Raw genomic sequence first — 57,671 nt, forward strand, 5'->3', positions numbered from 1 at the left:
GCTATCTACACAGGCGAGTTCAGCAAAGACCGTCAAGACAGTGACTTCTTACATTGGGGAGAAGGCATCGTTTCTGTGTCTGAAAGTGCGATCGCTTTTGAAGGTGAACTGGCACCGGGGCCGGATTATAAGGTTTACCTTTCTCCTAAGTTTATTGAAACCGAGCAAGCCTTTAATGAAAGTAAAAGCGAGTTACTGAGAGTGGGAGATGTGAAAACATTCGACCGATTTATGGTTAACCTTCCGGAAAGCACTGATCTTAATCGATTTAATACGGTTGTGATTTGGTGTGAAACTTTTGGCCAATTTATTACTTCTGCCAAGATAAAATGATAGCCTTACCTAAGCTAATTTAGGCACGAAAAAGCGCTCCATTTCTGAGCGATTTTTTATAATGTGTTGTATCGACCTAAATATGGTTGAGTTAGTCGCTGTAAAGCTCATTGTTATAGAGCTCAATGTTTTAATGCTAAAGGAATAAGTAATGGAAAAGATGTGGCAAGTAATAGATTTCCTACTCGCTCATAAATTTATTTTTAGTGCACTGATCATTTGCATTATTTTAATCATCCGTCGAATCACCTTGTCTCGAATTCGCGGTGATGTCGCTTTCCTTAGTGAAGACCAGCGTAATTGGATGTCACGAACAAAGAACGGCACTTTTGCTGTGATTGTGTTCACTATGTTTGTTTTGTGGAAACCTGAAATAAGCGAGTTTGCACTGTCTGTAACTGCCATTGCCGTTGCGATAGTCGTGGCTTCGAAAGAGATCATTTTGTGTTTCACTGGCTCTATTCAGCGAGCGAGTTCACGTTCGTTCCGAATTGGTGATTGGATTGAGGTAGGTAAAATCAGTGGTGAGGTGATTGAGCACAATTTGATGGCGACTGTGATTCAAGAAATCGATTTGTATCACGGGCAATACCACTTCACTGGCAAGACAGCCACGCTACCTAATAGCATGTTCTTCACTTATCCGGTAAAGAACCTCAACTTCATGAAGCGCTATGTCTATCACAACTTTTTTGTGACGGTAAAAGACTTTGTAAATCTATACCCAATGGTGCCGGATCTTATCGTGAAAATTGAAGAGCATTGTGAAGAGTTTATCGATGTTGCCCGTCGTTATAATGGTGTGATCGAGAAGCACGCTGGCGTTGACCTTCCAGGCTCTGAACCTCATATTCATATCACAAGCAACTCAACGGGCGAGCAAGAAGTGCATTTTATGATTTTCTGCCCAACGGAAAAAGCCGTTCACTTAGAGCAAGATATTCGCAAAGATTTTATGGAAGCGTACGCGTTGGAATTTCCAGCTAGCGCTTAATCTAGTTTTCCTGTTTGAACTAGGTTGCGCGTATAAGCATGTCCTAGTTAGGTTAGTTTTACTGAAATAAATAAAAAGCCGAGAGCGATCATATCGACTCTCGGCTTTTTTGTACTTGGAATCTAGCTCTACGCTAGCGGCAACGTACTTATCAGGGCAGTTTGCTTGTAGAGATCGCGACTTCAGATCACCTACTGAAGTTAGTCTAAATCAGCGAGTGGTAACCAATCGACGGTTACACCAGCTTGCTCAAACATATCTTGGCTTACTTTGATCTTGTCTCCCCAACGAGAAAGGAAGTCCTCACTTTGTTCTGGGCAATGAACGGCAGAGATACCCGTTTGGATGATCTTTGCAGCACAGTTAGGACAAGGGAAGTGAGTCACCCAAATTTCGCAGCTATCTAAATCACGCTTGGCGAATAGAATTGCGTTCTCTTCGGCATGCAGAGTTTTGAGGTACTTCATTTCACGATCATCAGTATCAGCACTGTCAGATACGCCATGAGGATAGCCATTAAAGCCCACCGAGACAATGCGGTTATGTTTAGTAATTACCGCACCAACTTGTGTTGATGGGTCCTTACTCCAAGAACCAACCAACTCGGCCATTTGATAGAAACGTTTAGCCCATTTTGAAATCATGTGAATTACCTTAAGTAATTAAATATGAATGCTTATGTACGAAGATACATGATGTTAGTCAATATACCTAGTTGATAAAAGTGGGAAGGGTGATTTGGGGTAAAATTGTTACTTGTTTGTAAGTGTTTTATAAGCATCAGGTTTCGTGTTACACGTTGAAACACATTTCAAGTAATAATTGATATTCCTCGGACATTTTAGGCATTTGTGTTACGTAACTTTTATGCTGTTCAATTTCTCATAAGTGACGGTATAACCATGCGTAAAAAGTTAATCCTTACGGCTCTTGCAAGCTCTCTTTTTCTTGCTGGGTGCGGGCAAGACGCCCAAAATACCAACCAGGCGCCTTTACCTCTCGTAGCTGTACAGGATGTTAGTGTTATTTCTCACCAGCAAAGTAAGTCGTATATCGGTCGTATTGAAGCCGTTGAAGACACGGCGATCACAGCGCAGGTTTCTGGTTATTTACAAAGCCGTCATTTCAAAGAAGGCCAAATGGTCGAAAAAGGTCAATTGCTTTACTCAATCGAACCTTCTTCATTTGAAGCTGAAGTAGCAAGTGCAAAAGCGTCTGTTGCTCAAGCGAATGCCAACCTTAAAAAAGCCGAGCTTGATTTCAACCGAGGTAAAAACCTACTTCCGAAAGGCAGTATTTCTCAATCTGAATTTGATGCATTGACCGCTTCTTTATTAGGTTCTCAAGCGCAACTTGAAGCGAGCCACGCTCAGTTAAATGCAGCTAACGTTCAGCTTTCGCATACCAAAATCGTTGCGCCTTTTTCTGGAAGAATCAGTGACACTAAAGTGAGTAAAGGTGATCTGGTTTCACCGTCTTCGGGTGCACTGACTACCTTGGTTAGTTTAGACCCAATCCATGCTTCATTTAGTATTAGTGAACGTGAGCGTATTGAGCTAGGCATGGATCGTATTGAAGGTGATGGCAGCAGCGACTCTGCGCGTGTTGAAGTTGAGATTGTGTTGGAAAGTGGTGAAGTATTTGAACACCTAGGCCAGCTCGACTTCTTAGGTAACCGAATTAACCTGAATACCGGTACGATCGCAATGCGTGCCATTGCTGATAACCCAGCACAACAATTGCTTCCAGGACAGCACGTTCGTGTTGATCTTCGTGATAAACAATCTATTGATGTTGTGACTATTCCTCGTCGTGCGGTTCAAACCGACTTAGAAGGTGACTTTGTAATGGTGTTGGTCGAAGGCGAAGCAACCCCTGTGGCTGAGCGTAGAAATATCGAAATGGGTCGACAGGTTGAAGGTGGTGTAATCGTTCACTCTGGACTAGAGAAAGGCGACGCGGTCATCACTCAGGGCTTGCAGCGTGTGCGTAATGGTATGTCTGTTCGCATCCAGCCTTCTGCTGCTGAACAAGCCGAGTAAGGGGCGTAGTTATGTTAAGTCGTTTCTTTATTCAAAGGCCTAAGTTTGCCCTTGTAATATCCATTATATTGACGCTGGCAGGTGCGATTTCTCTCGCTATCTTGCCTGTGGCTGAATATCCAAAAATTAGCCCACCTTCTGTTAGCGTGTCAGCATACTACACAGGTGCAAGTGCTGAAGTTGTAGAACAGGCTATAGCCGACCCCATAGAAACGTCGGTTAACGGCGTAGAAGATATGATCTATATGTCTTCTAAAAGTGCTAATGATGGTTCGTACAACCTTAACGTGACCTTTGACGTGGGTACTGATGCCGATATGGCTCAGGTCAACGTTCAGAACCGAGTTGCCCAAATCGAATCGAAACTTCCCCAAGAAGTAAGAATGGTGGGTGTAACAGTTAAGAAACGTTCACCTGACTTGTTGATGGTATTGAACTTCTACTCGCCAAACGGTGAGTACGACGATCAGTTCCTAATTAACTACGTAAACTTAAACATTAAAGACCAATTAGCTCGTGTGTCGGGAATTAGTGAAGTGAACGTGTTGGGGGGTGGTGAATATTCGATGCGTGTTTGGTTAGACCCTGAGAAAATGGCTAACCTAAATTTAACTACATCAGATGTTTATGGCGCGTTGGCTGAACAGAACGTTCAAGTGGCTGCTGGACGAATTGGTGCTGCACCTTACAGTAACCCCCAGGAAGTTCAGTTCAACTTGGTAACAAAAGGCCGATTAGAAACGGCTGATGAATTTGAAAACGTTGTTCTACGAGCAAATCAAGATGGTTCAAGTATTTACCTAAAAGATGTTGCACGTGTTGAACTGGGTAAAAAGTTCTACGACGGCAACGGTAAATACCGAGGTCAAGATGCTTCAATCGTAACGCTTTCTCTACAATCTGATGCAAATGCGTTGGAAAGTGGTAAGGCGGTAATGGCAATGCTGGACAATTTAAGCAAAAACTTCCCTGAAGGCGTTGCTTATGAAGCGAGTTATGACACCACGGTCTTCGTTGCTGAATCGATCAAAGGGGTAGTTAAGACGCTAATCGAAGCTATTTTGTTGGTAATCGCGGTGACTTACCTATTCTTAGGTAGTGCCCGTGCGACGTTGATTCCAGTGGTTGCGATTCCGGTATCTCTGATTGGTACTTTTGCGATCATGCAGATGACAGGCTTTACTATCAACACCGTGACGTTGTTTGGTTTGATCTTGGCGATCGGTATCGTAGTAGATGATGCGATCTTGGTTATCGAGAACGTTGATACTACCATGGCCAAAGATCCGACGATCTCCCCACGTAAAGCCACACTGATTGCGATGAAGGAAGTAACCGGTCCTATCGTAACTTCAACCTTGGTTCTGTTAGCTGTTTTCATACCTGTAGCTATGCTGCCAGGTATCACTGGTATCATGTACCGTCAATTCGCTCTGACTATCTGTATTGCGGTTGTTATCTCTTCTATTAACGCACTAACGCTTTCTCCTGCACTGTGTTCGCTGGTCCTTAAGCAGGGGGGTGGTAACACGGCACGTTGGTACCAAGCGTTTAACCGTGGTTTAGAAAATGTGACTAACAAATATGGTCAAATCGCTGGCTTCCTTGTGAAAAAGGGTGTTCTGCTATTTACCTTCTTTGTTGTTGCATTGGCTGCCGTTACTTACTTTGCGAAGACGACGTCTACAGCGTTCGTACCTCAAGAAGATAAAGGTATTTTGCTAGTTAACGTACAACTACCGGATGCGGCATCGTTATCTCGTACTGAAGACGTGACAGAGCAATTACTCGAGATGGTAGAGCAAGAGCCGGGTGTTGATGGTGTGACTCTGGTTAATGGTTACGCGTTCATGACGGGTGCTTCAGCGTCAAATGGTGCGTCGTTATTTATCAAGCTTCACGATTGGGATATGCGCAACGCATTAGAGGGTGAACACTCAGCTTCTGCTATTTCTCGTCGTATTAATGGCCGAGCAGCAACTGAATTACCTCAAGCGATTGTTTTTGCTATGGGGCCTCCTGCGGTACCTGGCATGGGTGCAGCATCTGGTTTTGAGTTTGTTCTTGAAGATACACTAGGTCGAAGCCGCACTGATTTGGCAATGGTAATGAATGACGTGATTGCTGAGGCCACGAAACAGCCTGAGATTTCACACACATTCAGTACATTCCGTGCCAACGTGCCTCACTACTATGTTGATATTGACCGTGAGAAAGCACAGCAGTTGGGTATTCCGTTGTCGGAAATCTTCCAAACGCTACAAGGTAACCTTGGTTCTCTTTACGTGAATGATTTCACTATGTTTGGTAAGAATTTCCGTGTAACCATGCAAGCTGACAGCGAACACCGTAGCAGTATGGATGACCTGCAACGTTTCCATGTACGCTCGTCTAACGGTGAAATGATTCCGCTAAGCACTTTGGTGACCTACGATCAGATCTTCGAACCTGATGTAGCATGGCGTTACAACATGTACCGCAGTGCGGTGATTCAAGGGCAACCTGCACCGGGCTATTCAAGTGGTGATGCGATTGCAGCAATGGAGCGTGTGGCCGCTGATGTCTTACCTCAGGGTTATCAGTACGAATGGACCGGTATGGCTTACCAAGAAGTACTGGCAGGCAACCAAGCTATTTTTGCATTTGCGCTGGCACTGATCTTCATCTACCTGTTTATGGTGGCTCAGTACGAGAGTTGGACAATACCTATTGCGATTATCTTAGTGGTCCCTGTCGCAACCTTAGGTTCCTTTTTAGCGCTGAATTTAACCGGTACACCACTGAACCTTTATGCACAAATTGGTTTGGTACTCTTGATAGCCTTGGCCGCGAAGAACGCGATCTTGATTGTGGAGTTCGCGAAAGTTGAACGTGAAGAGAAAGATGCATCAATCGAAGATGCGGCTGTTAAGGGCGGTACATTGCGTTTCCGCGCTGTGAACATGACCTCTTGGTCATTTATCCTTGGCATATTCCCACTCATCTTCGCTGCGGGCGCAGGTCATGTAAGTCAGAACTCTCTGGGTATTTCATTGATTGGTGGTCTGTTATGTGTGCTACTCGCCGGTACGTTCCTAATCCCTGGCTTCTATGCATTCGTGCAACGTAAGCGTGAAAAGGCACACGGTGGTAATACTAAGTTAGTGCCATTGGATGATGAGTAAGGAATTTGACTACTTGTGAGTTAATCGTTGGATATTAACTCCTTGTAAGCTCATTTCTACAAAAGGCTTAGTGTTGCGCTAAGCCTTTTTTATTCCACATGTGAATAAAAACGCTATTTATATAATCAAATGTTTACTATGTGATAGAGCTAATGCTCTAATTTGGGTTTTGTAATAAAATGATGTTTTATTATTAAGTTTCTGTTTATTAAGGAAATATCAAGGTTCAGCTAACGGGTGTATGCTCGAAAACATTTGCACAATAGTGTGAAGTGTTTCAAAATTACGAAGTTATATTGAAATTTTCTGTGCATTGAGGTTCTTATGAAAGTCATTGATTTATTTAAACACCGAGGCGATAGCATGTCTTCGCAACACTCAGAGTTTATGCAATGGATGTCTCCAGCTCTTAGAGATTACTGGGGCGACTTTCTAAACCGTACGCAAAACAGCCATTTTTTCGCGTGGGTTCGTGATCACCACAAACCAGCGGTAAACGAAGATGCACCAGAGATGCCAATTGAGCAGTCAATCGTGCTAAAGCCCGAAGCACAACTTGTGTTTGATGAGCTTAAACAGCAGATTGGTGAAGTGATTCATACTGGTGACTGGATCAATGTTAGTCAAGACCGTATTAATCAATTCGGCCTTGTTACTGAAGATATGCAATGGATCCATACTGAACCTTCTAAGGCTGAAACAGACTCTCCGTTCAAAACAACCATCGCACATGGTTTTTTAACGTTATCGCTGCTTCCTCGATTGACAGACAGTGTTGACCCGGACAAATCTCAATTCCCAACAGCGAAGATGGTTGTAAACATTGGTCTTAACCAAGTACGTTTTCCATACCCTGTAAAGTCAGGTAGTAATGTTCGCGCTAAAAGTACGCTAACGAAAGTGACGCCAATTAAGAAAGGCTTAGAGATTGAACGCGAAATTCGTGTAGAAATCGAAGGTGTTCGTCGCCCTGGTGCTGTGATTGTTTCGGTAATCCAACTGCACTTTTAGTACTTTGTTGTAAGTGGTATAACTCTTAAATAAAGATTATAGATTCAAAAAAGAGAGAGCTTAGTGCTCTCTCTTTTTGTTTATACGATATCTCGCATTTACTCTATCTAAGAGTCGTTACTTAATACGTGTATAACCGTACTCTTCGATAAGATCTTGCCCTTGTTTTGACTTCACGAATTTAATGAAATCTTTACTCTCGTCAGAAACAGAGTCTGATTTGTGTAGTAATAAGAATGGGCGAGCCAATTCATAGCTGTGGTTAGCAATGTTCTTTGAGGTTGGCTCAACGCCTTCAAAGGTGATCGCTTTGATCGAACGATCGATAGAACCAACAGAGATAAAACCAATAGCATGTGGGTTATGGTTAACAATCGTTTTTACCATGCTATTACTGTTTACAACCAAGTTATTTGGATTGATATCAGACACTAGACGGTCGTTAATGATTTGAGTTAAACCAAGCAAGCTTTCGAAGCTATAACGAGATCCGGAAGATGCTTCACGAGTTACAACCGCGATAGGTTGATCTGCACCGCCGACTTCTTTCCAGTTCGTTATTTTGCCTTTGTAGATATCAAACAATTGCTCACGGGTAACGTTATTTACAGCATTTGAACGATTGGTTACAACCGCTAGACCGTCAAAGGCGATTGGGAACACCTTCAATTTTTCGTTCTGCTCACGGTTGGTTAAGTAGCGTGAGCTCATACCGATCTCAGATACACCTTTATTCACCATCGTAATCCCGGCTGTAGAGCCAATACCCTGAACTGCAATATAGTTGTCAGGGTGAGTCTTGTTGTACTCCTCTGCTAATACATCCATAACTCGCGCTACAGAAGTGGAGCCCGAAATATTGGTTTCTTGTGCAAAAGCAGCATGAGAAGACAGGGCTAAGGATAAAAGAGAGGCTAGCGCGACTCGTAACATAAACAACTCCTAGTTAATAACATTTGTCGCATATCATAGGTTGGTTATATGACACTTTTGTGAAATTCTATTCGTGTGCGGCATGACGGCTAGGCGGGCTTATAAGAGCGAGCTTGGCTTAAGATAGCCTTGTGTAAATAAGTTGTCGTTGTCGCTAACCGTTTGATGGGTTCATAGGAGGTAGCTTTGTTTATGAGAGCAAGACGGGTATTTTGTTTGAGCTTATTCGCTAAAATGTTTGTTGAGTTCTAAGCTAAGTAAATGAACTCGCTACTTAGGGGGCTCTAGGAAGTCGCAAGGGGTGTTATGTCCGTCATTCATATAGAACTGAATCGTCTTTTAATTGGGGCTGAAAGGCTCTGTACTTCTCGCAATCGCAGTTTACCTGTGGAGCTAGGCAAATCCCTCTATGAAGCATGTGAGGGCGGTGTGCTGTTTTCTCAGGCGCATTATTTGCTTGACTCTTCCCACAGTGATTATACAAACGACATTGCCTGTGTGACTTTTGATGAATCGTTATCATGCTGGTTGGTCACGGTGCCGCTTGAGGATGATTCGGAAAGTGACTCTGTAAATTGGAGGCCTTATCCTTACCTCGCGAAATCAAAGGATCTTGATGCTATTCTGGCTGAAATAGAAAAAGATCCTAAATCGTACTTTTGGTCCTAACTATCTGCTTATATGCTCGCTAATGGCGCACTAACGACTTGATACCAAAAGCTGAACTCTTCCTCATACTCCCAATAATGATGTTATTCAACCTTCTAAACTTGCGGCTTCATGTTTTGCATCTGTGCTTGTGTAATCAATGAACGGAAGTCTTTTGGAGTCTTGCCATGATAGGTTTTAAAAGCGGTACTGAAGTGTGCCGCGCTTTTAAATCCAGATTCGTAAGCGATTTGAGTAATCGATTTGTTCGATGTTCTGAGCTGAGTAGCAGCATGGGCAATGCGCTTTATTTTCAAGAGATTTGAAAAGGAAAGGTCTTCGGCCGATAAACGGCGTTTAAGTGTGGCTGGTGACATCCCCATATAACTGGCTAGAGTATCGAGAGAGATATTATTTTCTATGTTCTGTTCAATGTAATGGATGACCTTTTGTGTCACGGTCAAGCTAGAAGCACGAGCGATAATCATGAGTAAAGCCGGGTATTGCTCTACCATCAGCGACAATAGGCTTAAACCTAATTGGGTGAGAGCATAGTCGTTTTGAGTTGGTGCATTAGCAAGGGAAAGGATGAGTTCTTTTAAGTGACATATATCCGTGTCAGTTTTGTTGAACTTAATGTATTTATCTGGGATCCGGGTGGATTCTAAATCACTAAACTGATTAATGAACTTCTGAAAAATAGTTAAATCAAAATCTAAACAAGTCGCACTGAATTCACCATTTTCAGTATTTATATTGACGTCTTTAATCTGTCCTGAATTGTAAAGAGTGAAATCGCCTGCTTGCAACGAAGCCTCGTTGCCATTAGGCAGCGTAAAAGAGATGCTGCCTTTGGATACGATGAAGATACCGTTTTTAGAGGCAGGGTAACGTTCACGTTTCCTGGGAATAAAGTTTCTGAATTGAGTAACTGTAATCGATGACATAGTACGCTTCTTTGACGTTGTAAACGAGTTGCTTATTGGTTTTAGTATTGTTTAAGCATGAGATATTTACAAAAAAGGCGCTATTTATTAGCGCCTTTAGAAGTGAACCTTTGAAGCTTTTTACCTTGAAAGACTAAACTTGCAAGCCTAACCTTTAAAGCTCTTAAGCTTCGGTTTCATTTGTCGTTTCAGGCTCGCTAGGCAAGTCCGCAAAAACTTGAGTAGGCTTTGCTACTAAGTTACGGTTTTCCTGATTAACTTCTGAGAGAACTACTTCTAAAACGTCTCCCAGTTTGTATACCATTTCTTTATCGATAGATACAGTACCCAAATCACTGTTGCACTCGATTCTCTCTTTATTATCAATAATGAGAGAGCCAGGGATAAACGCGGCAGCACCATTCTCAAGTAGGCGAACACGCATGCCAGCACGGTTAATATCGAAGATCTCAGCTTGGAAGCGAGTTTCGTTTGCCGGAGCGTTTGCTAGAGTGCGAGCATACAACCAATCGCCCACATTACGTTCAGCCATACCGTGGTGACGACGGTGCAGAGCAAGTTCATCACCAATCGTTTCATCTGGCGTTTGAATTGGCGCTTTACCTAGGATGTGTGCTTTAAGCATGCGGTGGTTAATCATGTCACCGTATTTACGAATTGGAGAAGTCCAAGTTGCGTAAATGTCTAAACCCATAGCGTAGTGTGGCGCAGGTTCATTGCTGATCTCGCTGTACGCTTGGAATTTACGAATACGGTTGTCGTAGTAGCTGTTGTCTAAAGAACCTAACCAACGACGCAAAGTTGCGAAGCCTTCTAGAGAAACGATCTGCTCTTCTGTAAATGGTGTTTCGGCTTCTGGATTAACCAGTTCTAGAACATCTGCTAATTTCTCTGCTTTAAATCCAGAGTGACAGTTAAACACACCTTGGTTAAAGCTTTCTTTTAGTACTCGGCCTGCACAGATGTTCGCGCTGATCATTGATTCTTCAACTAACTTGTTTGCACTGCGACGCATGTCTGCGTGAATAGCGACAACATCGTTATCTTCGCTAAGCTCAAAGCGGTAGTCAGGGCGGTCTGGGAACACAACAGCGTTTGTAGAGCGCCATGCTGAACGTGCTTGTGCAAATTGGTGAAGGTCAGAAACAATCACAGCGATCTCTTCTGATGGCTGCCATTTCTCTGATGTGCCTGTTTCTAGCCAGTCAGATACGTGATCGTAAGCAAGACGCGCGTGAGATTTGATGTTCGCAGCGAAGAAGTTAATGTCATCACCGATAACACCGTCTTTAGACACTGTTACTGTGCAGCAAAGTGCAGGGCGAACTTCGTTCTCTATTAGCGAACATAAGTTGTCAGCCAAGTCACGAGGCAACATTGGGATGTTACGACCTGGTAGGTAAATCGTGAAGCCACGTTCACGAGCGACTTTATCCATAGAATCATCTGGAGAGATGTAAGCCGTTGGATCAGCAATCGCGATAGTCAGTTCAAAATCACCGTTCTCTTTCTTCTTGGCGTAAAGGGCATCGTCCATATCTTTCGTGCTTTCACCATCAATGGTCACAAAAGGTACGTGCGTCATGTCTACGCGTTCAAGATCTGCGTCATCGTTGATTTGCCAGTTGTCGATGCCTTCAGGTTCGCTGTTTGGTAGGTCGTTTTGTGCCAACGTTACCCACCAAGGCGCGATTTTGTCATCGGCATCGGTGATTTTCTCTGAGATCTGAGCTAAGAAACCGTTATCACCTTTTAATGGGTGTTGAACGATGTGAGCGACAACCCAGTCGCCTTCTTTTAGCGTTTCAGGGTTTAAGCCTTTCTTAGCTTTTGCTTTTAGTTGCAGCTTTTTCAGTTGCGGGTGATCAGGAACAACGTTCAATCGACCTTTGAAAAGCTTCACTCGTGCGATGAAGCGAGTAAGACCTTGTTCAACCAATTCCTCTGGTTCGGCTACTTCGCGTTCTTTCTCTGTACGAATGATTGCAATGACTTTGTCGCCGTGTACACATTTTTTCATATATGGAGGCGGAATGAAGAAGCTTGTTTTGCTATCGACTTCGAGAAAACCAAACCCTTTTTCAGTGGCTTTGATCGTACCTTCCTTTTTAGGGAGGGTTTCTTGGATTTGCTGTTTTAGCTGAGCGAGTAGAGGATTATCTTGAAACATCTTACTTTTATCTAACGAGGGCAATTGAGCACACTATAATCATTGCGAGAGCTGATTACTACTTAAAGCCGAAGTGGACTGAAATTAATTGCCCACTTATTTAACTCTATCAATTCGACGTAGCAGAAACTCGATGACGAGATATTCATCAAGTTTTGACGATATGATAACCAGTATTGATATAAAACCGAAAAATATGTGATGTATTTCAATTTTTTCTGGCTTTTTTTATGCATTTAGGGAATAATCCGCCTCCCTTAGACGTCCCTAATGGCTTGAAGTGTTTTATTACTGCTTCGTAACTCTGAATGGAATCAGTATCTGATTGGATCAGTATTGGAATTGATAGAGCTCCCGGGACCTTTTGTTTACTTATATATAGTGGGATCCCAATGTCCGAATCTGTAATTCAATTTAATGAATTAGCCCTAAACGATAACATTCTTTCAGCTCTTGATAGCATGGGTTTCGTTTCTCCAACTCCAATCCAAGCAGCAGCTATTCCTCTTCTTCTTGAAGGCCGTGACGCACTAGGTAAAGCACAGACTGGTACTGGTAAAACAGCAGCATTCTCTCTGCCTTTGCTTAACAAAATCAACCTGAACCAACACAAACCACAAGCAATCATCATGGCTCCTACACGTGAGCTAGCGATTCAAGTTGCTGCAGAAATCAAAAACTTAGGTCGTGACATCAACGGTCTTAAAGTTCTTGAAATCTATGGCGGTGCTTCAATTGTTGACCAAATGCGTGCTCTAAGCCGCGGTGCTCACATTGTTGTTGGTACTCCAGGTCGTGTTAAAGATTTACTAACTCGTGACCGTCTACACCTAGATGAAGCGCACACATTTGTTCTTGATGAAGCAGATGAAATGCTAAAAATGGGTTTTGTAGATGACGTTACTTGGATTCTTGAGCAAGCTCCAGAAACTGCACAACGTGTACTTTTCTCTGCAACTATGCCTCCAATGGTTAAGACTATTGTTGACCGTTACCTACGTAACCCTGCACGAGTTGACGTTGCTGGTACTAACCACACAGTTGACAAAGTAGCGCAGAATTTCTGGGTTGTTAAAGGCGTAGAAAAAGACGAAGCAATGTCTCGTCTTCTAGAAACTGAAGAAACTGACGCGTCAATCGTATTCGTACGTACTCGTCAAGACACTGAGCGTCTAGCTGATTGGCTATCTGCACGTGGCTTCAAGGCTGCTGCACTGCACGGTGATATTCCTCAGTCTTTACGTGAGCGCACTGTTGATCACATCAAACAAGGTGTTATCGATATCCTAGTTGCAACTGACGTTGTAGCTCGTGGTCTTGATGTTCCACGCATCACTCACGTATTTAACTACGACATCCCATTCGATGTTGAATCTTACATTCACCGTATTGGTCGTACAGGCCGTGCTGGACGTAAAGGTAAAGCGATCCTACTAGTTCGCACAAACCAAATCCGTATGCTTCGCACTATCGAGCGCGTGACTAAGTCATCTATGGAAGAAATCCAACTTCCTCTACGTGACCAAGTTGCTGCTGCACGTGTTGCTAAGCTTGGCACTGAACTTGAAACAGAGAAAGAAAGCAAAGCACTAGAAAACTTTGCAGGTCTTATCTCTACTCTTCAAGAATCTCTAGAAGTTGATGCTGCTACTCTAGCTGCAATGCTTCTTAAACGTCAGCAAGGTAAGAGCCCACTATTCTACGTTGGCGAAGACCCAATGATTGCTGCTATTGAGCGTGATAAGAATCGTCGTAAAGAGCGTCGTGAAGATCGTGATAACGGCCGTGACGGTGGTGGTCGCAACTTCAATACGCAAGATTGGGATACTTACCAATTACAAGTTGGCCGTGAGCAAGGTGTTCAGGTTAAAGACATTGTTGGCGCACTAGCAAACGAACTTGGCCTAACTAAAGGTTCTATCGGTGCTATCAAGCTTGACCAAGGTTCTACTTACGTTCAACTGCCAAAAGCAATGAACTCTGAAACTGCTGGTAAGCTAAGCAAACTTCGTATTCGCCAAAAAGAAGCTGGCGCTGTAGTTGTTGATTTCAATGACTTCCGTGAGCCTCGTCGTGGCGGCGGTGGTCGTGATGGCAACCGTGGCGGTCGTGATGGCGGTCGTGGCGGTCGTGATGGCGGCGGCTACCGTGGTAATCGTGAAGGCGGTAATCGCGAAGGTGGTAACCGTGAAGGTGGCAATGGCGGTCGTGGTGGTTACCGTGGCAACCGTGACGGTGCACGTGATGGTAACTCTGCTGGTGGTCGTGATGGCGAACGTCGCTTTGACCGTAACCGTGGTGGCGATCACCGTGGTAACTTCCGTGGCGAACGTGGTCATGGTAACGCTAATGGCGGCAACCGTGGTCGTCGTCCAGAGCGCAGCGAAGGTTAATCAACCTGTAGCGTAGACTTTAAGCATAAATGCTTTAGTCCAAACACTGAATTTAAAAGCCGAGCGTAATGCTCGGCTTTTTTGTGCGTGCTCGTTCGTTATAGCGGGTGCACCTTGTACTCAAATGGGGTATGTGAATGAGATGGTTAGCTATGACGGCGGTTGGTTTAGCAACAAAAGCAGTTAACTCAGCTTGTAGCGCATTAACCTAGCTGTATTGCGTTCTAAGCCTACACTTAAATATCGTGCTACAAGGTGGTGGGTACAATGAGTAGAAGCTATCTAACCACAGCCTAGAGCGTTATGCGTACGGTTGAGTTCGTAGTCATTGAAGAAAAGCATCTGATTGTGTCGTTCATTGTTCACTATCTTAATTTTGTGTTTTTGAAGTAAGCACTGATAAAGGGAATAAATAGTAGGCAACCCTCAGCAAGTAAGGATCGGGTAAAGTGACGTGTTCCACCAATTTATTCCATGATTATTGAGTTTCGTTCGAGTTACTCAAATTCACTGAATTAGGCTAAAAATAATTTTCGCACTCGTTTGCTTCAGTTTTTTATGAACTTTTTATTCAACTATTTTTTAATTTCGATCTCGAAATAAATAGATTGATGACGAAGATCAACTTAATTGTGTTCATTTAGTGATTTTTTCAAAACAAAAGTTGAAAGATTCAAAAATTATTGAATAATGGGCTTAACTAAAATTGAAGTTAACACTTCATCCAATTCGTACTGAAACAGGATCCATATCCAATGTCTAATTCGTTTGTTCTGGTTATTAACTCGGGTAGTTCATCCCTTAAATTTGCTGTAATCAATTCTGTTTCTGGTGAAGCAGTATTAAGTGGCCTAGGGGAGTGTTTTGGTCTTGAAGATGCTCGTATGGGCTGGAAATATCAAGGCGAGAAAACTGAAATTGCCATTCAAGGTGAAGATAACCACCACAAAATTGCCATTGGCAAATTGGTTGGCCTGATGGAAGCTCTGGGCTTCACACAAGATATCGTTGCTATTGGTCATCGTATCGTACACGGTGGCGAGAAGTTCACACAGACTGTTCGTATTACTGAAGAAGTGACGAACGAAATTGAAAGCCTATCAGATCTAGCTCCACTTCATAACCCAGCAGGTGCTATCGGTATCCGCGCTGCGATTGAAGCTTTCCCTTCTTTACCTCAGTTTGCTGTTTTTGATACTGCGTTCCACCAAACGATGCCACAACGTGCATTCACGGGTGCAATTGCAAAAGAACTATACACAGACTTCGGTGTGCGTCGTTACGGCTTCCACGGTACTAGCCACTACTTCGTTAGTCGCGAAGCTGCTAAAATGCTGAACAAGCCGGTTGAAGAATCTAGCTTTATCTCTGTGCACCTAGGCAACGGCGCTTCTGTATGTGCTATCAAAGATGGCAACAGTGTTGATACTTCAATGGGCTTCACACCGCTTTCTGGCCTGATGATGGGTACACGTTGTGGTGATTTAGACCCAGGCATTATCGAGTACCTACTTAAGAAGGGTTGGTCACAAGAGCAAGTGTTTAACTCTCTAAACAAGGAGTCTGGCTTCCTGGGTGTGTCTGGTCTTACGAGCGATGCTCGTGGCATTTTAGAAGCAATGGAAGAGGGCCATGAAGGCGCTAAACTTGCTTTTGAGGTGTTTACTTACCGCGTAGCGAAATACGTTGCTTCTTACCTTGCAACGCTAGACTCTCTAGACGGCATCATCTTCACTGGCGGTATCGGTGAGAACTCTCTACCAATTCGTCGTGAGATCCTAAGCAACCTTAAGATCCTTGGTTTTGTTGAAGATGTTGCTGGCAATGAAGCAGCTCGCTTTGGCGCTGAAGGTATCATTGCTAAGTCAGAAATGCTTGGTGCAGTAGCAATGGTTATTCCAACCAACGAAGAATTCGTTATTGCTCAACAATCGGTAGAACTTCTGTAATCTAGCCATTGCTTAAGCAAGAACATGAACAATTCAAAAGCGAGCCCAGGTGGCTCGCTTTTTTGTGTCAATTATAGTCAGATGAAAGCTACTTAACTTCGCATCTCAGTAGCACTTCATTATCAAGAACACATTCGTCGACCAGATTAAGCTTGCCGATCTGCGCTTGTAACGGTTCCATCACTAAAGCTCGTGATGAACCCAAAATTACCTTCACGAATCAGTCTCTGGTTGCTGATTGAGATAGTATTTTGCTACAAAACGCGCATAATCTTGCTATACAACACTTAACGAAGAAATTACCTATGACTACCTTTCAATACTACTTCCACCAACTGCCTTGCTTCGACTGTAAAAAAACAACAGTAAGTACTGATCTTGGTTGGTTAACGCCTGCGATGAAAGACGCTGCTATCGCACAAGTGACCGCGACTCTGGCCCAGGGGGAGGTTACGCCTGACCTTTCAGCTGAAGTGGTTTGTACGAAAGATGAAGCACGTGAGTACCTATTGCTGAACTTCTTTGGTTATTCAGAAGCAGAGCTAGTAAGCGGAATTGAAGCGGATGATGAAAAAGAAGTCGCAGATGAAATCGCAGAGCTACTAGAAGAAGGTGAAGATACGATCACCTTCGAGCATGAAATTGCGCTTCAGTGCTGTGCTGACTGTGATGTTGAAGAAGAGTCAAACTAAGCACTTGTATTATACGATGCATCCATCAATAGGTGTGATGTTCAAATGATCAAAGGCGTTAGTGGGTTAAAGTTCACTAACGCCTTTTTTATCTCTAGATCGTTAAGATTTTTGAGTCGCTATAATGTCTTGCTCGCTCAATTGAGAAAGGATCTCAGCGGTTTTCTCTCGGAATAGATCTCTCAATAAGCGAACGGTCGGGGTGATGGACTGACGACTTGGACATACTAACCACAGCTCGGTTGGGGTTGGCTTGAACTCTGGCATTATTTTAACCACTTCGCCAGAAAGCAAATGACTCGACATATCTAAGCAAGATTTTATCGCCACACCTTTCCCTGCAACACACCAACGTCTAACAAGATCAGCATCGTTCGACGCGCGATTCCCTTTTAGCTTTACTTTATGATCCTGCTTGCCATCATTAAACACCCATTCGTCTTGCAACATATCATGCAGCTGATAAAGCAAACCGTTGTGCTCAGCTAAGTTACTCGGTTGGCTTGGCGTTCCCATCTTAGCTAAATATTCAGGGGCTGCGCACAATATTCTCGGCACATCGCAGATCTTGAAACCATACATGCTGGCGTCAGTCGGAGAGCCGTAACGCAGCGCCATATCAACAGAATCACGATAAAAATCGATGTTGCTGTCGCTGATGCTGGTACGAAGTGTTGCCTTTGGGTATTCAAGCAGAAATTCGTCAAGCCAAGGAGTGATCAGGTTTCGTCCTAGATCCGAAGAAAGTGCGATGCGGATTTCTCCATCCAAGATACCAAGCTCTTCGCGCATGTTGAGCTTGGCTTGCTCCAATATTTTCAAGGCTTGTTCACACTCAGGTAAATAGCGTTCGCCTGCTGAAGAGAGCCTCAGATGGCGAGTGGTTCTTACAAACAGCTCAGCGCCCAGTGCGACTTCAACACGTTTTACGGCAGCGCTCGCGGTGGCAGTACGCATATCTAGGTTGGTGGCTGCTGCGGTGATACTACGAAACTCCGCCACCTTTAAAATGACCTGCAAGTCTTCAAGAAGCATATTATCTACCTGTATTGAATTATTTTCTAAACATGGAGTTGGGACATTTCCCCATCACAATCTGCAGATGGGTTATCTCTACTTATCGCTTCTAAGTTAGCTTCAATTGCTTAATTGTCAAAAATAATTTGATAACAATTCAAACATTAGGCGGTTTATCTAAATTGAGAGTCAACTAAGATTAACTTGTCTAATTCAAGGAGAAAGCACAATGTCAGTACCATCAAAAATGAAAGCTATCGGATTTACTCAGTCACTTGCGATTGCAGAGCAAGACAGCCTAGTTGAGTTTGAAACAAACCTTCCAGAACTAAAAGAACATGATCTACTGGTAAAAGTGAGCGCGACGTCTATCAATCCAGCAGATGCGAAAATTCGAATTCGTAGTGCTCAAGATAAAACTCTCGAGCAACCAAAAGTCCTTGGTTATGACGCAGTCGGTGAAGTTGTCGGTAAAGGTACAGACGTTGAAGGCTTTGAACTAGGCGACCGTGTTTACTATGCAGGTGACGTAACTCGTATGGGCGCTAATGCTGAATACCAAGCCGTTGACTACCGTATTACGGCGAAAGCACCAACGAGCCTTTCTGATGAAGCGGCTGCAGTTATGCCGCTAGCAACACTTACAGCGTGGGAAGCGTTGTTTGATCGCCTACGTGTTCGTTCAGAAGAGAAAAAGTCCATTCTGATCATTGGTGGTGCTGGTGGTGTCGGTTCAATCACGATTCAATTGGCGAGCCAGTTGACTAACCTGACGGTTATTGCGACGGCTTCAAGACCTGAAACTGAACAGTGGGTAAGGGATATGGGGGCAGACCATGTGGTGAATCACCGTAACTTGGTTGAATCTGTACGAGAGCAAGGTATTCAGCATGTCGATTACATTTTCAATGTCGCAGACACCAAAGGACATTGGGAATCGATGGTGGAGCTGATTGCACCGCAAGGCATGATCAGTTCTATTGTTGAGTTCGATGGTGGAATTGATCTTTCTGCGCTTCAAGGTAAGTCTGCAGGTTTTGTGTGGGAGCTGATGTTCACACGTTCACTGTTCAACACAGACGATATTCAGAAACAACAAGATATTTTGTTCCAAGCAGCGAACCTGATCGATGCTGGCCGCATTAAGTCTACGCTTACTACCACATTGAATGGCTTTAGTGTTGAGACTCTGAAAGATGCACACCAACGTATTGAAAGCAGCTCCTCGATAGGTAAAACAGCCATCAAATACTAAGTACTGATGATTTGAATAGTCGACGATTTAAATAGAACAAGCCCCCCTGATATCTAATTGCTCGTCAAAAGGTATCAGGGGTTTTTATTTGTTTGCGGTTTAGTCCGTTTCTGGTGATGTGATAGGTTGCGATGTTTTGAATTGAAGCTGTATTAGGTCTAGCTCAAAAGGCGAGGGCTGTTTGTCTGCAATCAAAAAGCCAATTTGCTTGATGTCTTGTGCCTTAAGTTCCAGGGCATCGCTCAGTAGCCGACCTCTGAACACCGCTTGAAAATCATTGAAGTGGAAGACCTTGTTTAGCTGCTCTCCCTTTATGGTATCGAAATCGTGTTTGTATTGAACTCGACTACCTTCCTTCCAAGTGGTGAACCTCAGTTGGTAGGTGCGACCATCACCAACGAATATTAGCTCTGCACTATCTTTTTCATGGGCAGGTGATTCAATGGAGCGCTTTACAGAACTGAAACCACCATTATTTTCTAACGAGAGCTCTCCCCTAAATCGACTCATGTTATTAAGATAAATGAGCTCGCCTGTTGAGATGCCGCCCATTACATCGTCGTTAGTCACTGTCCAGTTTTGATGCTCACTAGCTTGTGTAAAGTCGATCATGTTTGTCCCTGTTGCATCCGCTTTTAGACTTAACGAGTTTAGGCTGAGTAGAAAAAATAAAGATGTGGTTAGCCTAAATGGTAACCGTGTTTTATAAGTGGCCCCGTTCATGATTTTCTCCACTGCTTCTCCTTAGACTCTGCCTTATTGACTCAATAGCTAAGGACAGCTTACGGAGAAAGTTCAGTTTCAAGCATAGCTAAACAACGGTTGATGAAGCCTTCATAGTTCGGTGCCTTGTCGTATTCGATCTTCAATGAACCATGGAACATCAGTGTTACTGTAACGTCTCTGTAGCTTAGCCAACAGGTGTAGCCGTCGTAATCGTGCCACGCAAACATCTCGCCAAATTGATATTTGTTCTCTAATTGCTCGCCAGATGAACGAATGTAATCGAACACTCTAAGAAATTCTTTGATGGTGATTCTGTTGTCCATGTGTTGCTCCCGCTGAGTAGCCGATGAAAAAACGTTAAGTGCTTGTATTTGAATTAACTACGGTTTGGCTCTGCATTGCGATCACAGTCGGGAATTGAGTATTCAATCAATGTGGTGCGGCATGGTTTATCGGAAGTGAAATAGTGAGTTGCTGATTAACTTCCACGATCGCAAGTGGGTGGTCATGACTTTGCGCTGCCAGCAATGCGAAGTGTAGGATCAAGCTTGTGACCCAAGAAAAGATTTAAGATGGTATTGAACCAATTCCCACCACTGAAGTTATCAAGCAAAAATTCCCGGCCATCACCAATACTCCGATAGTTGATCTTGACCAGTACCGGCTCTGATTCTGTGATGATGAACTTGCTATGGCAGACACCAAACTCCACACCGAATTCCTGACGCTGACGAAGTGCTTTCTTTCGAGATTACAAGAAAGGGAGCTTTCTATCTTATTGTTTTTATTTACTCTTTTATCATTAGTGGCGTTGCATATTGCAAAGCAAATATAGATCAAAAAATATATATTGCAAATATAAATGATATTTGTTTTTATTCGCATCTGTTGTGATTTTATAAACTAAAACGGAATTAGATGATGAACATTAGATTGGCCTTGTCCCCTCTCGCTTTGGCTATTGGAGGTGCATTAACCGCAGTAGTTACCGTGTCGAATGTAATGGCTGCAGAAGAAATAATGACGGATGAAACCCTACAAGTTATTGGTCATCAGTACGAAGGTTACGCGGAGCACATGCCGCAATCGGGTACCAAAACCGATGTCGAATGGTTGGATGTACCGCAAGCAGTATCGGTGGTCACAAAGACGGAAATGCAAGACCGCGGTGCTGTACGTTTGGTGGATGCTCTTGATGGTGTTGCCGGGGTTAACAATACCTTGGGTGAGGGGAGCCGAGACCAATTTGTGATTCGTGGTTTTGATGCACTCTACGACATGTACCGTGATGGTATGCGTGATGACGGGACTCTGCAATCGTACCGAAGTCTAGCGAATATAGAACGTGTCGAAGTGGTAAAAGGCCCTGCAGGCGCACTTTATGGCCGAGGCTCAGCAGGCGGTATCATCAACTTGGTCACCAAGCGTGCTAACGGTGATAATTTCACACACGTCAATGGCAGTGTCGGCAGCAATAATCTGTTTGTTGGTCAGGTCGACAGCTCGATGGCGTTTACTGACAAAGTCAGTGGTCGTATCAACGTGGAAAGTCGACAGTCGGATTCTTATGTAGACCATGTCGATTCTAGTGATTTCTTTATCGCACCCACCATTCGTGTATTACCTTCTGAGGGGCATACCATAGATCTTGATGTCGAATATGCTCACCAAGAGCTAGTGCCATATCGTGGGGTTCCATCTAAAAATGGTAAGCCTGTCGATGTCTCTGAAAGCACGTTTTATGGCGGTAGGAATGACTATCAAGAGTCAGACAGTATTCGTGTTGGTGTTAATTATGAATGGCTTTTGAACAGTGAATGGGCATGGACAAACCGCGCAGCATACAACCATATTGAGCTTGAACAAAAAGGTACGCGTCAAGGCACGGTAACAGGGGACCAAGTATCTCAAACCGTGAACAACTTCGGCTATGATCCTCGTACCACGACAACACTACAGTCTGAGTTGGTTTGGGAAACTAACTCTAACCAAATGATGATTGGTGCCGATTACAACCAGATCAATATCGATCTCACTCTAGCTAGCGATCAAACCCTACCTTCACAAGACATCTATAACCCTGTAACAGGCCCAACACCTGATCCGGGCTTCAAACCTTTCCGTGATAACACGACAACGACCACTGGCGTTTATATTCAAGACGTTTATACCTTTGGTGACCTTTCTGTGATCGGCAATGTGCGTTACGACTCGATGGAGCTTGAACAGCAAAAAGCGGGCTCAGTAAAAGAGAATCTAAACGATGACAAAGTGAGCTACCGCGGTGGTTTGGTCTACCGTCTCAACAATGATATGTCAGTGTACGCGAGCTTAGCTCGTTCATGGCAATTGCCTTACTCCGGTATTTATATCAATCCTAAATTGGCTGAATTCTTCCATACCGATCTAAAAGAAGTGGGTGCAAAAGCTTACTTGTTAGATAGCGCCTTGATGCTAAATGCCGCGGTCTTCCAAATTGATCAAGAGCAACCAGAAACGAATATAGACGGAGACGTTGTTAACAAGATCGAAGCTCGCCACCAAGGTATTGAGCTAGAAGCTCGCGGTCAATTTACTGAGCAGTGGGATATTTCGGTGGGCTATAGCTACCTCGATGCAGAAAACAAAGAGACAGGCAAAAAGCCGAACGATGTGTCTGATCACCTGTTTTCTCTTTGGAGCACTTATCAGCTAGACGATAACTGGCGTTTAGGTGGTGGCGTGAAATACGTAGGTGACCGATACGCAGGTAATGATGAAGCTGTAGCGCTGGGTGACTACACCACGGTTGACTTGATGGCTGCGTACACCACGGGTCGTCACAAAGTTCAAGCGAACGCTTACAACGTGCTTAATGAGGAATACATTCTGGGCGCAACTAACGGTACGTCAGGTACTAACCAGATTGGTTACGGAGCGCCAGCCGAATTTATGCTCAGCTATGGCTATCAGTTTTAAAAGCCAATTCAGTTCTAAGAGCGAATTCATTTCTAGGAGTTAGTTCATTTCTAAGAGCTATTTCGACTCTAAAAACGATTGATTTACTCGCTACGAATGAGTGAACAGTTGGCCTCATTTTGGGGCCGTTTAGCCCATAGGATCAAAGCGTCGATATAACTGAAAACACGGCCTTTGATCTTAACCTGCCTACTTAGGAGATTTTCATGCGTTACCAGAATTTGGATGGTAAATCCTGTACTCAACCACATAAAAAGTTGCGTCTAAGTGCCCTTGCAATGGCCATCGCTTCAGTGACTTCCATGAGCGTGTTTGCTGCATCAGATCCGCAAACGACGACCATGGAAACGGTTGTCGTGACTGGCAGCTTGATAGGTAATTCAGAACTTGAGGATGTGAAAGAGTATCCGGGAGCTCGTACCGTTCTTACCGATAAGCAAATTAAAAAGACTGCAGCACTATCGATCGATTCTGCTTTTCAAAGCGTTCCTGGGGTGAAAGTTCAAGACGAAACGGGTACAGGTGTTCTACCTAACGTGTCAGTACGTGGTTTGAATGCGAGTCGCAGTGGGCATGCTCAATTTCTAATGGACGGTGTACCACTGACTCTTGCACCTTATGGTCATACCGGACAATCTATTTTTCCTGCCACTCTGTCGATGCTTGACCGAATTGATATCGTACGTGATGGTGCTGCTGTGCAGTACGGGCCAAACAACGTGGGTGGTGTGATCAACTTGGTGACTAAGCCTATTCCACACGAATGGCAAACGGAAATAAGTAATCGCTTTACTGTATTCGAGGATGGCGATACGCCGCTCAACGACTTTTATCTGCGCACGGGCGGTTGGTTAACCGATACGCTAGCACTTCAAGTTGAGGGGAACTTCTTAAAAGGTGAAAGCTTCCGTGAACACTCCGACACCGATGTCAAAAACTTCCAAGCGAAGTTGCAGTGGTTACTGAGTGATACTCAAGAGCTGCAAGCTTTCGTGCAGCGTTATGATGCAGATACGCAAATGCCCGGTGCTTTATCGCCAGATGATTATGACAAAGATCGTACTCAGTCGAAGCGCCCGTACGATGAATATCAAGGCACTTCAACGCGTTGGAGCCTGAAGTATTTACATGACTTGAATCTTGCAGATAGTGCTGAATTAGAAATACTGACGTTTGGCCACCGTTCTGAGCGTTTCTTCCAATGGGGCTTTAACAGTGCTGGTGGTCACTGGGCGGATCCGGCATTACCGTCAACCGATATTCGTACGTCACCACGTGAATTTGCTGTTTATGGTGTTGAACCTAAACTCGCGATGTACTTTGACGGAAATACGGTAACGCAAAACGTGATTGTTGGGGCACGCTACGTCAACGAAGATATCGATTACAAGCTCACTCAAACATCAATTTCTAGTGGAGTAACCACAATCCCACGCGACTGGCATCTTGATACTGACGCTTTTGCTGGTTACATCAGTAACGAAATCGGCCTGTTCAATGATGTACTGAAAGTCACTCCGGGTATTCGTTACGAATCGATTGATATGACGTTTGATGACCTGGGTACAGCACAGAGCACAGACAACAAAGTGACGGAATGGCTACCGGGCTTAACTGTAGCATACCACTTGACAGAACAGTGGGTGGTTTACACCAATGCGCAGAAATCTTTGCGTGCACCACAGATTGCTTACATTCGAGGTCTAGGAGAAGAGGGCAGTGAACTAGCATGGAACTATGAGTTGGGTGCGCGCTACAACCAAGATTCAACCAGCTTTAACATCGCACTCTACCGCATTGATTTTGAAGATCAGCTGCAATGGCAAAGTGCTACTCAAACTTTCGACAACATTGGTAAAACCCTTCACCAAGGTGTTGAACTTTCAGGTCGTTACGTGCCTCAAGCGATGCAAGCGTTGAGTTTGGGCGCTGGTTATAACTACTTAGATGCAACTATCGAGGAAGAGGGCGCAAACAAAGGTAATCAACTTCCTTATACGTCTAAACATCAATTTAGTTGGGATGCGACTTACGCCTTTAGCAAGGTAGATACTACTTTATCTGGTTACTACTTTAGCGAATCTTATTCTGATAATGCGAATACAAGTGCCGAAGATGCAACGGGCGCGACAGGTAAAGTGCCTGCCTACATGGTCTGGAACTTTAACCTAGGTTCGGACTTGTACAAGGATGAAAACAGTAAGCTGCGCATGAACCTTGCGGTGAACAACTTGTTTGATGAGGACTATTACTTCCGCGGTATTGATACCAGCCCAGTTGGTCGTTATCCAGCCCCAGGACGTTCTTACACTTTGGATCTGAATTATCAGTTCTAATACGTAATTTATTGAAAGTAATAACGAATAAAAGTCGTCAATACTCTTGGCGGCTTTCACGGTTCTAGAGTTTAAGGAAAATTAAATATGGAAAACAGCTCTCGCCTTTTGTTTTCGAATCAATTGATGCTGTCGAACGGGCTGCTGTCATTTAATAGGCCGTTTTTATGCAGCAGGATAGCGATAACCTTAGCTTTGCTGATTTTAAGCTTGTTCTCATTTTCAAGCTCGGCAAAAACGAGAACGATCCAAGATGAGCAAGGCCAGTTTGAGATAGCGACTACCCCGCAACGTATTGTGGTGTTGGAGTTTTCATTTGTAGATGCACTCGCTGCGGTGGGTGTTTCTCCTGTTGGTGTTGCCGATGACAATGATGCTTCAAGAGTGATTCCGGCGGTACGTGAATTGGTTCAACCTTGGGAATCGGTTGGCATGCGTTCTCAGCCTAGCCTAGAAGCCATTGCGGTATTAAAGCCAGATCTGATCATTGCCGATGCAGAGCGTCATCGTACGGTCTATCAAGATCTACAACGCATCGCACCAACTCTACTGCTTAAAAGCCGTGGTGAGACTTATCAAGAGAATTTGGAGTCTGCGCTCAAGATTGGCATCGCTCTCGATAAACAATCGTCAATGGAACAACGAATTCAACAGCATCAACACGCCATGGCTGAATTCAAAAGTCATTTCTCGCTCAAACAAACCGTCCAATTCGCTGTCGTGTCGGATAAAGGTATGTGGTTACATAGCCCCGCATCTTACGCAGGGGGCGTGCTGACCACATTAGGCATTGCGAGCCCTATTGTGAAACCAACAGAGAAGGCATATTTACCAACCAGCTTTGAGTTGTTGTTGAAAACCAATCCGGATTGGTTGCTCCTTGGTGCTTACTCTCATCCAAATATTGTTGATGATTGGCAGGAAAATCCGTTATTCAATGTACTAACCTCTGTAAAAAGTAAGCAAGTTGTAGAAGTGTCACCAGCACTTTGGTCACTGAATCGAGGCATGTTAGCGGCAGAAAAAATGGCGAAAAATCTTGAGCAGATCTTGGATCCATCATGAGTACGATGTTGTTCTCTAAAAGTAAGCGATTCTGGCCAATATTGTCGTGGCGAGTCACGTTATTTACCGGATTAGTGTCGTGTTTGGCACTTTCTGGTTACGCGGCCTCTATGACCGGGTGGTCTAATTTTTCTTTAACATTGAGTGACTTAATTCACTACTGGTTTGCGTTTGATGAAAGCAGTATGACTCATCAAATATTGGCGACGCTAAGAGCGCCAAGAGCTTACGCAGGGTTGTTTATTGGTGCGAGTTTGGCTGTCGCTGGGTTATTGATGCAAGGCTTGACGCGTAATCCACTCGCGTCTCCGTCGATTCTTGGTATTAACGCAGGCGCGGCCTGTTTTATGGCGTTAGCTGCAATAGGCATACCTGTGGTTAGCGAGCTAAATCCAATCCTTAATGCGGTTCTTGGTGCATTGCTAAGCGGCGGTGCCGTAATGCTTCTAGGCGGTTTTTTCTCCGCACGTTCTCATCCGTTACGTTTAGTTCTCGCGGGGATCGCCATTACGGCGTTATTGCTCGGACTGACACGAGCAGCGCTGATTCTTGCTGACGATATGGCTTATAGCGTCTTGCATTGGCTTACTGGCTCTCTGTCTAGTGTGGATGATGGGCAATGGCAACAGCTTTGGCCGCCTGTAGTGATTGGTTTGGTGTTAGCAATGAGTCTTGCTCGTAATCTCAACTTATTGGCGTTTGGTGAAGAGGTTGCAGTGGGGTTGGGCAGTAACATCAGGTTTACTCGTCTCGTTAGTGGACTGACGATCGTGTTGCTTGCCGGAGCAAGCGTCGCTATCGCAGGGCCAATTGGCTTTGTTGGTTTGTTAGTGCCTCATTTAGTTCGACCTATGGTTGGTCACAATTACCATTTACTGATTCCTATTTCCGCATTGGCAGGCGCAGCATTAGTCTCTTGGTCAGATGCATTATCACGAGCGATTGCTTTCCCTACTGAAACCCCCGTTGGTGTTATTACTGCTTTGCTCGGGACACCTTGTTTTATTTTGATTGCGACGAGGAGATCTTAATGCACCATCACACTAAGATAGTTTTGTTATCTGGGATTCTCATATTAGTGGCATCTGTGGGTTTGTTTGTCGGTGCAGCGTCACTTTCTATTCCTCAAGTCATCGAACATTTGGTCGCGTTTTCCAGTGACGACTTTGTTATCCATCAGTATCGGCTACCACGTATGTTGCTCGCGATAAGCGTGGGCGCAGGGTTAGGGCTTTCTGGGGTATTAGTGCAAGGCGTGATACGTAATCCGTTAGCATCGCCTGACCTTATGGGTATTAGCGCTGGGGCTGGCCTTGCTGCGACAGCGAGTTTAGTTTGGTTCCCCAATGCACCAGTCAGTGTGCTTCCGGTTGTGGCGATGTTCGGTGGGGTATTGGCTGCTGGGCTGATTGCGGTATTGGCATGGTGGTCAAGACCAACACCCGCCAAATTGGCGCTGATTGGTATTGCGGTGAGTGCGTTTCTGGCCAGTTGTATCGACTTCTTACTGGTCACCAATCCGATCGAGATCAACACGGCCATGGTGTGGTTAACTGGCAGCCTTTGGGGACGAAACTGGCAGCAAGTTCCCTTTATTTGGAGTGTGCTGCTCTTGTTGTTACCTATGGCATTGTGGCTTGCTTGGCGATTAGATGTGATGGGGCTTGGCGAGGAAAGTGCGACCACATTGGGTACTAAGCCAAAACAGATTCAGGCTCTTGCGTTATTGGCTGCTGTATTGCTTGCCAGTGTTAGCGTTTCTGTTGCAGGAACGATCAGTTTTGTGAGTTTATTGGCACCTCACTTAGCCCGCTTGTTGTTTGGGCATAATCATAAGTTGTTAATCCCAGCATCTGTACTGGTGGGGGCAATTCTGGTTACCAGCGCTGATGGGTTGGCCAGAGGTCTACAACCACCCATTGAATTGCCAGCAGGGGTTCTCACGTCTTTGATTGGCGCGCCATATTTCATCTTTCTTCTCTATCGTTATCGAGGTTGGTAACCATGCTTAAAACGCAGAATCTTTCCGTCGCGTACGGCAAACAAACGATCATACCGAACCTGTCTGTTTCTATCCCTAAGGGAAAAATCACCGCATTGATAGGACCTAACGGGTGCGGTAAATCTACCTTGTTAAAGACGTTAGTCAGAATTAACAAGCCAGTGGCTGGAGAGGTGTTGTTTGAAGACAAACCACTGTCGAGTTATGGCGATAAAGCGCTTGCTCGTTCGTTGTCACTTCTTCCGCAAATCTTGGTTAGTCCTGAGGGGATCACGGTAAGAAAATTGGTCGAATATGGCCGTTCGCCTTATGTCTCTCATTGGGGAAGGCTAGGGCAGGACGATCAAAAGATTGTCGAACAAGCAATGCGAGATACAGGTGTACTTGAGTTTGCTGATAAGCCAGTTGAGTCTTTGTCTGGTGGCCAGCGTCAAAGAGCATGGATTGCGATGGTAATTGCACAAGATACGGACGTAGTGATGTTGGATGAACCGACTACATACCTTGATATGTCTCATCAAGTGGAGTTAATGAACCTGATGCAACAGATGAATGCCAAAGGAAAAACGGTAGTTGTTGTGTTGCATGACCTGAACCAAGCCAGTCGTTACTGCGATCATTTAGTGGTTTTGGAAAAAGGGTGCTTAATCGCAGAAGGGTCGCCTGATGAGGTGATGACTGAAACTATGCTCAGTAACGTCTTTGATCTCAAAGCGAGCGTGTTTCGTGACCCTATTTCAAATACGCCAATGTGTGTTGCTATTTAGGAGACTATCAGTCAACTGGAAAGGATGGATACTTATTGTTTAATACCTTTGGTTTTTGGTAGTAAGTATCCGAAAACTTTGTTCTTACTTATTTTCCATTCTCATGTATTATGTGCGCCCATAATTGTATGACAAATGTGTAATTCTGTTTCCGTATGAATAAAGTCACCAACCACGCCATCTTGCTTTTGGTATTTGCAAACTTATTGGCGTCTTTTTCCGATGTCTCACTAAAAATACTTAATGGTGAAGTTCCCACATTTCAGTATGTGTTTATCCGCCAGCTATTGAGCGTGATTTTACTGCTTCCTTTTTGGCTAAAGCTCCCTAAAGAAACTCGCATGCAAGGCGGTTGCCGCATCAATTTTTTACGGGCTCAATTTATATTAGTGGGTAGTGGTTGTGCGATGATTGCCATTACACACCTTACCTTGGCGACAGCGAACGCGATGTTCTATGTTGGGCCAATCCTGATGCTTCCTCTGTCTATTGTGTTGTTGAAAGAAAGGCCGACATCATCAAAAGTGACCGCGACACTAATAGGCTTCGTGGGTGTGCTAATTGTGTTGCGTCCAGAGCAATTTCACTGGGCGGCGATTGCAGGGCTAGGCAGTGCGCTTGCAATGGGGGTTGGTAATATTTTGATCAAGCGTTTGAACGCCGAACAACACATTATCTCTACCTTATTTTGGACTAGTGTTATGACTCTGCCACTTGCACTGGCGTTTGCATTGCCGGCATGGGCCGCGATTGAATGGCGTCATGTAGGGTGGATCATGGCAATCAATCTATTTGTTCTTGGTTATCATGCATTGGTGGTGGTGGCGTATAAAAAGGCTCCAGCAAACCAAATTGCGCTCGCAGAATACTCGGGGTTAGTGTTTGTAACCTTGTTTGGCGTGATGTGGTTTGACGAGATCCCCGACATTCTGACACTGGTTGGTATCAGCCTCATCGTTATTCCAATGATGCCGATTAGATGGAAGAAGTTCTTTAGTTTAGGGAACAGAGCATCTCTCGATGTAGAGGTGAATCAGCCAAAGTCATAATATCTGTGGCTTAACCGCCGCGTATTGCAAAGACGAAACGTGCTAGATGAAAGAAAAGCGAACCTAAGTGGTTCGCTTTTTGTTTTTTATCCGATCTTTCCGCTTAAAACTGATAGTTTTTCCATAACTTCCGTACGGAGTCTTCGGGGTCATTGACCTGTTTCGATGTAACATCAAATTGCATTGTTGGTCGTTCTGATAAGTTATAATGAGACCAATCAGCTTTACTTGTCTTGATGAACGTTAGCCATTGATTGTGCATGGCATTAACAAGTTCAACTGGAGGCTGTGAGCCGACAAATGTTTTTACTTGTTCGTTGTTAGTGGTATTAAACACAAACGGTACGTCAACAAAGTGCGCGGCTCCTAAGTGACCATCAAACGCAGGTGACATCCAAGAAAAATTATAATGCCAAACATTGTTGTCGTTTTTAGTTAACTGTTGAGCAATGTGCAGTGCTGGCATTCTAAACGTAAAATCAGATTGAATGTCGGCAAACGTGTCTCCAATAGACGTGCTATTGCCTTCTGTTGAATACACATCCGCAGGCCAACCCTCCAATGACAAGTCAGATAATAATAGTGACTTCGTTTCTTCGGTCGTGTTGTTAACGGCACCACTTGGTACCAAGTAGAGTCGTGATTCTTGATCTGTGCTACCAACGATGACGGGAATAGAAGGTGAAGCTTTGGCGAGATCTTTCATTGGAGACTCAACAATGATATCCCCATCAACGACGGGCAAGAATGCGGTGCCTCCCCACGACAGCATTCCCCATTTGTCACGATCTTGTATGGTATGGCCCATATCAATAACGTTCTTAACTAATTCAGGAAATGGGACTGTAGATAAACCTTCAATGGTGGCTGGGATATTCAGTTTTTCAGTATAGCTTTGTGTGATTTTATCAGCTTCTTTTTGGGTTAAAAATGCCATTGGAGGGCTTTGCATAATGGCTTTTTGGAATAGGCCTTCGGCTTTTTCGGTACCTAATAAAATGGCAACACTTTCTGCCCCGGCTGATTGACCTGCGACCGTCACTTGGCTAGGGTCGCCACCAAAATCTTCGATGTTATTTTGCACCCATTTAAGAGCCATGATTTGATCAAGAATGCCGCGATTATCCGGTGTGCCTTCAAGGTGCATGAAGCCATCAACGCCTACGCGATAATTGATCGTTACAACGATCACGTTGTTCTTCGCAAAGCTTGTACCATCATAAGCCAACTCTGCTGCGTCTTCTCGGATAAAAGCACCGCCTGGGATCCACACCATGACAGGCAGCTTTTTATTTGATGCCTTGTTGTTGGCAGCAATGGCGTTAGTCGGTGTCCATATGTTCAGAGTAAGATGTCCGGGAGCCCCCACCAAGGTGATGTTTTTACCTCGACTTGGTTGTGGAACGGGTTGACCTGCTTTTGTTGCATCTAATATTCCACTCCAAGTTTCGTAGGCTTGCGGAGCTTGAAAACGGCGCTCTGCCGTAAAAGGGTTTTGCGCATATGGAACGTCATAAAATGTAGTCACACCATCATGGTTGCTTCCCATAAGTTTACCAGACTCAATGATTGCTACCGTTGAGTTTTCAGCATTTTGAGTGTGGGCAAATAGTGTATTACTTTGAATTAAACCTGCACTGAGGCATGCGACTAGTACCATTGTTTTTTTCATTTCATTGGGCTCGGTATTGGAATAGAAGGTCAGTATAAAACCTAGTTTGAAGTTGATATATATGCTATACGTCAATAGATTGTTGCATAAATCGAACTATTGAGGGTGTATGGATAGAATTATTTCAATGGAAGTTTTCGTTTCTACTGTCGATCTAGGAAGCCTGACGGCAGCATCTGAGGCTTTAGGAATGTCACGATCCATGGCGACTAGGCATATAACCGCGTTGGAAAAGTCTTTAGGTGTATGTTTACTATATCGCTCAACAAGAAGCTTAGGTATCACTAACGCCGGTCGTGATTTATTGCCTTTCTGCCAGAATATTTTAGAGCAGAATGCCCAACTATATAGCTTAGCCCAAGAACAGCACTCTCAACCTAAAGGAAGAATTTCACTGGTTACTAGCATTTCGTTTGGTCAGGGTTATCTTGCCCAAGCTATCGAACAATTCATGCTTAAGTACCCTGACATAGAAGTTGATCTCACGCTGTCGAATCAGTCACTGGATTTGATAAAACATGGGGTTGATATGGCAATCGAGTTGAGTAATGACCTGCCCGAATCTTTAATTGGAAAGAAATTGGCTGATTGTCCATCGGTGGTTTGCGCTTCCCCTCAATACCTAGCGGAACATGGGGCTCCTTTATCTCCCGAAGATTTACTCGATCACAATTGCTTGATCCACAAACGAATAGGCAATGATTGGCTGTTTGTTTCTAAAGCCGGTTCTAAATCTGCTCAGCCTATTAATGTAACGGTCACAAGTAACTACTCTGTAAATGATAGTTCCATACTTCTTAATGCAGCGATTAATGGCAAAGGTATAGCGTGTTTACCTCTGCCTTTTATTGACAATGAAGCACAAACTGGAGCTCTTACTATTCTGCTAACAGACTGTCAAGTGAACCCTGTTGGCATATGGGCGCTGTATCCCTCAAGACAATACCAGCCTAAGTTACATCGATACTTGTTGGATTTTCTACAACAAGACTTATCGTTGAAGCACGAACAAGTCGACTCTATTTATTCATGAGGTTGTTTGTCGCTTAGCTTAAAGCATGTGAATTAGTAAGCTCGGTGCCAAAGAAGTCACCTTAGAGAAGGTCGTCTAAACTTAGGGTCTGTATGTTATCGAAGTACGGCAATTTGGGCTCTAAAAACGTTCTCGAAATAAATGCAAACTAGTGCTTTACCTCAACTTAACTTGAGGTATTAGGATATACAACGTTGCTTACGAGAATACTTTAAGGAGAGAAGAATGATCCAACTTGAACATGTGAACTTAGTGGTAAAAGACATCCCATAAATGCTGGTTTTCTATAAAGCGGCATTCCCTCATTGGTATGTCCGTGATGAGGGAAAAGGGGAGTGGTCAGGTAAGCCACGTAACTGGTTGCACTTTGGCGATGAGTATCAATATATTGCATTGAGTGACCATGGTGAGGGTGAAAATAGAGACTTAGCCGGACACTCCGTTGGTCTCGCTCACTTCGCTTATGTGACCCATAATATTGAGAGTGTGATTGAACGCCTTATCGATGCGGGCTTCCCAATAGCCAAACCCGGAGCGGAAGAACCTTATCGCAAAAACGTCTACTTTGTGGATCCAGCTGGTTTTGAAATCGAGTTCGTAGAATACTTGAGCGATGATCCCAAACTGCGCAATGCCACGTAATAAAACTCGTTAATTGTCTTGGTTTGTTAGAGCGAGTTTGTTCAAAATAAAACGTCTAATAAAGGGTGCTAGGAAAGACTTACAGAAAAGGGCATTGTGGAATACTCCGCAATGCCCTTTTTCAATCTTTACTTGTTTGTCTGTTTGCCTAACGGCGTATAAGTCTAACGCTAAACAGCTAGCTATTTAGCTTTAAATGGCACCAATAACTGTTTACCAAATACATTGATTAGTGCGCCTGTCACGATCAGCCCACCACCTAGGTAAGTCCAAACTGATGGAATTTCATTAAATATCCACACGCCTAACAGTGCCGAGAATACGATCTGAACGTAAGAGTAAGCCGAAGCCTTGCCTGCTGCTTGGGTTTGCATCGCCTTGGTTAAGCCGTATTGGCCTATCTGTGTGAAAATCCCTACTAAAATCAACATCAATGTTAAGAACACGCTCGGCCACACAAAATCGTTCCAGATAAGAACGGTTGAGATTGGTAGAGCAACCAGTGGGAAGTAGAAGATGATCACCGAGCTGTCTTCAGTTTGGCTAAGCTTTCTCACAATTACATAGGCGATTGAGCTGCCAAACGCACCACATAATGCCAGCATAATACTGAATAATGGAAACTCGCTGCTCGCTCCGCTGTTCATGCTCGGTTGTACCATTACCAATAATCCCACTAGGCAGAATGCAATGCAGATCATGGTCGATTTTTGGATGCGTTCTTTGAGGAATAACACGCCCAGTAGTGCGGTAAATACGGGGTGCACGTATTGTAAAATGGTCGCCTCTGCTAATGGTAATGTGGTTACGGCATAGTAAACGCACATTAGCGCCGCAGTACCGACAGTACCACGCACGAACAAGAGTGGTTTGTTGTTGCCCCAAATCGAAATACGTTTGCGCTTCACATCGACATAACTGATGATCAACGACACCAGCGCCCTAGCTGCAACGATTTCGAATACGGGTATGCCATAGTTGCTAATGTATTTCACACAAGCTGACATCAGTGCGAATCCAAAAGCGGAGAGAATCATGAATCGAACCCCAACAGGGATTTGAGAAAAAGAGAAAGAAGGCATAAAAATATCAATCGGTTGAGGGAGAAGGAATCATAACTTAGTTTAGAAGCGCCGACCAAAGTCTTTGTCTTGTAATAGTCAACTTGACTCAATTAATTCTCATTTCAGTTATACGTGCCTTTATCTCACATAATATCGTCCATCGCTCAATTTTATAAAATCCACACCAACAGAAAGTGACGTTAATTCAACTCTGATTTATCGAACGTTTTAATTATTACACCCACTCATATCATTCTTGTGAATTTATAATGAGAGATATGTTCTATGAAACCAATAAATACCTTACTCATATCCACACTTGCCGCTTGTTCTTTCAGTTCAGCTACTTACGCTGATACCATTTTGCACGCTTTCAACTGGAAGTACTCAGACGTAACGGCCAACGCCAACCAAATAGCCGAAGCTGGCTATAAGAAAGTGTTGGTTGCACCGGCAATGAAATCCAGTGGCAGCCAATGGTGGGCACGTTATCAACCACAAGATCTGCGCACCATTGATTCTCCGTTGGGGAACAAGCAAGATTTAGCCGCAATGATCACTGCACTCAAAGGTGTGGGTGTTGATGTTTACGCTGATGTTGTACTCAACCACATGGCGAATGAAAGCTGGAAGCGAAGTGACTTGGATTACCCAGGCACAGAAGTGCTAAACGACTATGCCGGCCGCTCAAGCTACTATGCTGACCAGACTTTGTTTGGCAACTTAGCGCAAGGTTTTGTCTCGGCTAACGATTTCCACCCAGCAGGCTGTATTTCGGATTGGAACGACCCTGGTCACGTTCAGTATTGGCGTTTGTGTGGCGCAGATGGTGATGTTGGTCTTCCTGATTTGGATCCAAACAATTGGGTGGTTTCACAGCAACGTCTATACCTAAAAGCTCTAAAAGATATGGGAGTCAAAGGGTTCCGTATTGATGCCGTAAAGCACATGAGTCAGTACCAGATCGATCAAGTGTTCACGTCTGATATTACCTCGAACATTCATGTGTTTGGTGAGGTGATTACCAGCGGTGGGGCAGGCAACAGTGGCTATGAGTCCTTCTTAGCACCTTATTTAAACAATACTAATCACTCCGCGTACGATTTCCCGCTGTTTGCTTCGATTCGCTCGGCCTTCTCTATGAACGGAAGTTTAAACCAACTGCATGATCCAAAAGCTTATGGGCAAGCGCTCGATGACAATCGTTCGATTACTTTTGCGATCACGCACGATATTCCAACTAATGATGGCTTCCGTTACCAAATTATGGATCCACAAGATGAGCAGCTTGCTTACGCTTACATTCTTGGCAAAGATGGCGGTACGCCGTTGATCTACAGTGATGATCTTCCTGATTCTGAAGATAAGGATAACGGTCGCTGGGGCAATGTTTGGAATAGCTCAACGATGAAGAGCATGTTGAGCTTCCATAATGCGATGCAGGGCAAAACCATGACTATGCTTTCGAGCGATCAGTGCACCTTGTTATTCAAGCGTGGTAAAGAAGGGGTTGTGGGTATCAACAAGTGCGGTGAAACTCGTGGAGTTACTGTAGATACCTACCAGCATGAATTTAACTGGAATATTCAATACCAAGATGTGTTGAGCACTGCAACAGAAACGGTTACTTCTCGTTATCACACTTTCAATTTGCCACCACGCAGCGCACGTATGTTTAAGTTGTAGTGTTCAGTTATCTGGAAAGCCAGAATAAAAGCTAAACATGACTGTTCAGAAAGCATGAGCCGCAGTAAGAGTTGCGGCTTATTTGTGTCTGGTTTTGAGGTTTTTGCTTACTATTTTTGAGTTAATCTTGCGCTTTAATTACGCCAGACCAATGGTATTGCAGTGCCAATTGCTTGAGTAACTCAATCTCTTTTGCTGTTTCTTCTCTGAGCCAGTCAATAATATCGTCTATCACAGGAGTATGAGTGCGCTGGTGAATGTAATACGTCCAAGCACTGTGTTGTAGTTTGGCGTGCTCCGGACAATATAAAAAGCCACGTTGCAGTTCCTTTAAGACCAAAAGGAGATCCGTTACCGTGACACCTTCACCCGATAAACAGGCACTGAGTGCCATATCTAACGATAAGAAACTGGTATTTCTGACAGGCTTCTTTGGAGGGGATTCGACATCAGCCAACCACACTTTCCAGTCGTGGTGATCGAGTGTTGGGTGAATACGAGGCATCGTTAAAATGGAAGTTAAATCGGTGTCCTCAGTAATAACGTTCGTGGAACAAACCGGAGCCATAAACTCTTCACGTAAGAAGGTAATATCTGGTGCGTTGTCGTAACGTTTTTTGAAGCGAGTGTGAAAGATCAATAAATCATACTCACTACTATTGATTGCCTCATCTTCTTCTATTACTGGAACAATCACTATCTCATAGTCGGGGTAGCGTTCATTCAACTCGCGCACTTTGGATATCAGCACACGGGTTGCAAAGCTCAAGGTGGCTTTAATCACGATTCGTTTTTGCTTGGGATCTTTCCAAGACGCCATTACCGCTTCGATATTTCCATAGCTCTCACGCAATACTCTATACAAATCATGCCCTTGAGGTGTGAGTTCAATTGCTCTGTGTTTGCGAACAACCAGTGATGCGCTGAGCTCATCTTCAAGCTGTTTGATCTGACGGCTGATCGCACTCTGTGTTACGTGAAGCTCATCGGCAGCTAACGTAAAGCTCATCAGCCTTGCTGCAGCTTCAAAGGCTTTCAAACCATTATGTGATGATGGCAAGCTCGGATATGGGGTCATAATTCGTTCGCATGAGTTTATGGAATGTTAGAGTCGCAAATTTATCAATTGAACGCTAGCCCCATCGATCGTATTTTGGGCGAAATTAACTGAGGCGCTCATGAAAAAAATACTCACTCTTGCATTCCCTTTGATCATTTCACAGCTGATATCCATGGCTCTAGTCCTTACTGATGTTTGGATGATGTCACGCATCAGTGTGTCGGCGCTTGCGGCTGGTGGATTAGGGGCCTCTATCTACTTCTTCATCTTCATTATTGCGAGCAGTACGGTAGGCTGTGTCGCGAACTTGATTGCTATTGCTTATGGTCAGCGAGTCGCTCGCCCAGAGTTTGGTAATACTCAAATCAGATTAGCGGTGAAAGGCGCAACCATGTTGGCATTCGTGCTCAGTGTGACCTTAATGGCCAGCTTCTGGTTTGCGCCACTGGTATTAGAAGCGGCCAAGCAACCACCAGAAGTGATCACTTTAGCCATGGAATATGTACACGCTCTGAAATGGGTGATGCTGCCTTCCCTTATATTGTTGGTTCTTCGTGGCTTAACCAGTGCGTTTGGTAACGTGCGCTCTATTCTTGTGATGTCTATTATCACCGTAATTTTAAATGTGCCGGTGAGTTATTTACTGACGTTCCAGTTAGATATGGGCTTAACGGGTTTAGGCTTAGGAACCGCTATCGCGGCATTTATCGTGATGGTTGGATACACGGTTTGGGTATTTAAGCGTGATGAATTCAAGCAGTTCGCCCCTTGGTTAAACACAGAAGAGTACTCAATCAAGTTGATGAGCCCGTTGTTGTTAATGGGTTTACCTATCGGCTTGGCGGCGTTGCTTGAGCATGGGCTTATTTACGGCGGCACCTTAATGGCGGGGACGATCAGTATTGCCTCGTTGGCGCTGCATCAAATCTTGCTTCAATGTTTAAGCTTTACCTGGAACTTCAATTTCGGTTTCTCGCAAGCAGCCGCAATTTTGGTGGGACGCGATTATGGTGCGGGTAATTTTGAAGGAATTAAACGAACGTCAATTCAGAGCTTTATTTTAGTATCGGTATTGAGCGTGGTGTTATCTGCCGTGTTTATCCTGTGGCCGGAAATGATCGCTTCTATCTTCAAATTGGATGATGGTACAGGGGCGATGACTTCATTGCTGGCTTCTGTTATTTGGGTCGTCGCTCTGTGTTTTATTGTTGATGCTTGGCAACTGTTGGCGATTAATCTGTTAAGAGGCATGAAGATTGTCTCGATGCCAACCGTAATGACTGCCATTGGTTACTGGGTATTTGGACTACCTGCTGCTTGGTATTTGATGCCTAAGTTCGAATTAGCAGGAATTTGGGGCGGAATCGGTGTTGGTTTGGGTGTGACAGGTATTCTGCTGCTCATCCAACTGATGCGTGTCATTCAAAAGAACAGCAAGTTCCCGGATCTATCGAATCATGTTTATTCGTGAGCCGCTAGTTACACATTAAACACAGAAGCCGCAGTCATCGTAACGACTGCGGCTTTTTCTGTTCTCATTTTTCTGATTCGGTCTTATGTTGCATGCGATATGTATCTACGGGCAAGGATTAACCATCGCTATCAAGGCAAAGAGTGGCGTCTATTTGTTACCAGACAACACGGACTTCATCATTGTTTTGAATTGCTCTTTCTGCTCTTCAGTCAACACGTTATAGATGTTGTTCTTAAGACGCATTTCTTGCATCACCATCGACTTCTCGGTTGCTTGAACCGTGTCGATGACCTTTTCCATTTCAGCTTCATCAAAATCCGGTTGAGTCACAAGGCTGATCTGTTTCTTCTTAAGCTCTATTGCTTTATCCATATCAATCTCTGTTCTATCGGATTGATAGTCTTCTACAAAAGAGAACACTTCTGCTTGTTGCTCTTCGGTTAGGTTTAAAGAAGCAATGACCATTTGTAGCGGGCTCAATACTGGCTGAGGCAGTTGTTGTGGTGATGAAGCACTCACAAACGGAGCGGTAACGAGTAAAGCTGAAGCAGTTAAGACACAAAGCGACTTTTTCAGTGATTTCATTGAGTTTCTCCTGTTAATGGAAACATGAGTATAGGTAGCCAAGCTGAACTCGAGATGAACACGCCGTTCAGTTAACTGCGTTCAATTCAGTACTATGTTTAGATAAGCAGAAAACGAGTTAGACCTTGGTCTTACAGAAACCGAGCTAAAAGGTGACTAGAATGATTCGAGTTGCTTAATGTTTTATCAAGGAATGCACAAATGGAAGTTGGATTGTTCTGGGCTGAAAAAGGAATGTTGGTGCTTGGTGCACTGTTTGTTTTAACAAGCATGATGCAATATGGAAGGCGCAGTAGCGATTGGAAAGGGGTGATTACGATGTTTTACAAGCGTATCCCAATGAATATAGCTGAATATAAATGGTACCGTTTAGGGATCGCTCTATTGGTTTTTGCCGTGATCATACGTTTTGCGTTACTGATTCTATGGCCGTCCTATCAGTTCTAGCTTTTTTCCCATAGCGTTTACATTAACTTTTGGATACTCGCCTTGTGGGTCAGTGCTACTTTGTTTGCGCTTGTTTGTTGGACCTATAAAGGCGATAAATGTATGAGTCGTTCGAGCCATAATAAACCCACTTATTAAGGCTGGCATTTCATAAATTCGCCGCGTTGTTTCACCCAAAAAAGTGCTATTGCTCTATAATTACAGGTTGTTATTACCTTTGTAGCATATTGTTTTTCATAAAGAATAATGTCAAATAATAGCTTACCTGCCTGTTTCATCATTCTTACTAATAATCTACATATAAATCTATTCACCCCGTACCTGATACCATAATGATCTGTTACACTCGTGCCAGTTAGCTTTAATTTGTCGGTGGTGCATTTATGTCGTTCCCAGTTCTTATATGTGATGATTCTGCGTTAGCAAGGAAGCAAATGGCTCGGTCACTGCCTAGTTCTCTAAATGCAGATATAACTTTTGCTGTTCATGGGCTTAATGCACTTGAAGAGTTAGCTCAAAACCAGTTCAAACTTATGTTCCTCGACCTCACCATGCCGGAATTAGACGGCTATGGCACATTGGAAGAGATGCAACGTTTAGGCGATACCACGCCTGTTGTGGTTGTTTCTGGTGATATCCAGCCAAAAGCGCAACAGAAGGTAATGGACCTTGGTGCTAAAGCGTTTTTGCAAAAGCCGATCGATAAAGAAGCGTTAAAAGCCATTTTACGTGAGCATGTTGAGCCACCAAAACAGCCTCAACTCATTACGCCTTCGCCTTTAGAACTCCCAATTCTTCGCCGACGTGACATCTACATGGAAGTTGCGAACGTAGCGATTGGTCGTGCAGCAGATGCATTGGCTCGTCACTTCAATGTGTTTGTTCATTTACCACTGCCGAACGTTAACATCTTCGAAGTGAGTGAATTGCACATGGCACTTCGTGACCTAGCTGACAATGACCAAGTATCGGGTGTTTGCCAAGGTTTCAGCGGAGAAGGCATCGCAGGCGAAGCATTAGTCTTGTTGAGCGATTCCAGTGTGAGCGACCTTAAAAAGCTCATGAAAGTGCCAACCGAAAGCGAACAGTTGGAAGAATTAGAGCTACTGATGGATGTATCTAACATCCTTGTAGGCTCATTCTTGAATGGACTAGGGGAGCAATCTGAAGTTCGTTTCTTCCAGAGCTCTCCTGTACTGCTCGGGCAACACATCTCGATCGATTCGGTCATCGAAAACACAAGTGGCTCATTTAAGAAGACCATGACTTTCGAAGTCAGCTACAACATTGATGGCACTTCTATCCGTTGTGACCTTTTGTTTATGTTTGTCGATGAGTCTCTGCCTCTTCTAGACAACAAATTGGCCTACCTAATGGAGGAGTTTTAATATGCTGAATCTTCCTGCTGAATTTGAACAGTTCCACTGGATGGTGGACATGGTTCAAAACGTCGATATGGGGCTGGTGGTCATTAATCGTGACTTTCAGGTACAAGTTTGGAATGGCTTCATGACGCACCATAGCGGTAAGCAATCGCATGATGCGATCGGTAAGTCGATCTTTGAGTTATTCCCAGAGATCCCTGAAGAGTGGTTTAGGCTGAAAACCAAGCCAGTCTATGACCTAGGTTGCCGCAGCTTCATTACATGGCAACAAAGGCCTTATCTGTTTAAGTGTCGTAACGTTAGGCCAGTAACCCAACAAGCCGATTTCATGTATCAGAACGTGACGCTGAACCCAATGCGCTCACCAACAGGGCAAGTCAGCTCATTGTTCTTATCTATTCAAGATGCGACCGCTGAAGCGTTAGTTTCTCAAAAGAACTAGCACTGCTCTATTCACTAAACAGCACTTTTCTATGTGCGTATTAGCATCAGTCTGATCAGCGAATAAAAATGGCTAAGGTTAACCACTTTAGCCATTTTTTTTCTTTCTATTCTTTAAATCTTGTCTTTCCCCCAAGTTTTACACGTCAACCAATCTTCTTTTTCTGTGCGCTTTGCAGAGTCTTCCAGGTTAAATGAACGAAAGGGCAGCCACGAAATGTGCTTTTGGAACGGTAATGCTACGGGTTAATAGAAATTAGATTTATAAAGCTTGAGCTTGAAAGCATTATTTAATGGAGTGCGAGGGCTGGATTCTCAAACCCAAGTGAATCTCGACCTCAAAATCGAACCCATTGCACAGTGCTTTTCCAAATTGGGGCTAGTTGGCAAGGTGATGAGATTACCTAATTTGGTCGAGAACAAAGAAAATTTGGGAAAAAATCGAATTTATTTAAGAAAAAAGACAATTTTTTGTTGGAGAAAAGTGTGATTTTTATGTGATTTCGAGGCACTTTCTTCACATATTTGCTTAATGAGGGTGATATTGAGTGAAATAGGGAGGAAAACGATTGCGCAATAAACCGACAGCGTTTGCGTGAATAGTTCGCTAAGTTATTAATTAATAAGAATTTAGTGGAAAAGTAAAGCTGAGGGGTTTGAAGCAGGTATGGAGTCTTTGAGAGGATAGCATAAAAAAAAGTGAAATATCAGACTTGCTGTTACTAAATCACGACCTATAATGCTGAAAACCGGAGCGTCTGCCAACGCTCCGGTTTTTTTGTGTCCGAAGAAAAGTAAACTCGTCTGCCAACGGTTTTACTACGCATTTCGCGAGAGACACATAATTTTATGAATCAAGGAAAACACCATGCGTATCGAACAAGAACTTAAGTTAGGTTTCAAAGATGTACTCTTCCGTCCGAAGCGTTCTACCCTTAAAAGCCGTTCTCAAGTTGAATTAACCCGTGATTTTACATTCAAGCATAGCGGTCGTCAATGGTCTGGTACTCCAGTAATTGCAGCTAACATGGATTCGGTAGCAAGCTTTGAAATGGCAGCTGCTCTAGCAGAGCACGGTGTTATGACTGCAGTACACAAGCACTACACAGTAGAGCAGTGGGCTGAGTTCGCTAAAACAGCAGACAAGAAAACACTGAACAACGTATTTGTATCAACGGGTACGTCTGAAGCTGAATTCGAAAAAGTTAAGCAAATCATGACTCTTAGCGAAGATTTCGTATTTATCTGTATTGATATCGCTAACGGCTACTCAGAGCACCTAGTTGAGTACGTACAAAAAGTACGTGCTGAATTCCCAGACAAAGTGATCTCTGCAGGTAACGTTGTAACAGGTGATATGGTTGAAGAGCTAATCCTAGCGGGTGCAGACATCGTTAAGGTTGGTATCGGCCCAGGTTCAGTTTGTACTACACGTGTTAAAACAGGCGTAGGCTACCCTCAACTTTCTGCAATCATCGAGTGTGGCGACGCAGCACACGGCCTTGGCGGCATGATCATCGGTGACGGTGGCTGTTCATGTGCGGGTGACGTATCTAAAGCGTTCGGCGGTGGTGCTGACTTCGTAATGCTAGGCGGCATGCTAGCTGGTCACTCTGAGTCAGGCGGTGAAGTTGTAGAGCAAGACGGTAAGCAATACATGAAATTTTACGGCATGTCGTCTCAGTCGGCTATGGACAAGCACTCAGGTGGTGTTGCTAAGTACCGCGCGGCAGAAGGTAAAACTGTTTTACTTCCATACCGTGGTTCTGTTCACAACACAATTTCTGACATCCTTGGTGGTGTACGTTCAACTTGTACATACGTCGGCGCAGCGAAGCTAAAAGAGCTAACTAAGCGTACAACTTTCATCCGTGTACAAGAGCAAGAGAACAACGTATTCGGTAAAGAGTAATCTGAACAAATTCGAATAGTTTGAAAATCAAGAGCCGCTTTTGCGGCTCTTTTTTTGGGACTTGCAAACACATTATTGCCCCGAAATGCGTTAGACCAAATAATCTACGAAATTAAGGGGCGTGCGTTTTCCCTACCAAATCTAATCAGATAAAAGAGGGGCAGACCATACATTTTGGGATGTGAGCAGGTTTAAAATCGTGCTCAGAATCCTCTGAAGTTATACGGAAACTTTCGGAAATTTCTGATGTTCACATCCTAGGCGCTAGGCAATACGGGCATTAGATTGAGCATGAGTATGATTAACGTTATGATTGGCCACGTATAATTACTGATAAGCCTCAGTTTACATGTGAGCGAATAGTACATAAAAAAGTTGTTAATAAGAAATCTAGGTGGATGAATGTTAGAAGTTTTGAACAAATAACTAAAAAGAGTATCGATCCAATACTTAGAAATGAGAGTAAATTATGAAAGTTTTAAAGTTAATTGGGATATTTTTGTGTATGCTTTTGATTTTTCCAACATCTGCATCTGAGAACAGCGACACCCTAAATATTACGCAAACCAAGTTATACGACAGCTTATCTTGTGAAAAAGTAGGGAAAACAGCTTCAATTTGCCTTATTTCTAGCCAATTTCACTCAAATCCGAAAGCGTATGTGTTCAAATTTCTAGCTAGTGGTGACTTTGATAAAAACAAGGTTGAAGAAATTACGATTATGTATGCCACATTGATGTCTACATATTTGAACCCAATAACAGCTTCATTTTATGATGCGAAGCCCGCATTAATTGATATGGTGGATCAAAGTCAATTAAAAGCTGAGAATATTATCGTAGAAATAGAACTGAATAATAATGATCTTTATTATTCATCATACCTATACCCTATGTCGGTGAATGGAAAGGTGAGCTTAGTGCATAATTTTTTCGTAGGAAAAGTGGATGCTTATGAACACTTAAAAAGTGTCTGCCATGACATGAAAGAATTTTCAGAGAGCAAAATATATCTACAAAGGTGTACCTTTTATAAGGAATAAAGGCGAACCTCGGTATCCGCTCTAGCAATTTGGGACACTGAGTTACGTTATTTACCATACTTGAAGTTATTCCTATTTTATCAAATTAAGTAAAAGCTCTAAGTAATTCCTGTCCAGAACCTTCACAGGTTGAATTTTTACCCGTGGCTCGTTCTACCTCAGAAATGCCTCAAAATCCGTCAGAGCTAAACCCATACATATCCTGTTCCAGTTTTTTACCAGATTATTTAGTCGTGAAGATCTCGATACGATTGAAATTAATGTGAGGCTGATGATATAAAATGTACTCTTTAAATGCGGAAATTAACAAATTTAGATATGGTATAAATGGATAACTTTCCCACCGTAGGACTTAAGACATCGTTATCCATAGGCATATTGGCACTTGCCTTATATTACCTATGGGGCGACATGAGTTTTAATGATCTTCGAGGCCTTTTTTTGGTAGTGGCGTTTGTAATGATGCTCACTTTAAAGAAGAGTGAAAATAGCCTCTTTTCAGTAACTCCACAAATTTCCTCTTTTACACATCATATACTCCCAGTTACTGTGCTAGCGATTGGCGTGGCCTGTTTCACGTTGTTCTATATGGAATTTATCCGGCAATATGTCACGGGACAAGAAGTCGACTATATCGTAGGATTTCTCGTTAGTGGTGAACTGGAGGTAAGCGAGAAGCTAAAATATCTTTTCGAGACCGTTATATTAGCTCCGTTATCAGAGGAGTTTTTCTTCAGGTTTATCTTGCTAAGTAGCATATGCTTACTCTTGAGAAGCAAGTTTATAGGCGTAATTTTATCGTCACTCTTATTCGCCTACGGCCATGAAGACCCTGTCGTTGCTTTTTCTCTAGGTATCACTGCATCTATAGTTCTACTGGAATACATGAGTATATATAGCGCTATAATTCTTCATGCGATTTATAATTTGTGGATATATACAGTGGAAGTTTTTATCGTACCTGCCTTTTTCTTTAATGATTGGGATTTTGCACCAAGTGGGAACATCGGAACAATCGTTTCTATAGTGGCATTAGCTGTATCTTTTTTGGCACTATTGATTATTAAAGGCAAGGAAAAATCAATACAATAAGGTATTAGCAACCACTTCATCACTATAGGGGCTGAGGCCATAATCAATGACATCACCACACTTATCGACACCTCGATAGTAAAGTTGCTGACACACTTTTGCCCCAAACCTTTTTAGAACCTACCTTCCTAAATTTAGAAAAAATTGAGTAATGCTCTTGGTCAAAATCAAATGGGTAACAGTTTACCGTTAAATTATGAAACAGCTTGTTTTGCAAAGTGTCCAACAGGCTGTTTAGGAGAGATTCAGACAAGAGGAAAGCTATCTGAAGAAGGTGAACTCTTTGGGTTGATGAATCAATTTTATTCGTATAGGAAGTCGTTTTAACATTAAAAATCACAAAATTGTCAATAGGAAGTGTAAGCGTTTACATGTATACAAGCTAGTTTTTATGTGAAACCATATTTATAAATGATGCAATTAGAGTTATTTTGTGGAAACGTTATCACAATGCGAGGCTCGTTAGCTACACGGCTTTAGTTGGACATTTAATTTGATATTCACAACAAATTGGCTAAAAATAAAAATGAACGAAAACAACAAGAAAATTAACTTCCTATTGATTGGATTCGGTCCACATTCCAAACGAATCTTTCATCCTATCTTCGAGAATATTACTAACGATTCAACTTTAGTTTTGAAAGCTGCAATAGACCTGAAATCCAAGCAAGGTCGAGTTGAGAAGTACCTTGATGGTAAGGTAATGCAGCCCGAAATGTACTATCTAAACAACGATGAACCGGTCCAAGATCAGCTAAATACCTCTACTATAGAACTGCTAGACTCAATCGTAGATAAACACTCTATCAATGCGATTATCATCGCCACTGAACCGCTAGTACACCGAGCCTATGGAACCTGGGCGTTAAGAGCGGGTCTTCCTGTCCTAATGGATAAACCCATTTCCGCAAATATGAATGTATCTTCTGAACTTAGCAGCGCTGAAAAGATTGCAGAAGATTACTATTTCTTGAACGATGAATACGAGAAGGCAAAGGAAAAAGATCCAAACATAATTTTCTCTTTGCTTGCTCAGAGAAGATACCAAACAACCATAGAGCTTATCCGTAATGAGATAAGTAACTGCTTTGCAAAAACGAATTGCCCTGTAACGAACATCCAAACCTTTCACTCTGATGGTCAATGGAGAACCCCTACTGAATGTGTAGAGGAAATCTATCATGGGTACAACCAGGGTTACGGTAAGTGCTCCCATACTGGGTATCACTTCTTTGATATCGTTCCTTACATACTTTCTGCTGGACTCAGTGAGTCAAAATTTTATGAGCATATCGAAGTATTTTCACATGCTGTTAGACCGTTAGATGTCCTATCTCAGTTCAATCTTGAGGACTATGAAAGGCTGTTCGGTGCGGAAGAGTTTTGCAAAAACAATCCGCACAGTGAAGCAGAACTTCATGAACTTATGCAGGATTTAGGTGAGGTAGACTGTCAGAGCAGTATTGCATTCAAAAATGGCAATAATGTGGTTACAACAGCTTTGCTTAATCTAACTCATAATGGGTTTTCTCGCAGGAGCTGGCCTTCTATCGAAGGAATAGAGCTATACAAAGGTAATGGCCGGGTTTCTCACGAATCGCATATTATCCAACAAGGGCCGTTCCAAACCATTCATTTGCACTCATACAAGTCAGATGACTCTAATGAAAATGCTGATAGCAACGCAGAAGTAGTTGGAACAAAAAGGCACATTGCAATTTTTATCTTTAGAAACAATAAGCTGATTGGCGGTAAACCTACAGAAGTTATCAGACTTGATGACATTGAAAAGTTAGAGGGTGAGTCTATCGGGCTTCTTGGTAAGCCAAAGAGCAAGTGCTTCTTTGAGTTTGTTGAAGCTTTACGTGGAGAAATCACTAGAGAAGAGATGAAGTCTGACTTTAGTCAACATGAGCACGGAGCCGTCCTGGTCTCAGCAGTTTATCAATCTATGTGTAATCAACTGACAGGGAGTTCTCCGCTAATCAAAATGCCTCTAGAAATGACTGGTGACAATACATCTACTTTTAATGCTCAAAAGGTTAGGGTTTGCTAATGAAAGAAAAACTATCATATTCTTTTTGGCTTTTTCCAATCGTAGCTGTTTCGTCATTAGGGTTGGATATTTTTATCCCTGCACTACCGGCAATAAACGATGCTTTTGGTGCAAGCCAGCAATCAACGCAATTACTCATAAGTGTTTATGTGTTTGCCTTGAGTATTGGACAGCTAATATTCGGGCCTTACATCGATAAACATGGGTGTCAAAAAGCATTTAACATAGGTATTACGCTTTGTGCAGCCGCTTCTGTTGCTATTGTTTTTAGCGAGTCTCTAAGTTTATTGGTACTGATGCGCTTTGTTCAGGGCTTGGGTGCTGGTACGGTCGCTGTATCAGTTTTCTCTAGTGTGCCAAAGATTTTTAAAAAGGAAATAAGCGGTAAAGTATTTGGCCTCTTTAGCAGTGTGCTCAGTGTCGTGCCGGTTTTGGCTCCACTATTAGGAGGCCTCTTAACGGCGGTGTTCAACTGGGAAGCTTGCTTTTCTTTCTTAGCAATCTACATGATATTTTGCATCTTAGTTAATAGGTATAAACCTCTTCCTTCAAAGGTCGACGTTAACCAAGATACTTCTGATGCCGGAAGTAACTTGTATGCAAAATTACTTACTACCCGGAGTTTTATTATTGGCTGCATGGCTTGTTCATTGGGTTTCTCCACACAGTTGGTATTCTTCTCAAGTTCACCACTAGTAATCATCGAACAGTTTGGTATAGGTACAGAGTACTTCGGTTTGCTTTTCGCTATTAATGCTTTCTCAATCACTGCAGGAAGTCTTTTAGCTGTAAAACTGATTGGTAGATGTAGCGAAGAATCAATCATCAAAGCTGGCTCTGTTATTCTGTTGGTATCTGGTTTCGGTTTTAGTGCCTATCACTTTATGACGGATGTCAATGTTTGGCATTTCATGGCTCCAAGCTGTTTAGGAAGTTTTGGGTTTGCGTTATTGATGTCAGCGGGAACAACATTAGCTTTAAGTGAGTTTTCTCAACAATCTGGTAGAGCTTCATCTCTGAATGGATCTGCTCAGTTGATTGTAGCGTCTCTATTCTCATGGTTAGTGATCAATTTCTGGGATAGTGAATGGAAAACAATTACCATATTCTACGTATTTGGCGGTTTGATGATTTTTGGCTCCACGTTTTTGCGAAAACCCATGAATCGAGTTAAAGCTACCTGCATCCAACCGAGCAAATAATAGTTCAATTTGAATGGCCAAAGACAATTTTGGCCATTTTTTGGGGAGATTTAGTATAGAAACTACGCAAAAATGACCACTGTAAGTAAGCGGTGGCCATCGTGTTTTAGATACCAAAGATTATCTGAAGGATAAACCCCGTTCGAAGTGTCTAAATGTTTCTGTCCAGAATCTTCACAGTTGGCATGTCGTAACTCAGAACTGCCCCAAAATCATTTAGACCAAGTACTTTACAAAGTCTAGAGGCGTGCGTTTTCCCCTACTAGAAATGATCTGAACGCTGCTAATCCCTTTGTTTTGTCACACAGAGCAGTCTAACCCGTTTTCTTTGTAACTAACCTATTGATTTATTATTGTAAGCCTGAATCATGTCTTTATAAAATACAGACACTCTCCGTACAGAAAGCGCTACGTCAATCAGGAGTATTAATGAAGGGTTCTTGTTTATGCGGTGATATTCAGTTTGAAGTTAAAGGTGTTAAGCCTAGCTTGTATCAGTGTCACTGCTCAGTGTGTCGTAAATCAACGGGTTCGTCCTCAAATACAGCTGCGATAGTAAATGAGATAGAATTTAATTGGATAAAAAAGGCGTCGGATATTCAAGAGTTTAATCTTGATAGTGGATACAGTGTTAATTTTTGCGGTCGTTGTGGGAGTCCAGTACCTAATAAGCTAAGAGGTCGAAAGTAGTATGGCTTCCAGCTGGACTACTTGAAGAACATGGGCTTAAAGTAACTCAACATATCTTCGTTAGGTCTAAAGCACCTTGGGATATCATTGGTGGCTCAGCGACACATCACGAAGAAATGCCTAGTTTAGAAAAATTTGTGCAGCTATTAGACCGTTGAGGCAAATGAACATACAAATAATTTGAGCAGATTCGCAACACTTGGCGCTCTGGGTTAGCAGTGTTTTTTTAAGTGTTTAAGGTACTACGCAGCGACTTAGTTTGTGTGTTGCTCATGACTTAAACAGGCATTACCCATTTTCTCATCATTCAATGCTAAGAAGGCTATTTATTGAAGTGTGGAACGTGCTAAGCAAATAATAGTCCAAGTAGGGCGGCAACAGCTTCAGCCCGCACAATGCGGCCTGAAGATTATTGGCACTTATACAAACTTTAAAAACACATCACTTTTACCGTACCATTGCTGTTAACCACGTTTCCATGTGTGATATTTTTCTAATAGTTTCAATACTGTCTGCGGTGCGTGATTGCGTTTCCACTCTCCTGCTGCGTACTTATTGCCTTCAGCCCACGTAGGATAGCTGTGTATCGTTCCTAATATTTTATTTAGGCCTAGGCCATGTTTCATGGCTAGCACAAATTCTGCTATTAGATCACCCGCGTGCTCAGATATAATAGTAACACCCAAGATCTTATCTTTACCTCTTGGCGTAATGACTTTAATAAACCCGTCTGTTGAGCTTTCTGTTATTGCTCTATCAAGTTCCTTAAATTCAAATCGAGTCACTTCATAATCGATGCCCTTTTCTTTTGCTTCATATTCATTGATGCCAACTCGTGCAATCTCAGGATCAATAAATGTTGTCCAAGGGATCACTCGATAGTCCACCTTGAATTTTTTAAAATGACCAAATAGTGCGTTGACGGCAGCATACCAACCTTGATGGGCTGCAACATGTGTAAACTGGTATGGGCCAACTATATCACCCGCCGCATAGATATTTGGGTAAATTGTTTCTAAGTATTCGTTAGTCACAATTGTGCGATTAGTTTCAATACCTAGTTCCTCTAAACCGTATCCTTCAAGACGAGCACTACGTCCGACAGCACATAACAACTGATCGTATTCAACCTCTATTTCTTGATCATCATGCTTCACAATTATAAATTTTTTGTCGGCTCGTTGCTCGCATCGAAGTGCTTGATGAGAAGATAAGATATTGACCCCGCTCTTTTTCAGCGCTTGTGTGGCAAACTCAGAAACTTCAACATCTTCACGTATCATGATTCTTTCTGCCATTTCTATTTGCGTCACATTGGATCCTAGACGAGAAAAGGACTGAGCTAACTCACAGCCAATTGGACCTCCTCCTAAAACAACCAGCTTTTTTGGTGCTTCATCAAGCTTAGCGAACTCGGACCAAAGTGTATCACTGGTTACATACCCCGTATCTTCAATGCCGGGTAATGGCGGCACAAACGGACGTGCACCAGTGGCAATTACGATACTGCGAGCCGTTAGTGTAGTTGTCGTACCATCGTCATAGGCTATTTCCACAGTCCAGGGGTCAAGTAACTTCCCATATCCTTTCTGTACCTCTACACCCAAATTCGTATAACGTTCAACGCTGTCATGAGGTGCAACTTCAGCTATAATATCGTGTACTCTTTGCATGACTTTTTTAAAAGAAAATTGAGGAGTGAAGTTGTCTAAACCATAGTGGTGTGAATTTTCTATAGAGTTTGCCATCTTGGCACTCTTAATTATGGCTTTGCTGGGTACACAACCGTAATTCAGACAATCACCCCCCATCTCTCCAGCTTCAATCAAGGTTACTTTTGCCTTAACCGCTGCTGCGATATAACTAGTCACAAGGCCGCCCGCTCCTGCACCAATAACAATCATGTTGCGGTCAAACTTCTTGGGTTTTGTCCAATTACTATTTTTCATCTTTGCACCACCGTTTGTTTAATTTAAGAACTGATCCCTATGACTCATTCTGTTTGTTCACTTAAAATTGCACACTAACTTATAGGTAAATAGAACGGAGTGAATCTGTTTTTATTTCAGTATGAGAAAAATAACAGGTAACTTATTTAGTGGCTTTGCAAAGAATCTATTTTATGGGTAAATAGCCTTATAAAGTGAACAGCATTCGTAATATGCTGCACAAAAAGTATTTGCTCGCTATTTTAGGTGTTGACCATTGTCAATTAGCCTTTGTAGCCCGCTATCGATAAGATCTTTCAATTCGTTATCTTGCTTTCTAACAGCGACGCCAATACCTTTACCAAACCACTTCTCGTCTGTAAATTTAGGGCCGGTAAATGATAGTCCTTGTCCTATTATGTATCAGCGCCAATCGAACTATTTTCAGCCTATTTGTTGGATTGTGGTGGCACAGTTAATTTAGCAAAATTACTGACTCAGTTTTGACCAGAGGCTTCATAGACCTGAATTTTTACACGTGGCATTTACTAACTCAAAAGTGCCCCTTTCCGAGTTTGCGCAACAAAATCGTGAAAAATTCAATCTGAAAATTACCCAACTTTTCCTAATGGTTGTAGTATCTATTGACGCGTAACAATAGTGGAACTAATTCAATGAGAGCACCATTTCAGGTACTTATATTCCCATACAAATTTGAAATGGCAGACCCCATATTCCTGATTGCTTGCCGAACAGACAATGGTGAATGGCAGGCAATTTCTGGTGGTGGTGAAGATCATGAGTCTTTGCTTGAAGCTGCAAAAAGAGAATTATATGAAGAAACCTCGTTAACAAGTATTGATTGGGTTCAACTAGATTCTATGTGTATGTTACCTAGAGTTTTTTATTCTGGTCATGAAAAATGGAGCGATCACCCTTATGTGATACCAGAATACTCCTTCTCAGTGCAGGTTTCAGGTGAGCCAAAGTTATCTTCGGAACACACAGAGTTCCGTTGGTGTAAGGCATCTGACGCGAGTAAACTTCTCAAGTACGATTCAAATCGAATAGCTTTATGGGAATTATGTGAACGACTTAAATCCCATCATATGAATATATAAAATCGAATTGTTCCGAAATCGTTTAGAGCAAATGATCTTTTCGATGTAGTGGGCGAGCGTTTGCCCTATTAAAAGCGTTAAATGGTAGGAGAGAATTATGAATCCATCGGCAGTGCTTATTCATGTCCCAGATGTGGCTAAAGGGCTTGAATGGTATAAGAAAGCTTTTCCTGACGCTGTCTCAGTGCATTATCCAGAGTTTGATTTCACGATACTTGACCTAAATGGTTTTTCTTTAGAAATCGCACAAGCAGACGAAAAAGTTTGTTCGGGTAAAAGTGGTACAGTTTTATATTGGTCTGTTGCAAGCCTACCTGTTGCTTTGGCTCATTTCGAAACACTTGGCGCTCATCTTTATCGTGGGCCTATCGATATCGAAAATGGACTTTCCATGTGCCAAGTTGAAGACCCATTTGGTAATTTAATTGGTATTCGTGGAACTATTGTACCTCCAGAATCTTGATGATATGAATTATAACCCGTGGCACTGTATGGCTCGAAAGTGCCCCGAAATGCGTTAGACCAAATAATCTACGAAATTAAGGGGCGTGCGTTTTCCCTACCAAATCTAATCAGATAAAAGAGGGGCAGACCATACATTTTGGGATGTGAGCAGGTTTAAAATCGTGCTCAGAATCCTCTGAAGTTATACGGAAACTTTCGGAAATTTCTGATGTTCACATCCTAGGCGCTAGGCAATACGGGCATTAGATTGAGCATGAGTATGATTAACGTTATGATTGGCCACGTATAATTACTGATAAGCCTCAGTTTACATGTGAGCGAATAGTACATAAAAAAGTTGTTAATAAGAAATCTAGGTGGATGAATGTTAGAAGTTTTGAACAAATAACTAAAAAGAGTATCGATCCAATACTTAGAAATGAGAGTAAATTATGAAAGTTTTAAAGTTAATTGGGATATTTTTGTGTATGCTTTTGATTTTTCCAACATCTGCATCTGAGAACAGCGACACCCTAAATATTACGCAAACCAAGTTATACGACAGCTTATCTTGTGAAAAAGTAGGGGAAACAGCTTCAATTTGCCTTATTTCTAGCCAATTTCACTCAAATCCGAAAGCGTATGTGTTCAAATTTCTAGCTAGTGGTGACTTTGATAAAAACAAGGTTGAAGAAATTACGGTTATGTATGCCACATTGATGTCTACATATTTGAACCCAATAACAGCTTCATTTTATGATGCGAAGCCCGCATTAATTGATATGGTGGATCAAAGTCAATTAAAAGCTGAGAATATTATCGTAGAAATAGAACTGAATAATAATGATCTTTATTATTCATAATACCTATACCCTATGTCGGTGAATGGAAAGGTGAGCTTAGTGCATAATTTTTTCGTAGGAAAAGTGGATGCTTATGAACACTTAAAAAGTGTCTGCCATGACATGAAAGAATTTTCAGAGAGCAAAATATATCTACAAAGGTGTACCTTTTATAAGGAATAAAGGCGAACCTCGGTATCCGCTCTAGCAATTTGGGACACTGAGTTACGTTATTTACCATACTTGAAGTTATTCCTATTTTATCAAATTAAGTAAAAGCTCTAAGTAATTCCTGTCCAGAAATGTGTTTGAGAGAAGTGGATAGTTACGAATGTTGAACCTTGGTATCAATCCACACAAAATATCAACTTGTGACTTTTCAACATAAAGAGCCGCTTTTTAGCGGCTCTTTATGTTTGAGTTTTAGCTATCACTCAGAAGAGTGTTAACTATCAATTTTTCTACTTCGCATAATTCGAAGGAAACAGTGCTCGTTTCGCTTCTTCATCACGTTCGGTTTTAAACTCAATGCCTTTACCAATCTCGCGAGCGCGCAGTGCGGCAGGGCGACTGTTGATTGCATCAAACCAGCGCTTTAAGTTCGGGTAAGGTTCTAGGCCTTCTTCACCAAGCACGAAAGGTGCTTTATCAATCCAACCCCATGCCGCGACATCGACAATGGTGTACTCATTTCCGACGAAAAACTCACGACCTTCCATATGCTTTTCTAACACTTCGTAGTGACGTTGTGCTTCACGTAGATAACGGTTCACGGCGTAGTCTAGGCCTGCAGGGGCAGCATGACGGAAGTGTACCGATTGGCCAGAGTATGGACCAAGACCGCTCGCGATGAACATCATCCAAGATAGAAGTTCTGCTCTGTCTTCTGGTTGCCCCGCTAGCTTGCCAGTTTTCTCTGATAGGTAAAGAAGGATAGCGTTAGAGTCGAATACACGTTGTCCGTCATCTTCAATCGCTGGCGTTTTGCCATTTGGATTTATTAAGCGATATTCCGGTGTGTGTTGCTCGCCTTTTAAGGTATCAACTGGAACGAGTTCAAAATCTAGGCCTGTCTCTTCTAGAAACAGAGCGATCTTCATTGGGTTGGGTGTTTGGTGAAAATAGAACTTAAGCATGGGGTAACTCCTTGTATTGGACGTCCATTAAAACACCACTTGAACGATCGTTCAATAATTGATTTTAAATTATGTGAAAAATGGCCTGTTTTTTTAAACGAGCGGTGTTTGAATTTCAGTTGGTGGGCAGAAGCTAGCGTGAACCTATTGGCGGTTGAGAATCTTAAATATCTGAAAGTATGTGTTTAAATGTGAGCTTTCATGTTGGTCGTCAGTCTAAATGTAATTGTCGATTATGGTGGGGGAGGCGTGTGAGTTTGAAGCTAGATATTCGAAAATAGTCAGTAACATCATTGTTATACAACAACTTGTTAGATTGGCGAGCGTGTTTAGGCACATAAAATCGTGATCTGCAGCCACATCTTATGCAACCAAGGAATATTAACGCTGTAGATTCTGGTGTGCTTCACGGTTTTTTAATACTAGGGGCTTACATTGGGGAGCAAATCTGATGTGAACACTTAACGACACAGGATCTTTCCATGAAAAAGAACATTATCGCCCTCGCTCTTGGTGGCATGCTGGCTTTTGGCGCAACTCCTTATTCTTTTGCTGCTAACGATGGCGCAGTACAAGCTTCTGCGGATTACGCGCAGTTGGTGACTAAGCGACAAGTTGTCGACCAACTACTTCTTGATGCGTTGCAAGCGTTCAAGTCTCCAGCAAGAATTTCTCACGCTGGCTTCACGGCTAAAATGCCAAGCAACATGGAAATTGTGACGAATCGATTGTTAGAAGCTTACCAGTTAGAACCTTACCGCACTGACTTGCTGATTTCGGCAGCGAACGCTCAGATCTACAACAAGAATGCAGAGCGCGCTATTGAGTTGTTTGAGCAAGCGTTGACGGTTGCGCCAGACGATGTCGATCTTCATTCTTACCTTGCGGTTTGGCAAAGATTCGATGGTAATGATAGTGAATCCAACAAGCATATGCAGAAGCTTGAGAGCCTGAACAAAGGCAAAGCCGAAGACATCAAACGTATCTTTGCTACGGTCGATCGCGTATTAGAAACACCGTTGAAAGAATCAGCAGATAAAGGGCTACTGAGCGATCACGGCGCGATAGTTACTTTGGGTTACGCGCTGAACCCAGATGGTTCAATGCATGAGATCTTGATTGAACGTCTTGAAACCACATTGGCAATGTCTAAAGCCAACCCGGATGCGATGATTGTGCTAACGGGTGGCGTGCCTAAGAACCACAAGACAGAAGGCAAGTTGATGGCGAATTGGCTTATTTCAAAAGGGGTGAGTAAAGATCGTATCATTGAAGAGAACTATGCGACTAGCACGGTAGGGAATGCTTTGTTCAGTAGCTATGCGCTTGCTCGTCATAATATTAAGCATGCGACCATTATTAGCTCGGCAAGCCATGTTCGTCGTGGTCAAACTTTGTTTGAAATTGCGAGCTGGCAAACTGGCCCTCAAGGAATTACATTTGATACGGTTGCTTACCCAGACAAGCCATTAGAAAGTCTTAAAAATGCAAGCAGTGGCGAACTGTTAGGTATTTATCGTGATGCTCTAAGAACCTATGGCATGTGGAGTTACCGCTCTTATCCGCTAGAGTCGCGTTAAGCCTAAAATCTAAGCAATAACTTGGGTTAAGCAAAGCACAACTTGCTGGTACTATCGAGAGGCGCTAGGTGGTAAACTGGCGCTCTATTAATTTTAGTGTTTCAAAGGTAAAGTGATGAACCCGATTTTAGCAATGTTGAAAGAGAACAATATTAGCGATGAGCAAATCAGCGAGATATTCAAGACGCTGACAGAGAACCCTCTTGCAGCAATGGCGACAATCAGCCAACTTGGCTTACCACAAGATAAACTTCAAATGCTGATGGGTCAGGTAATGCAAAACCCTGCGCTAATCAAAGAAGCCGTTGAAGAGCTTGGCCTAGATTTCTCTAAGGTTGAAGCGGCTAAAGAACAACTTCAAAAATAAGTCAATTTGAATGAGCTAAGATCGAATTAGCTTAATCAAAATTCAATGAAAAGGTCGTTTAAGTTCAGCAACAGGCTGTCTTAACGGCCTTTTTTGATCTTGGTGGCGATTATTCACTTTGATCAAGCTGCTTTCAATCCCTGCTTCCCATTTTCTACTCAACGACTATTTCAACACAATTGACAGCACCTTTGCCAAACATGCGTTGCTACTGACAATTTACTTACTAGACTTAATTAACCTATGTGCGACTTGATATGTGCACCTTGATGAACAGTGTTTTTTGGGTGAGGAATGCCCTGAATAGTAGGGATATAAA

The 57,671-nt window shown here is 43.0% G+C and carries 49 protein-coding genes and 1 pseudogene (1 of these 50 running past the window's edge); 35 read left to right on the forward strand and 15 right to left on the reverse strand.

What is annotated here, in order from left to right; genetic code table 11:
• Together SJY39_RS17125 and SJY39_RS17130 are read left to right on the forward strand one after the other, a co-directional pair.
• Nucleotides 1-333 carry the 3' portion of a DM13 domain-containing protein gene (locus SJY39_RS17125; RefSeq protein WP_010431045.1) on the forward strand. Its footprint begins 135 nt before the window's first position, so the window shows 333 of its 468 coding nt (coding positions 136-468); its start codon lies beyond the left edge, outside the window; it ends in the stop codon at nucleotides 331-333.
• Nucleotides 334-484: 151 nt separating this feature from the next.
• Nucleotides 485-1,327, forward strand: a complete 843-nt coding sequence (locus tag SJY39_RS17130; protein ID WP_016793078.1) for a mechanosensitive ion channel family protein — start codon at nucleotides 485-487, stop codon at nucleotides 1,325-1,327.
• Between the two features lie 200 nt (nucleotides 1,328-1,527).
• On the opposite strand, the gene SJY39_RS17135 is transcribed toward SJY39_RS17130, so the two are convergent.
• Nucleotides 1,528-1,971, reverse strand: a complete 444-nt coding sequence (locus SJY39_RS17135; protein WP_010431039.1) for a dCMP deaminase family protein — start codon at nucleotides 1,969-1,971, stop codon at nucleotides 1,528-1,530.
• A 258-nt stretch (nucleotides 1,972-2,229) separates the two neighbouring features.
• Here SJY39_RS17135 and SJY39_RS17140 point away from each other — a divergent pair, with 258 nt between their 5' ends.
• The 3 genes from SJY39_RS17140 to SJY39_RS17150 all read left to right on the forward strand — a co-directional run bounded on the left by SJY39_RS17140 (nucleotide 2,230) and on the right by SJY39_RS17150 (nucleotide 7,544).
• Complete coding sequence (locus SJY39_RS17140; protein ID WP_016793077.1) at nucleotides 2,230-3,369, forward strand: efflux RND transporter periplasmic adaptor subunit; 1,140 nt, start codon at nucleotides 2,230-2,232, stop codon at nucleotides 3,367-3,369.
• A gap of 11 nt (nucleotides 3,370-3,380) precedes the next feature.
• Nucleotides 3,381-6,533, forward strand: coding sequence for an efflux RND transporter permease subunit (locus tag SJY39_RS17145; protein WP_010431034.1), 3,153 nt, complete (start codon nucleotides 3,381-3,383; stop codon nucleotides 6,531-6,533).
• Between the two features lie 324 nt (nucleotides 6,534-6,857).
• On the forward strand, nucleotides 6,858-7,544 hold the full coding sequence (locus tag SJY39_RS17150) for a MaoC family dehydratase (protein WP_016793076.1): 687 nt from the start codon (nucleotides 6,858-6,860) through the stop codon (nucleotides 7,542-7,544).
• A gap of 117 nt (nucleotides 7,545-7,661) precedes the next feature.
• On the opposite strand, the gene SJY39_RS17155 is transcribed toward SJY39_RS17150, so the two are convergent.
• Nucleotides 7,662-8,477 carry a phosphate ABC transporter substrate-binding protein gene (locus SJY39_RS17155; protein ID WP_010431028.1) on the reverse strand — a complete coding sequence of 272 codons (816 nt, stop codon included), beginning with the start codon at nucleotides 8,475-8,477 and terminating at the stop codon, nucleotides 7,662-7,664.
• 306 nt (nucleotides 8,478-8,783) lie between these two features.
• On the opposite strand from SJY39_RS17155, the gene SJY39_RS17160 reads away from it, so the two are divergent.
• Nucleotides 8,784-9,146 carry a DUF3024 domain-containing protein gene (locus SJY39_RS17160; RefSeq protein WP_016793075.1) on the forward strand — a complete coding sequence of 121 codons (363 nt, stop codon included), beginning with the start codon at nucleotides 8,784-8,786 and terminating at the stop codon, nucleotides 9,144-9,146.
• A gap of 95 nt (nucleotides 9,147-9,241) precedes the next feature.
• Here the strand turns inward: SJY39_RS17160 and SJY39_RS17165 are convergent, their stop codons facing one another.
• Together SJY39_RS17165 and rnb are read right to left on the reverse strand one after the other, a co-directional pair.
• Nucleotides 9,242-10,072, reverse strand: coding sequence for an AraC family transcriptional regulator (locus SJY39_RS17165; protein WP_010431023.1), 831 nt, complete (start codon nucleotides 10,070-10,072; stop codon nucleotides 9,242-9,244).
• Between the two features lie 163 nt (nucleotides 10,073-10,235).
• Nucleotides 10,236-12,242, reverse strand: coding sequence for an exoribonuclease II (rnb, locus tag SJY39_RS17170; protein ID WP_010431021.1), 2,007 nt, complete (start codon nucleotides 12,240-12,242; stop codon nucleotides 10,236-10,238).
• A 308-nt stretch (nucleotides 12,243-12,550) separates the two neighbouring features.
• Here rnb and SJY39_RS17175 point away from each other — a divergent pair, with 308 nt between their 5' ends.
• The 3 genes from SJY39_RS17175 (at nucleotide 12,551) to SJY39_RS17185 (ending at nucleotide 17,276) form a co-directional block, all read left to right on the forward strand.
• Nucleotides 12,551-14,635 carry a DEAD/DEAH box helicase gene (locus SJY39_RS17175; protein WP_081324218.1) on the forward strand — a complete coding sequence of 695 codons (2,085 nt, stop codon included), beginning with the start codon at nucleotides 12,551-12,553 and terminating at the stop codon, nucleotides 14,633-14,635.
• Nucleotides 14,636-15,390: 755 nt separating this feature from the next.
• Nucleotides 15,391-16,584: an acetate/propionate family kinase gene (locus SJY39_RS17180; RefSeq protein WP_016789633.1), complete on the forward strand. Its 1,194-nt coding sequence runs from the start codon at nucleotides 15,391-15,393 to the stop codon at nucleotides 16,582-16,584.
• 305 nt (nucleotides 16,585-16,889) lie between these two features.
• On the forward strand, nucleotides 16,890-17,276 hold the full coding sequence (locus SJY39_RS17185; protein WP_016793073.1) for a hypothetical protein: 387 nt from the start codon (nucleotides 16,890-16,892) through the stop codon (nucleotides 17,274-17,276).
• 102 nt (nucleotides 17,277-17,378) lie between these two features.
• Here the strand turns inward: SJY39_RS17185 and SJY39_RS17190 are convergent, their stop codons facing one another.
• The gene (locus SJY39_RS17190; protein WP_016784225.1) at nucleotides 17,379-18,311 is read right to left on the reverse strand and encodes a LysR family transcriptional regulator; all 933 of its coding nucleotides are present in this window, start codon (nucleotides 18,309-18,311) and stop codon (nucleotides 17,379-17,381) included.
• Nucleotides 18,312-18,522: 211 nt separating this feature from the next.
• Between SJY39_RS17190 and SJY39_RS17195 the strand changes: the two genes are divergently transcribed.
• Nucleotides 18,523-19,548 (forward strand): zinc-binding alcohol dehydrogenase family protein, encoded by a 1,026-nt coding sequence (locus SJY39_RS17195; RefSeq protein WP_016784224.1) that lies wholly within the window; start codon nucleotides 18,523-18,525, stop codon nucleotides 19,546-19,548.
• A 99-nt stretch (nucleotides 19,549-19,647) separates the two neighbouring features.
• Here SJY39_RS17195 and SJY39_RS17200 read toward each other — a convergent pair whose 3' ends face one another.
• From SJY39_RS17200 to SJY39_RS17210, 3 genes are all read right to left on the reverse strand, one after another.
• Nucleotides 19,648-20,283, reverse strand: coding sequence for a CIA30 family protein (locus SJY39_RS17200; protein WP_016784223.1), 636 nt, complete (start codon nucleotides 20,281-20,283; stop codon nucleotides 19,648-19,650).
• 47 nt (nucleotides 20,284-20,330) lie between these two features.
• Nucleotides 20,331-20,597 (reverse strand): DUF3081 domain-containing protein, encoded by a 267-nt coding sequence (locus SJY39_RS17205; RefSeq protein ID WP_010430650.1) that lies wholly within the window; start codon nucleotides 20,595-20,597, stop codon nucleotides 20,331-20,333.
• Nucleotides 20,598-20,779: 182 nt separating this feature from the next.
• The gene (locus SJY39_RS17210) at nucleotides 20,780-20,986 is read right to left on the reverse strand and encodes a hypothetical protein (RefSeq protein WP_010430647.1); all 207 of its coding nucleotides are present in this window, start codon (nucleotides 20,984-20,986) and stop codon (nucleotides 20,780-20,782) included.
• A 209-nt stretch (nucleotides 20,987-21,195) separates the two neighbouring features.
• Between SJY39_RS17210 and SJY39_RS17215 the strand changes: the two genes are divergently transcribed.
• The 7 genes from SJY39_RS17215 (at nucleotide 21,196) to SJY39_RS17245 (ending at nucleotide 30,451) form a co-directional block, all read left to right on the forward strand.
• Nucleotides 21,196-23,232 carry a TonB-dependent siderophore receptor gene (locus SJY39_RS17215; protein ID WP_016793072.1) on the forward strand — a complete coding sequence of 679 codons (2,037 nt, stop codon included), beginning with the start codon at nucleotides 21,196-21,198 and terminating at the stop codon, nucleotides 23,230-23,232.
• A gap of 206 nt (nucleotides 23,233-23,438) precedes the next feature.
• On the forward strand, nucleotides 23,439-25,568 hold the full coding sequence (locus tag SJY39_RS17220) for a TonB-dependent receptor family protein (protein WP_372275209.1): 2,130 nt from the start codon (nucleotides 23,439-23,441) through the stop codon (nucleotides 25,566-25,568).
• A gap of 87 nt (nucleotides 25,569-25,655) precedes the next feature.
• Nucleotides 25,656-26,633, forward strand: a complete 978-nt coding sequence (locus SJY39_RS17225) for a Fe(3+) dicitrate ABC transporter substrate-binding protein (RefSeq protein WP_010430638.1) — start codon at nucleotides 25,656-25,658, stop codon at nucleotides 26,631-26,633.
• Nucleotides 26,630-27,664: an iron ABC transporter permease gene (locus SJY39_RS17230; RefSeq protein WP_016793070.1), complete on the forward strand. Its 1,035-nt coding sequence runs from the start codon at nucleotides 26,630-26,632 to the stop codon at nucleotides 27,662-27,664. The genes SJY39_RS17225 and SJY39_RS17230 overlap by 4 nt, the downstream gene beginning before the upstream one ends.
• Nucleotides 27,664-28,635 (forward strand): iron ABC transporter permease, encoded by a 972-nt coding sequence (locus tag SJY39_RS17235; protein ID WP_016788056.1) that lies wholly within the window; start codon nucleotides 27,664-27,666, stop codon nucleotides 28,633-28,635. The genes SJY39_RS17230 and SJY39_RS17235 overlap by 1 nt, the downstream gene beginning before the upstream one ends.
• A gap of 2 nt (nucleotides 28,636-28,637) precedes the next feature.
• Entirely contained in the window at nucleotides 28,638-29,402 is a 765-nt protein-coding gene (gene fecE / locus SJY39_RS17240) for a Fe(3+) dicitrate ABC transporter ATP-binding protein FecE (RefSeq protein WP_016788055.1), read from the forward strand.
• 155 nt (nucleotides 29,403-29,557) lie between these two features.
• A complete protein-coding gene (locus tag SJY39_RS17245) occupies nucleotides 29,558-30,451 on the forward strand; it encodes a DMT family transporter (RefSeq protein WP_010430612.1) in 894 nt (297 codons plus the stop codon).
• A gap of 103 nt (nucleotides 30,452-30,554) precedes the next feature.
• On the opposite strand, the gene SJY39_RS17250 is transcribed toward SJY39_RS17245, so the two are convergent.
• Nucleotides 30,555-32,111 (reverse strand): carboxylesterase/lipase family protein, encoded by a 1,557-nt coding sequence (locus tag SJY39_RS17250; RefSeq protein WP_016793068.1) that lies wholly within the window; start codon nucleotides 32,109-32,111, stop codon nucleotides 30,555-30,557.
• 121 nt (nucleotides 32,112-32,232) lie between these two features.
• Here SJY39_RS17250 and SJY39_RS17255 point away from each other — a divergent pair, with 121 nt between their 5' ends.
• Both SJY39_RS17255 and SJY39_RS17260 read left to right on the forward strand, forming a co-directional pair.
• On the forward strand, nucleotides 32,233-33,156 hold the full coding sequence (locus tag SJY39_RS17255) for a LysR family transcriptional regulator (protein WP_016789641.1): 924 nt from the start codon (nucleotides 32,233-32,235) through the stop codon (nucleotides 33,154-33,156).
• 273 nt (nucleotides 33,157-33,429) lie between these two features.
• Nucleotides 33,430-33,798 (forward strand): VOC family protein, encoded by a 369-nt coding sequence (locus tag SJY39_RS17260; protein ID WP_372275211.1) that lies wholly within the window; start codon nucleotides 33,430-33,432, stop codon nucleotides 33,796-33,798.
• A 182-nt stretch (nucleotides 33,799-33,980) separates the two neighbouring features.
• Here SJY39_RS17260 and SJY39_RS17265 read toward each other — a convergent pair whose 3' ends face one another.
• Nucleotides 33,981-34,880, reverse strand: a complete 900-nt coding sequence (locus tag SJY39_RS17265) for a DMT family transporter (protein WP_016793067.1) — start codon at nucleotides 34,878-34,880, stop codon at nucleotides 33,981-33,983.
• A gap of 267 nt (nucleotides 34,881-35,147) precedes the next feature.
• On the opposite strand from SJY39_RS17265, the gene SJY39_RS17270 reads away from it, so the two are divergent.
• Entirely contained in the window at nucleotides 35,148-36,548 is a 1,401-nt protein-coding gene (locus SJY39_RS17270; protein WP_016784216.1) for an alpha-amylase family protein, read from the forward strand.
• 121 nt (nucleotides 36,549-36,669) lie between these two features.
• Here the strand turns inward: SJY39_RS17270 and SJY39_RS17275 are convergent, their stop codons facing one another.
• Nucleotides 36,670-37,626 (reverse strand): LysR family transcriptional regulator, encoded by a 957-nt coding sequence (locus SJY39_RS17275; RefSeq protein WP_016784215.1) that lies wholly within the window; start codon nucleotides 37,624-37,626, stop codon nucleotides 36,670-36,672.
• A gap of 100 nt (nucleotides 37,627-37,726) precedes the next feature.
• Between SJY39_RS17275 and SJY39_RS17280 the strand changes: the two genes are divergently transcribed.
• The gene (locus tag SJY39_RS17280) at nucleotides 37,727-39,079 is read left to right on the forward strand and encodes an MATE family efflux transporter (RefSeq protein ID WP_016767323.1); all 1,353 of its coding nucleotides are present in this window, start codon (nucleotides 37,727-37,729) and stop codon (nucleotides 39,077-39,079) included.
• A gap of 150 nt (nucleotides 39,080-39,229) precedes the next feature.
• Here SJY39_RS17280 and SJY39_RS17285 read toward each other — a convergent pair whose 3' ends face one another.
• Nucleotides 39,230-39,667 (reverse strand): Spy/CpxP family protein refolding chaperone, encoded by a 438-nt coding sequence (locus tag SJY39_RS17285; protein WP_010430581.1) that lies wholly within the window; start codon nucleotides 39,665-39,667, stop codon nucleotides 39,230-39,232.
• Nucleotides 39,668-39,868: 201 nt separating this feature from the next.
• Here SJY39_RS17285 and SJY39_RS17290 point away from each other — a divergent pair, with 201 nt between their 5' ends.
• From SJY39_RS17290 to SJY39_RS17330, 9 genes are all read left to right on the forward strand, one after another.
• Nucleotides 39,869-40,114 carry a hypothetical protein gene (locus SJY39_RS17290; RefSeq protein ID WP_010430578.1) on the forward strand — a complete coding sequence of 82 codons (246 nt, stop codon included), beginning with the start codon at nucleotides 39,869-39,871 and terminating at the stop codon, nucleotides 40,112-40,114.
• Between the two features lie 383 nt (nucleotides 40,115-40,497).
• Nucleotides 40,498-41,502 (forward strand): response regulator, encoded by a 1,005-nt coding sequence (locus SJY39_RS17295; RefSeq protein WP_010430576.1) that lies wholly within the window; start codon nucleotides 40,498-40,500, stop codon nucleotides 41,500-41,502.
• Nucleotide 41,503: 1 nt separating this feature from the next.
• Nucleotides 41,504-41,941, forward strand: coding sequence for a PAS domain-containing protein (locus SJY39_RS17300; RefSeq protein WP_004731659.1), 438 nt, complete (start codon nucleotides 41,504-41,506; stop codon nucleotides 41,939-41,941).
• Between the two features lie 867 nt (nucleotides 41,942-42,808).
• Nucleotides 42,809-43,852, forward strand: coding sequence for a GMP reductase (locus SJY39_RS17305; RefSeq protein WP_010430569.1), 1,044 nt, complete (start codon nucleotides 42,809-42,811; stop codon nucleotides 43,850-43,852).
• Nucleotides 43,853-44,321: 469 nt separating this feature from the next.
• Entirely contained in the window at nucleotides 44,322-44,894 is a 573-nt protein-coding gene (locus tag SJY39_RS17310; protein WP_016799304.1) for a hypothetical protein, read from the forward strand.
• Between the two features lie 327 nt (nucleotides 44,895-45,221).
• The gene (locus tag SJY39_RS17315) at nucleotides 45,222-45,986 is read left to right on the forward strand and encodes a CPBP family intramembrane glutamic endopeptidase (protein ID WP_016793348.1); all 765 of its coding nucleotides are present in this window, start codon (nucleotides 45,222-45,224) and stop codon (nucleotides 45,984-45,986) included.
• 493 nt (nucleotides 45,987-46,479) lie between these two features.
• Nucleotides 46,480-48,042, forward strand: a complete 1,563-nt coding sequence (locus tag SJY39_RS17320; RefSeq protein WP_016793349.1) for a Gfo/Idh/MocA family oxidoreductase — start codon at nucleotides 46,480-46,482, stop codon at nucleotides 48,040-48,042.
• Nucleotides 48,042-49,244: a multidrug effflux MFS transporter gene (locus SJY39_RS17325; RefSeq protein WP_390242356.1), complete on the forward strand. Its 1,203-nt coding sequence runs from the start codon at nucleotides 48,042-48,044 to the stop codon at nucleotides 49,242-49,244. Before SJY39_RS17320 ends, SJY39_RS17325 begins: the two co-directional genes overlap by 1 nt.
• Nucleotides 49,245-49,673: 429 nt before the next feature.
• A complete protein-coding gene (locus SJY39_RS17330) occupies nucleotides 49,674-49,934 on the forward strand; it encodes a GFA family protein (protein WP_231109876.1) in 261 nt (86 codons plus the stop codon).
• Between the two features lie 464 nt (nucleotides 49,935-50,398).
• On the opposite strand, the gene SJY39_RS17335 is transcribed toward SJY39_RS17330, so the two are convergent.
• Together SJY39_RS17335 and SJY39_RS17340 are read right to left on the reverse strand one after the other, a co-directional pair.
• Nucleotides 50,399-51,883: an NAD(P)/FAD-dependent oxidoreductase gene (locus SJY39_RS17335; protein WP_016785411.1), complete on the reverse strand. Its 1,485-nt coding sequence runs from the start codon at nucleotides 51,881-51,883 to the stop codon at nucleotides 50,399-50,401.
• Nucleotides 51,884-52,070: 187 nt separating this feature from the next.
• Nucleotides 52,071-52,276 (reverse strand): annotated as a pseudogene (locus SJY39_RS17340) (hypothetical protein); the annotation flags it as partial.
• 260 nt (nucleotides 52,277-52,536) lie between these two features.
• On the opposite strand from SJY39_RS17340, the gene SJY39_RS17345 reads away from it, so the two are divergent.
• From SJY39_RS17345 to SJY39_RS17355, 3 genes are all read left to right on the forward strand, one after another.
• The gene (locus SJY39_RS17345; protein WP_016793350.1) at nucleotides 52,537-52,983 is read left to right on the forward strand and encodes an NUDIX pyrophosphatase; all 447 of its coding nucleotides are present in this window, start codon (nucleotides 52,537-52,539) and stop codon (nucleotides 52,981-52,983) included.
• A 97-nt stretch (nucleotides 52,984-53,080) separates the two neighbouring features.
• Nucleotides 53,081-53,446 carry a glyoxalase/bleomycin resistance/dioxygenase family protein gene (locus tag SJY39_RS17350; protein WP_010430556.1) on the forward strand — a complete coding sequence of 122 codons (366 nt, stop codon included), beginning with the start codon at nucleotides 53,081-53,083 and terminating at the stop codon, nucleotides 53,444-53,446.
• A 433-nt stretch (nucleotides 53,447-53,879) separates the two neighbouring features.
• Nucleotides 53,880-54,290 (forward strand): hypothetical protein, encoded by a 411-nt coding sequence (locus SJY39_RS17355; protein WP_016796825.1) that lies wholly within the window; start codon nucleotides 53,880-53,882, stop codon nucleotides 54,288-54,290.
• A 440-nt stretch (nucleotides 54,291-54,730) separates the two neighbouring features.
• Here the strand turns inward: SJY39_RS17355 and SJY39_RS17360 are convergent, their stop codons facing one another.
• Entirely contained in the window at nucleotides 54,731-55,405 is a 675-nt protein-coding gene (locus SJY39_RS17360) for a glutathione S-transferase family protein (protein ID WP_010430545.1), read from the reverse strand.
• Between the two features lie 482 nt (nucleotides 55,406-55,887).
• On the opposite strand from SJY39_RS17360, the gene SJY39_RS17365 reads away from it, so the two are divergent.
• Both SJY39_RS17365 and SJY39_RS17370 read left to right on the forward strand, forming a co-directional pair.
• A complete protein-coding gene (locus tag SJY39_RS17365) occupies nucleotides 55,888-56,985 on the forward strand; it encodes a YdcF family protein (RefSeq protein ID WP_016768293.1) in 1,098 nt (365 codons plus the stop codon).
• A 115-nt stretch (nucleotides 56,986-57,100) separates the two neighbouring features.
• Nucleotides 57,101-57,352 carry a DUF2999 family protein gene (locus SJY39_RS17370; RefSeq protein ID WP_009844829.1) on the forward strand — a complete coding sequence of 84 codons (252 nt, stop codon included), beginning with the start codon at nucleotides 57,101-57,103 and terminating at the stop codon, nucleotides 57,350-57,352.
• Nucleotides 57,353-57,671: the final 319 nt, after the last annotated feature.

The organism is Vibrio sp. R78045 (genome assembly GCF_042466085.1).
GTDB lineage: Bacteria > Pseudomonadota > Gammaproteobacteria > Enterobacterales > Vibrionaceae > Vibrio > Vibrio cyclitrophicus.

Coding starts and splice junctions, on each gene's coding strand:
- SJY39_RS17130 (WP_016793078.1), top strand. CDS start 485: ATGGAAAAGATGTGGCAAGTAATAGATTTCCTACTCGCTCATAAATTT.
- SJY39_RS17135 (WP_010431039.1), bottom strand. CDS start 1,971: ATGATTTCAAAATGGGCTAAACGTTTCTATCAAATGGCCGAGTTGGTT.
- SJY39_RS17140 (WP_016793077.1), top strand. CDS start 2,230: ATGCGTAAAAAGTTAATCCTTACGGCTCTTGCAAGCTCTCTTTTTCTT.
- SJY39_RS17145 (WP_010431034.1), top strand. CDS start 3,381: ATGTTAAGTCGTTTCTTTATTCAAAGGCCTAAGTTTGCCCTTGTAATA.
- SJY39_RS17150 (WP_016793076.1), top strand. CDS start 6,858: ATGAAAGTCATTGATTTATTTAAACACCGAGGCGATAGCATGTCTTCG.
- SJY39_RS17155 (WP_010431028.1), bottom strand. CDS start 8,477: ATGTTACGAGTCGCGCTAGCCTCTCTTTTATCCTTAGCCCTGTCTTCT.
- SJY39_RS17160 (WP_016793075.1), top strand. CDS start 8,784: ATGTCCGTCATTCATATAGAACTGAATCGTCTTTTAATTGGGGCTGAA.
- SJY39_RS17165 (WP_010431023.1), bottom strand. CDS start 10,072: ATGTCATCGATTACAGTTACTCAATTCAGAAACTTTATTCCCAGGAAA.
- rnb (WP_010431021.1), bottom strand. CDS start 12,242: ATGTTTCAAGATAATCCTCTACTCGCTCAGCTAAAACAGCAAATCCAA.
- SJY39_RS17175 (WP_081324218.1), top strand. CDS start 12,551: ATGGAATCAGTATCTGATTGGATCAGTATTGGAATTGATAGAGCTCCC.
- SJY39_RS17180 (WP_016789633.1), top strand. CDS start 15,391: ATGTCTAATTCGTTTGTTCTGGTTATTAACTCGGGTAGTTCATCCCTT.
- SJY39_RS17185 (WP_016793073.1), top strand. CDS start 16,890: ATGACTACCTTTCAATACTACTTCCACCAACTGCCTTGCTTCGACTGT.
- SJY39_RS17190 (WP_016784225.1), bottom strand. CDS start 18,311: ATGCTTCTTGAAGACTTGCAGGTCATTTTAAAGGTGGCGGAGTTTCGT.
- SJY39_RS17195 (WP_016784224.1), top strand. CDS start 18,523: ATGTCAGTACCATCAAAAATGAAAGCTATCGGATTTACTCAGTCACTT.
- SJY39_RS17205 (WP_010430650.1), bottom strand. CDS start 20,597: ATGGACAACAGAATCACCATCAAAGAATTTCTTAGAGTGTTCGATTAC.
- SJY39_RS17215 (WP_016793072.1), top strand. CDS start 21,196: ATGAACATTAGATTGGCCTTGTCCCCTCTCGCTTTGGCTATTGGAGGT.
- SJY39_RS17220 (WP_372275209.1), top strand. CDS start 23,439: ATGCGTTACCAGAATTTGGATGGTAAATCCTGTACTCAACCACATAAA.
- SJY39_RS17225 (WP_010430638.1), top strand. CDS start 25,656: ATGGAAAACAGCTCTCGCCTTTTGTTTTCGAATCAATTGATGCTGTCG.
- SJY39_RS17230 (WP_016793070.1), top strand. CDS start 26,630: ATGAGTACGATGTTGTTCTCTAAAAGTAAGCGATTCTGGCCAATATTG.
- SJY39_RS17235 (WP_016788056.1), top strand. CDS start 27,664: ATGCACCATCACACTAAGATAGTTTTGTTATCTGGGATTCTCATATTA.
- fecE (WP_016788055.1), top strand. CDS start 28,638: ATGCTTAAAACGCAGAATCTTTCCGTCGCGTACGGCAAACAAACGATC.
- SJY39_RS17245 (WP_010430612.1), top strand. CDS start 29,558: ATGAATAAAGTCACCAACCACGCCATCTTGCTTTTGGTATTTGCAAAC.
- SJY39_RS17250 (WP_016793068.1), bottom strand. CDS start 32,111: ATGGTACTAGTCGCATGCCTCAGTGCAGGTTTAATTCAAAGTAATACA.
- SJY39_RS17255 (WP_016789641.1), top strand. CDS start 32,233: ATGGATAGAATTATTTCAATGGAAGTTTTCGTTTCTACTGTCGATCTA.
- SJY39_RS17260 (WP_372275211.1), top strand. CDS start 33,430: ATGCTGGTTTTCTATAAAGCGGCATTCCCTCATTGGTATGTCCGTGAT.
- SJY39_RS17265 (WP_016793067.1), bottom strand. CDS start 34,880: ATGCCTTCTTTCTCTTTTTCTCAAATCCCTGTTGGGGTTCGATTCATG.
- SJY39_RS17270 (WP_016784216.1), top strand. CDS start 35,148: ATGAAACCAATAAATACCTTACTCATATCCACACTTGCCGCTTGTTCT.
- SJY39_RS17275 (WP_016784215.1), bottom strand. CDS start 37,626: ATGACCCCATATCCGAGCTTGCCATCATCACATAATGGTTTGAAAGCC.
- SJY39_RS17280 (WP_016767323.1), top strand. CDS start 37,727: ATGAAAAAAATACTCACTCTTGCATTCCCTTTGATCATTTCACAGCTG.
- SJY39_RS17285 (WP_010430581.1), bottom strand. CDS start 39,667: ATGAAATCACTGAAAAAGTCGCTTTGTGTCTTAACTGCTTCAGCTTTA.
- SJY39_RS17290 (WP_010430578.1), top strand. CDS start 39,869: ATGGAAGTTGGATTGTTCTGGGCTGAAAAAGGAATGTTGGTGCTTGGT.
- SJY39_RS17295 (WP_010430576.1), top strand. CDS start 40,498: ATGTCGTTCCCAGTTCTTATATGTGATGATTCTGCGTTAGCAAGGAAG.
- SJY39_RS17300 (WP_004731659.1), top strand. CDS start 41,504: ATGCTGAATCTTCCTGCTGAATTTGAACAGTTCCACTGGATGGTGGAC.
- SJY39_RS17305 (WP_010430569.1), top strand. CDS start 42,809: ATGCGTATCGAACAAGAACTTAAGTTAGGTTTCAAAGATGTACTCTTC.
- SJY39_RS17310 (WP_016799304.1), top strand. CDS start 44,322: ATGAAAGTTTTAAAGTTAATTGGGATATTTTTGTGTATGCTTTTGATT.
- SJY39_RS17315 (WP_016793348.1), top strand. CDS start 45,222: ATGGATAACTTTCCCACCGTAGGACTTAAGACATCGTTATCCATAGGC.
- SJY39_RS17325 (WP_390242356.1), top strand. CDS start 48,042: ATGAAAGAAAAACTATCATATTCTTTTTGGCTTTTTCCAATCGTAGCT.
- SJY39_RS17330 (WP_231109876.1), top strand. CDS start 49,674: ATGAAGGGTTCTTGTTTATGCGGTGATATTCAGTTTGAAGTTAAAGGT.
- SJY39_RS17335 (WP_016785411.1), bottom strand. CDS start 51,883: ATGAAAAATAGTAATTGGACAAAACCCAAGAAGTTTGACCGCAACATG.
- SJY39_RS17345 (WP_016793350.1), top strand. CDS start 52,537: ATGAGAGCACCATTTCAGGTACTTATATTCCCATACAAATTTGAAATG.
- SJY39_RS17350 (WP_010430556.1), top strand. CDS start 53,081: ATGAATCCATCGGCAGTGCTTATTCATGTCCCAGATGTGGCTAAAGGG.
- SJY39_RS17355 (WP_016796825.1), top strand. CDS start 53,880: ATGAAAGTTTTAAAGTTAATTGGGATATTTTTGTGTATGCTTTTGATT.
- SJY39_RS17360 (WP_010430545.1), bottom strand. CDS start 55,405: ATGCTTAAGTTCTATTTTCACCAAACACCCAACCCAATGAAGATCGCT.
- SJY39_RS17365 (WP_016768293.1), top strand. CDS start 55,888: ATGAAAAAGAACATTATCGCCCTCGCTCTTGGTGGCATGCTGGCTTTT.
- SJY39_RS17370 (WP_009844829.1), top strand. CDS start 57,101: ATGAACCCGATTTTAGCAATGTTGAAAGAGAACAATATTAGCGATGAG.